Source organism: Chelativorans salis, from assembly GCF_025336525.1.
Taxonomy (GTDB): domain Bacteria; phylum Pseudomonadota; class Alphaproteobacteria; order Rhizobiales; family Rhizobiaceae; genus Chelativorans; species Chelativorans salis.
Window position 1 is genome coordinate 171066 of record NZ_JAOCZP010000009.1, and the last position, 45418, is coordinate 216483.

Below are 45418 nucleotides of genomic sequence, written 5' to 3' on the forward strand. Positions count from 1 at the left end.
CAAGCCTCTGGATCTGCGAAGAGTGGAGATGGCGTCTTCACGACGATAAGCGTGGAGGCGCCATCTCGCGTTGCAGCAGGGCTTCCGCCAGCCCTGGCCGATTTCACACTGGCGGTGGTTTATATCGCCCGTCACCGGCTCCCCGTTGATTCCTATCGCGGATTTTCCGCTTACTTATCAATGGAATACGGATTGGCCTGCGCTTTGCTTTGATTGAACTGAGGCGATGCGACGGCTCTGCGGGACGGTCCAATCTACCGCGCTCTGTGGAACCGCGCCTTCAACGACAATGCAACGCAAAGAGGGTCCGATCATGCACACGAAATACAGCCCAAGCACAGCAGAGAGCCGGCACCACAGTGTGGGAAACGGCGACGTGCTGGTTTCTTATGGTTCGCCGGAGGTGGTGGGCGTGCTTCCGACAGAGAACGAGCTCGAGGCGGCCGTCGACGAGCTGTTGCTCTCAGGCTTCGACCGGCAGCAAATAAGCGTCTTGGCAAACCGGCCAAGCCAAGGCGACGGGAACGATCCCTCTGCGGAAATCCCCTCGGTCAGCGCGCTGGAGGACGATCCACGGACGCGCCTCGACGCATTCGTCTCATCCGATTCGCGCGCCGAGATCGAGGCCGCCGCGGTCGGCCTGCCCCTCTACGCGGCAGCCGTTGGCGGTTATGCCGCGGTGGTGGCGTCCGGCGGATCGCTTGCGCTGGCCCTGGCTGCGCTGCTCCTTGCGGGCACAGCGGGAGGTGCTCTGGGTGGATTTTTGACCCATACGGTCTCGCAGCGCCATCACGACGCCATCGGCGCTCAGATCGCCAGAGGCGGTCTCCTGCTTTGGGTGCAAGCGCGCAACCTCGCTCAGGAGAACAGGGCTATCCAAGTGCTCAATGCGCATCACGGCCGTCACGTGCATGTCCATAACATCGAGCGCGCATGGGGGATCGAGGACGTGCCGTTCCATGACGCTCAGCCCGATCCCTTCCTCGAGCACCGGCCTGTAAAGAGCAGAACCCGCTGAACACGCGCAACGACGCACGTCGCGAACACCCGAGAACAATCAATGACGAACGGTAATGAATATCCTCGTCCGACCGAAAAGTCCGCGCGTGGCGAAACGGCAAGCATCAGGCACCGCCGGCTACTGCCGGCCGTCTCAGGCGTGGTTGCCGTCGGGCTGATCGTTGCGGGGGCCGGCTACTGGTTCCTCACCCGCAATCAGGAGACGACCGATGATGCCTTCGTCGCGGCTGATGTCGTCCAGATCGCCCCGCGCGTGGCAGGCACCGTCCGGGCGATTCACATCAACGACAATCAGAGGGTCAGTGCTGGAGACCTGCTCATCGAGCTCGATTCGCGCGACTATGCCTCCGCCCTCGCCCAGGCCAAAAGCGCGCTCAATGCAGCAAAGGCGAACGAGGAGGTGGCGCGGCGCGCCCTGGAGTTCACGCAACAGACCACGGCAGCTGATCTCGAGCAGGCGAAGGCCGGCGTCGCGCTTAGCGAAGCCGCGGCGAAGGAAGCCGAGGAAAAGGTTGCTGCCAGCCGGGCGGCGGCAAATTACGACAACGTCAAAGCTGGGCGTTACGGAACGCTTGCCGCCGACACCTTCGCTTCGCGGGATCAGTTCGATCAGGCCAAGGCTGCGCTTGCAAGCGCCGAGGCCGAATTGAAGGCCAATCAGCAGGCTGTCGTGGTCACACAGGCGCAGCTTGTCCAGGCGAGGTCGCAGCTCGATGCCGCCAACGCCGCCGCCAAGCAGGTTGCGGAAAAGCGCGCGCAGCTCGATGCGGCCGTGGCCAACGTAGCCTCCGCTGCGGCCGCCCTGCATACGGCGGAGATCAACCTCTCCTATACGAAAATCCGCGCGCCGAGCGACGGCTTTGTCACCGGTCGCTCCGTCAATCCGGGGGATGCGGTGGAGCCCAGCCAGACGCTTTCCTTACTCGTCACAGGCAGGCCCTGGGTTGTGGCGAATTTCAAGGAAACGCAGCTGGAGCGCATGCGGCCCGGCCAGCCGGTGGATGTCGGCGTGGATGCCTACCCAGGAACGGTGCTCCACGGCCACGTCGACAGCATCCAGCACGGAAGTGGTGCAGCATTCTCGCTCCTGCCGCCGGAGAATGCCACGGGTAACTACGTGAAGGTCGTGCAGCGGGTGCCGGTGAAGATCGTCATAGATGACCCGATTGACTCCACAATGGTGCTAGGCCCCGGGATGTCTGTCGAGCCGACCGTAGATGTCGGCGCAGCACCTTCCAACCTCGGGGAGCAGGCACGGCCATGACGGTGTCCGACGCTCCCATCGCCCCGCTTGCGGCTTCCTTCGTCCTTGCGCCGGTTGTTGCACTCGCGGCTTTCATGGAAGTCCTCGACCTCTCGATCGCCAACGTCGCGCTTCAGAACATCGCCGGCGAACTCGGCGCGAGCGCCGACGAGGCGACCTGGATCCTGACTTCCTATCTCGCCACCAATGCCATTGTGTTGCCGATGAGCGGCTGGCTTGCCACTGTACTCGGCCGCAAGCGTTACTATGTCGGCTGCATTCTCGGCTTCGGCGCGAGTTCGCTTTTGTGCGGGTTGGCACCGAGCCTGGCGATCCTCGTGCTTTCGCGCGCCCTACAGGGGCTGATCGGCGGCGGGCTGCAGCCGGTCTCCCAGGCGATCCTCGCCGACAGCTTTCCGCCGGCACGGCGCGGGATGGCCTTTGCCTTCTACGGAATGGCAGTTGTCGTGGCTCCGGCCATCGGTCCGACGCTCGGCGGCTGGATCACCGACAATTTTGACTGGCGCTGGGTGTTTCTCATCAACGTACCGGTCAGCATCGCGCTGTCACTGCTCATCGGCCAGTTGATCAAGGACCCGCCGCACCTCATTGCCGAGCGATTGCGGCTCAGCGCAAGCGGGGTCAGGATCGACTATGTCGGTTTCGCGCTGCTCGCGCTCGGCTTCGGCTTCCTGCAGATCGTGCTCGACCGCGGCCAGCAGCAAGACTGGTTCGCCTCGCACTTCATCCTTGCCGCCGCCCTCCTCTCGGCCTTCGGCCTGATCTCCTTTGTTGTCTGGGAACTGAGAAGCGAATATCCAATCGTCGATCTGCGGCTGCTCGCCAACCGTAATTTTGCGCTTTCGAACGCGCTCATGTTCATGCTCGGCTTCGTCCTGCTGGGCAGCACGGCAGCACTGCCGCAGTTCACACAGCGGCTTCTCGGCTACACCGCGATGGAAGCCGGCATGGTGATTTCGCCTGGCGGCTTGGCACTGATCCTCGTCATGCCGCTGGTGGGCCGGATGACGGGGCGCATCGACGCGCGGCTGATGATCGCCTTCGGTCTCGCCGTCGCCGCCTGGTCGCTCTATCACATGTCGCGCTTCGATTTTTCCGTTGACTACTGGTCTATCGCCGATGCCAGGGTCGTGCAGGCGGTCGGGCTTGGCTTCCTCTTCATCCCGATTACGACGCTCGCCTATGTCGGGCTGCCCCCGGAGAAGAGCAACAGCGCCTCCGCCCTCATCAACGTGTCGCGCAATATCGGCGGCAGCATCGGCATCTCGTTCCTGACCACAATGCTGCAGCGGCACGTGCAGGCGCACCAGACCGCGCTCGTCGCTCACGTAACGCCGGAAAACCCGACCTACCGGGCATTGGCCGCCGGGCTGCAGGAGCATTTCATGGAGGCGGGTTCGAGCGGGCAGAGCGCACTGCATCAGGCGCAAGCAACGATTGCGGATACCGTCGCCAAACAGGCGCTGACCCTATCCTTCCTCGACAACTTCCTGCTGCTTGCGGTGATCTTCGCAAGCCTTATCCCCTTCGTCTTCCTGATGCGCCCAGAAAGCGGCGCACAATCATAGAGGGGTGACGCTCCCTTCTCAGGAGTGTCAGAGCGCCTGTCGGACCGGTGCCGACGCAGAGGAGAACTCCAGCACCACGCGGGTGCCACGATGGGCGCCGTCGTACACCGTTGAGGCGCCCAGCCTCTCTGCCATGGCGTCGATGATGAGATGCCCGATGCCAGTCGAATCCAGTGATGGCGGCGTCGCGCCGACACCATCGTCCTCCACCGAGAGCCGAATGCGACCCTCCTCTTCCCGGAGGAAGATGCGGACCGGACCGGTGCCTCCCGGATAAGCGTACTTCACCGCGTTGAGGATGAGCTCCGTCACGATGACGCCGACAGCGACCCCGCGGTCCGGGTCGATGTCGACCGGATCGGCGGCAAGCGCGAGCCACCCGCCGGCAGCCCCGGCCGAGGAAGCCTCGATATCGGTCACGAGGGAGCGCAGATACTGGTCGAGCGAGACCGAGCGCACGTCGTCGGAGGTGTAGAGCCGCTTGTGGATCTGCGCCACGGCGAGCACACGGCCGTGGGCGGCGGTAAGGGCCGCGCCGGCTTCGGGTTCGCCAATCGAAGAAAGCTGCATATGGAGGAAGGAGCAGACAAGCTGAAGGCTGTTGCCGACGCGGTGGTTGACCTCGCGTAGGAGCATCGCCCTCTCGACCGCCAGCGCCTCGAAGCGGTCGCGCGCGGCCCGCACTTCCGCTTCCGCCGCCTCCTTTTCGCGTTTGAGCCGGGCCTCGGCCATGGCGCCCTCGATGGCCGCCTGCAGGAGAGGAAGGAAATCGCTTCCCAGATCTTTGATGACGTAGTCAGCCGCTCCCGCCTTCAGCGCGGCGATGGCGACGCGGCCCTCCTCGCTTCCCGTGACATAGACTACGGGGGGCGGGTCCGGCTCGGCCTGGATGGCGGCGAGTGTTTCGAGGCCGTCTCGGCCCGGCATGTAATGATCGAGTGCAATGACGTCGAAGCGTGCGGCCTTGAGGCAGGCAAGCCCCTCCTCACCGCTCACTGCCGTTTCCACGGCATAGCCCTGCCGCTCGAAATGCCTGCGGACGAGGCTCGCTAGCGCCGGGTCATCGTCGATATAGAGGAGGTGGATCGGATCAGACGCCGTCATTTCGTCTCGGGAACCTGCATGACCGAGAAAAAGAGGCCGAGTTGGCGGATGGAATTCGCGAAGCTCTCGTAGTCCACCGGCTTGGTGATGTAGACATTGCAGCCGAGGTCGTAGCAGCGCTTGATTTCATGCTGATCGTCCGTGGTGGTGAGAACGACGACCGGCGCCCGCTTCAGGTGCTCGTGCTCCTTGATCCGCTTCAGAATTTCGACGCCGGACATATCCGGCAGATTGAGGTCGAGCAGGATGAGGAGCGCCTGGCCGACATGCCCCGCGCCAGCGCCGTCCGGTCCGAAGAGGTGGGCGAGCGCGCTCGTGCCGTCGGAGAAGGCGACGATCTCGTTGCGCACACCGGCCCGCCGGATGTTCTTCTCGATGAGGCGGGCATGACCCTCATCGTCCTCAATCAGGATGATGGTGACGTGTTCTGCCATGGATCTGTCTCCGAAGTGGATGCCGGCGGCCGGCTGGGGAACGTCACCTGGAAAGTGCTCCCCCGGCCAGGCTCGGAACGAACCGCGATGCTGCCGCCCAGACGGCGGACGAGGGTTCTGACATGGGTGAGGCCGATCCCCTCCCCCGGCCTGTCCTGCGGCCCTGAACGGCGAAAGATATCGAATATGCGCTCGAGATCCTTCTCTTCTATTCCGCGCCCGTTGTCCTGAACCTCATAGACGATTTCTCCATTCGTGGCACGGCCCGTAACGCGGATTTGCCCCGGCATATCGTCGCGCAGGTATTTCAGTGCATTGTCCAAGAGATTGCTGAAAACCTGCTCCAGCGCCAGGCGGTCACCGTGGAAGGACGGCAAGGGGTCGACCGTGATCGCAACACCCTTCATCTGCGCCTGATAGCCGAGTCCTTCGGCGATGGAGCGGACCAGCTCGGTCATGTCGATCAATTCTAGGCGGAAGTCGCGGCGCCCCTCGCGTGTGAGCTTCAGGATGGCCTTGATAAGCCGGTCCATGCGCGCAATTGAACTTTTGATGAAATGAAGCGCCTCATCGAAATCCCGGTCGAGCGCCTCCTCTCCCTCCGCATCCTCGGCCTTTGCCTCGTCTGCCGATCGGCGGTCGCGAAGCTCTTTGCGGATGATTTCGATTTCGCTCGTGAAACCCATGATGTTGACGAGTGGCGCGCGCAGATCATGACTTACCACGTAGGCGAAATTCTGGATTTCCTGATTGGCTTGGCGCAGTTCGGCGGTGCGTCTGGCGACGGTTTCCTCCAGCGACTCGTTGGCCTCCTTGAGCGCCTTTTGTGCAGCAATCATCCGGCCCGTGGAGCGGCGGACGATGAAGATTGAGATCGCCGCAAGGAGAAGGATCAAGACGACACCGGAAAGGCTCGCCGCAAGCAGCAGCTTTGCCGTCCGGCTGGAGGCAGCGAGCTCCTCTGCAAGCAGTCGCTGTTCCTGCTGGATGAGCTGGCCGATCATGGCCCGTATCTCTTCGGCCCTCGAGCCCTCCAGGAAGTTGGGTGGTGCCGTGTCCAGCCCCTCCCTCTCGCGCCATTCCCCGGTCTGTTCCAGCATGGAAAATTCATCGGTAATGGCCTGCCGGAGTTGCCGGAAAAGCGCCCTTCCTGCGCCCGCAAAGGCGTTCTCGAGCTGCCCCATCGTCGCTGCCACCGCGTCTGCATCGGAGCGAAAGGCCTCCCGATATCGTTCATCGCCCACCAGGAGGAAGCTGCGCTGATTGCTTTCGGCACGCCATATAAGGGCCTGGAGCCGCGTGAGCCGCTCCTTCACTTCGAGCGTTTGCACAGCGCGGGCCGCATCAGTATCCGTCTGCCTGACGAGCCAAACGGAGGTTCCGCCGATCAGAACGAGGAGCGCGAAGCCGAGCGCCAGGAGGAGCGGCTGGATTGACGGAGAAAGGGGCGACAGTCGCGGGATCACGGCCGAAAGACCTCGGGATCGTTTGGGAGAAGGCGTGTTCCATAGGAAATGCCGGAGAGCAAGATGTTTAAGTGGGCGCCACCCCTTTCGGAGGCGGTCAGGTGCATGCCGAAATCAATCATCCTTCTTCCCGGGCTTGCGACCGCGGGTTGCCTGCGGGCGCATCCCGTCCTCCTGTTAATGGACATTTAGAGATCCGCCGGTGACGGCACTGGGCGGTGGCTTCGGTCGTCCGCTGTGAGGCTTGCCGGCCTCACGCCCTCTGCCGAAGGCGATCCCCTTCGCCTCGACGCCGAGGCCGGCCAGAAGCGCAACCACGATGGCAACGACGGCGATCACAAGGGCAAGTGCGAAGGCATAGTCGTTGCCGTAGTGCTCGGCGAGGCCGGCCTGCATGGTGGCGTTGGCGGAAGCGAGCAGATTGCCGAGCTGATAGGTAAAGCCGGGGAAGGTGCCGCGGATGTTGTCGGGCGACAGCTCGTTGAGATGGGCGGGGATGATGCCCCACGCGCCTTGGACGGCGAACTGCATGAGGAACGCGCCGGCCGCCAAAAGCACCGGCCCGGATGAATAGACCCACAACGGGATGACTGGCAGCGTAAGCAGCGCCGCAATAATGATGCCGCGCCGACGGCCGATCTTCTCCGACAGCATCCCGAAGGTGATGCCGCCGAGGATCGCTCCGATATTGTAGATAACGGCAATGGTGCCGACCGTGGTCGTGGAAAGGTTCCTCTGCACTTCGAGGAACGTTGGGTAAAGGTCCTGTGTGCCGTGGCTGAAGAAGTTGAAGGCGGTCATCAGAAGCACGGCATAGACGAAGAGACCGGCGTGCTCCCGAATCGTGGCCCATATCCTGCCCCGCTCTGCACTGTGCTGGCGCGCCAGGAAGACGGGGGATTCGTCCACCGTCGAGCGAATGTAGAACACGACGAGCGCCGGCAGCGCACCCAGCATGAACATGCCGCGCCAGCCGACGTACGGAAAAAGCAGGAAGAAGACGAGCGAAGCGACGAGATAGCCCGCCGGATAGCCCGCCTGCAGGAGGCCGGACACGAGCCCGCGCATTTTCGGCGGGATCGTCTCCATGGTCAGTGAGGCGCCCACGCCCCATTCGCCGCCCATGGCGATGCCGTAAAGAGCGCGCAGGACGATGAGCGCCGTGAGCGAGGGCGCGAAACCCGAAGCAAATTCAAGCGCCGAATAAAGCAGGATGTTGACCATCAGGGTCGGCCGCCGCCCGAACCGGTCGGCCACGTAGCCGAAGAGAAGCGCACCCACCGGTCGCATTGCGAGCGTGAGCGTGATGGCAATGGTGACGCTCGCAACGTCCGTGCCGAACTCGGTGGCGACGTACTTCAGGACGAAGACTAGAATGAAGAAGTCGAAAGCATCGAGCGTCCAGCCAAGGAAGCTTGCAACGACGGCGTTGCGCTGCTGCCTGGTGAGCGATCGCAGATCGGATAGGGCTGACACGGTTTTCTCCTCGCGGCGGGACGGTGATTTTCCGGCGAGGACAGCTCGACGTGCTCGCCAGTTTGCTTTGCAAAAACTGCGGTTCAAGAATCGGGCCAGAAGCGGCCCTCGCCGCCGAATGTGGCTGGCCATGAGCTAACCGGTTGTTCTTGCTTTCTTATCGAGAGCAGCGCCTAAGTCTCAACGTCTTTGAACTGAGCCTTGAGACGTGGTCGGAAACGCCGATCTGGTGGATTTCAACCACCGCTTGGTGGATATTGTTATAGACAATGTGTAAGCCGCCGCTCATGTCACGGGAGATGCCGTTCAATGGGCGAGGAATTACTGATCATCGAGGACGACACCATGCTCGGCATCGACCTCAAGCGCCATTTCGAGCGGGGTGGGCGCAGTACTCGACTGGTCCGCAGGCTGCGCGATGCGGAGCCTTACGTCTATGGGCCCGGCTACGAGGGATTGGTCGTCCTGTCCGACCTGCATCTGCCGGACGGCAACGCGCTTGACCTCCTCGAGCGTGCCCGCGAGGAAGGCGACAAGCGCGAGTGGATCTTCCTCACCGGCTTGGGCGAGGCGCCTGACGCTGAAAGGGCCAGGCGGCTCGGCGCCTTCGACTTCCTGACCAAACCCATGGACCGCGACCGGCTCGACCGCATCCTCGCCGCAGCCTATCGCGGGGCGCGGGCGCAGCGGCGTCTCGCCGACGAGACACAACAGCGGCAGGGCCGTTACAGCCCCTCGGCCTTCATCGGCCGCAGCAAGGCGGCAGCACGCGTGCGCGACACGCTCACACGGCTCTGCCAGGTGCCGCTGAGCGGGATCGTCATTGTCGGTGAGACGGGATCAGGCAAGGGCCTTGCCGCGCGGATCCTCCACCACAGCGGCCCGCGCGCCGGCGGCCCGCTCGTCGAGGTGAATTGCGCAGCCCTGCCGCGCGAGCTCCTGGAATCTGAACTCTTCGGCCATGAGGCCGGCGCGTTTACCGGCGCCAAGGGCAGCCATCGCGGCCTGATGGAGCAGGCGCACGAGGGAACACTGTTCCTCGACGAGATCGGCGAGCTTCATCTCGACCTTCAGGCGAAGCTTCTGAAGGCGCTGGAAGACAAGGCCATCCGCCGCCTCGGCGGCGAGCGGCTGATCCCCGTGGACGTGCAGATCATCACGGCGACGAACCGAAACCTGCGCGACCTAACGGCAGAGAAGGCATTCCGCGAGGACCTCTACCACCGGCTCGGCGTCTTTCAGCTCGAGCTGCCACCGCTGCGTGCTCGCAAGGAGGATCTGGACGCGCTCGTCGAAGAGCTGATCCGCGAGTTCAATGCCGTTTCCGGCAAGCATGTGACGCGCGTGCCCGAGGCCGCGCGCGAGCGTCTTGCCGCTTATGATTGGCCGGGCAATGTGCGCGAGCTGCGCAACGTGATGGAGCGCTCCGTGCTTCTGTCCATGGGCGAAGAACTGCCGACCGAATGGCTGCAGATCCGACCGGGCCACGCCGCGCCGGTGGCTGAATCAGGCGATTCCGTCCGCCTGCCCCTGGATGGCTCGATGAGCTTCGACGCCATGGAGAAGCTGATCATCGAGGCGGCGCTTCAGCGCGACGGGAACAACGTCATGGCGACAGCCCGCCGGCTCGGCATGACGCGCGAGACGCTGCGATACCGCATGGCGCGGCACGGGTTGCAAAGGACCGCTTCACGCGCATAGCGCGGCTGATTTCGCCCACCAGCGAGGTGCATTTCCCCCAACCCAGGCTCCATGCCTGTCGGGCACGGCTGGAATTTTCCTTTCACTGCCAATGATTTGCGCGGCTGGCCCGAGGCTTGCAAAGAGCCAAGCGAGCAGCATCGCAGCTGCTTTGCCGCTGTACCAAAGGCAAAAAGGAGAAAGTCATGCCCAAGACAGCCACAGCCAAGGAAGACGCCATCATCGCCGTGTTCGAGAGCCATGAGAAGGCGGAAGAGATCATTAAGGACCTCCAGCGGTCGGGCTTCGACATGAAGAAGCTGTCGATCGTCGGCAAGGGCTATCATAGCGAGGAGCAGCCCGTCGGCTTCTACACGACGGGCGAGCGGGTGAAGTTTTGGGGCGGCACCGGCCTGTTGTGGGGTGGCCTGTGGGGCATGCTCGTCAGCGCCGCCTTCTTTTGGGTGCCGGGCATCGGTCCGCTTGCGGTGGGCGGACCGCTCGTCAGCATCCTCGTTGGCGCGCTCGAGGGCGCAGTCGTGGTCGGCGGCTTCTCGGCCATGGGAGCGGCGCTCTACAGCCTCGGCGTGTCGAAGGAGAGCATCATCCAGTACGAGATGGCCCTCAAGGCCGACAAATTCCTCGTGATCGCCCATGGCGACGCAAACGAGATCGAGCGGGCCCGCAGCATCATGGAGCGGCTCAACGCTACATCGGCGCAGGTTCTGAAGGCCGCGTAGCGTTGGGCCTTCCAAGGCCAAGCCCCGCGTACTCCCCTCCGGCGCGGGGCCTGGCCCCGGTCGCCCCTCGCACAGGGCGACCTCCAGTCAAAGCCAAGAACACGAATTCCATCAAGGAGCAAAACCACATGTATCGTCGTCATCTGCTCAAAGGGTTCATCGCGCTCGGCGCCTGCCCCATCTGCGCGCAGGCAGCCCGGGCGGCAAGCGGCCATTGGGGCTATGAGGGTCAGGAAGGCCCGGCACACTGGGCCGATCTGGACTCGAGCAACTTCGTGTGTTCCGGCGGCACACGGCAATCGCCGATCGATATCGCCAGCGCCGTCAGGGCCGACATTCCGCGCATCGCCGTCGGCTGGAAGAAGGGCCGCGGGACGATGGTGAACAACGGCCATACGATCCAGATCAACGTGCCGGAAGGCAGCACGCTGAGGCTCGGCGACCGTGTCTACGAACTGCTGCAGTTCCACTTCCATGCGCCGAGTGAGCATCACGTGGATGGCACGACGTTCCCCATGGAGGCGCACTTCGTGCATGCGGATGCCAGAACCGATGCGCTCGGCGTGCTCGGCGTCTTCCTGAAACCCGGGCAAGCCAATGCCAGCTTCGCCGGCCTTGCCGCCGCTTTCCCCGCGCAAAAAGGCGAGGAAGTCGAGGTCGAAGATGTCGATCCCAACGGACTCCTGCCGGCCTCGCTCGGCTACTGGACCTATAGAGGATCCCTGACGACGCCACCCTGTTCCGAGGGCGTCGATTGGATGGTGGCAATGGAGCCGGTCGAGGTGGACGCGGCGGATATCAAACGCTTCACCAAACTCTACCCGATGAACGCCCGACCGATCCGCTCGCCTAACCGGCGCTTCATTCTGAGTCTCGGCTGAGCCTGCGCCTTCAGCCGAAATCAGTGCTGAATCCGGCAGAAATGCTCTGCGGCGAAGGACGTTCTGCGTTTCGCCGGCTGGGAGGCAGGTTATGAAAGAGCATTCCAAGCTGGAAGATTTTGTCGGCCCCGCCGCCCGGTCTCTACTGCGGATCATGGAGTTGGGTGGCCTTGGGCCGGTCATCGGGGCCGCCGTGCACGGCACGGCGGCCCCGGCGATCCATCGCCTTTCGGGCGGGCTTCACACGGCTTCGGGAAAGACGCTCGCTTTAGCGCGCAGGATCGTTCCTCCGCTTGCCGCGATTCTCGTCTTCTTCGGCGGGGCCGTCCTACTGCTATCCGGCGATCTGCCTGCCGAAGGCGCTCGCGTGAGCGTGCTGCGCGATTTCCTCCCCCTCCCCTTCGCCGAGGCCTCGCACATGCTGGCGAGCATCATCGGCCTGCTGCTCATCGTGCTTGCGCGCGGGCTCTATGCCCGCATCGCGCTCGCCAGGAGTGTGGCCATCCTCCTGCTTGTTGCGGGAGCGGCCTTTTCGCTCGCCAAGGGGCTCGACTGGGAGGAAGCCGGCATCCTTCTCGCCATCGCTACGATGCTGGCCGGCTACAGAAGCGCCTTCTATCGCAAGGGCGACTGGCGCGCCTTTCGCCCGACGCCCGTCTGGCTAGGGCTCATCGCCGTCACCCTGATTTCACTAACGTTCGTGGGATTCCTGGCCTACCGCAGTGTCGAATATAGCCAAAACCTGTGGTGGGCCTTCGCCTGGCACGGCGATGCGCCACGCTTCCTACGGGCCACACTCGCGTTCGCCGTCGTTGCGAGTGCGATCGCAGCCGACGCGCTGATCAACCGGCCGGTGCAGGGCAGGATCGGCCGCGTGCGGATCCCTCCCCCGGTGCGGCAGCTTTTGGCAAGATGCCCGCAGGCGCAGCCCAACGTCGCGCTCCTCGGCGACAAGAGGTTTTTGGTGGCCGAGGACGAGAGTGCGTTCCTCATGTACGGCATTTCCGGCCGAAGCTGGATCACGATGGGCGATCCGGTGGGCGAGGCGGAAGCGGGGCGCCGTCTCATCTGGCGGTTCGCCGAGGAAGCCAACAAGGCGGGTGCGCGCGCCGTCTTCTATGCCGTCCGGCCGGACATGCTGCCGGTCTACCTCGATTTCGGCCTTGCCATCCTGAAGATCGGTGAAGTCGCACGGGTCGATCTTTCAACCTTCACGCTCGAAGGACACGACCGGCAGGATTTCCGCTATGCCGATCGCAGAGCGAGCCGGGAAGGCCTTGACTTCGAAATCCTGCCTAGGGCCGAGGTACGCGCCGCCCTGCCGCAGCTGAGGGCGGTCTCGGACGCCTGGCTCGCTACCAAAATCGGCAGGGAGAAAAGTTTCTCGCTCGGCCGCTTCGACAGCGCCTATCTCTGCGAGTTCGACTGCGCCGTCATGCGCAGTGAGGGCGAGATCGTCGCCTTTGCCAATCTATGGCGCAGCGCCGGCCGCGACGAGCTTTCGATCGACCTCATGCGCTATAGGCCGGGCGTCTCCAAAGTCATGATGGATGCACTGTTTGCGCGTCTGCTGATCTACGGCAGGGATGAAGGCTATCGCTGGTTCAATCTGGGCGCCGCCCCGCTGGCCGGTCTCGCCGACCATCCGCTTGCCTCGACCTGGAACCGGCTCGGCACCTTCATATACCGCCGTGGTGACGAGTTCTTCGACTTCGAGGGGCTCAGGGCTTTCAAGCAGAAGTTCGGCCCAGTCTGGATCCCGCAATACATCGCCTGTCCTAGCGGGCTCGCTGTGCCGCGGGTCCTGTTCGACGTCGCCAGCCTGATCTCCGGCAATCCAGTCGGCATTCTCCGGCGGTGATGTTCTTTTCCTGAAGGGGCCTCAGGAGTCCGGCACCGTCAGCCATCCACACTCATCCACGGCATCATGTGCTGATCGAGCTCGTGGATGACCCAAGTCGAACCGACCACGATTACCAGAACGAACAGGCTCGCCAGGACCAGCGCGATCAGGCTCCACCGCCCCTCCACCGAGCCGTTGACGTGGAGAAAACAGCGCAGGTGCACACCGATCTGCACACCCGCAAGCGCCAGAACGGCGACGAGGAGAACAGGCGCCGGCGCCGCCTCGGCCTTGACCAGCCAGAAGGCAGTGATGGTAAGCGCAAGGGAGAGCAAGAAGCCCGTGAAATAGGAGCGGAGACTCCCGCGCCCGGCACTGGTCTCTATGCGGTCCATTACATTACTCCCCATAGATAGACGGTGGTGAATACACCCACCCAGACGATGTCGAGAAAGTGCCAGAACAGGCTAAAGCACATGAGCCGCGTTTCGTTGGTCTCTGTCAGGCCGTTCCGCACCACGAGAACCATGAGCACCGTTACCCAGACGAGACCGGCGGTCACGTGCAGGCCATGCGTACCCACCAGGGTGAAAAAGCCTGTCAGGAACGCGCTGCTGTCAGGCCCTGCCCCATCTGCAATCAATCCATGGAACTCATAAAGCTCCATGCCGATGAAGGCGAAGCCCAGAAGAAAGGTGACCGCTAGCCAGGCGACCACGCCGCCTTTGCTCCCTCTGGGTATGGCCAGCGTGGCGAGCCCGCAGGTGAAACTGCTGACAAGCAGAAGGAACGTCTCGACGAGGGCATAGGGGAGATCGAACAGTTCCCTGCCCGTCTGGCCGCCGGCGACGGCGTTGCTCAGCACCACATATGTGGCAAACAGCGCCGCGAACAAAATGCAGTCGCTCATGAGGTAAATCCAGAAGCCCAGGAGCGTCGTGGACCGCGTGTCGTGGTCCTCTTGCAGATCCAGGCCCGCCGATGGAGTGATCAGGATACTTTGTTGCATCGGTTCATTCCTGCCAGACGAGTTGGCGGAAGTGGCGTACCTCAGCGCGCGTGACCTCCTCGGCGGGCACGTTGTAGCCGTGATCGGCGTTCCATGAGTGGGCGATAGTTGCGCCGATGATCGCGGCGGCTGCGACGATCGCCAGCCACCAGATGTGCCAGACGAGCGCGAAGCCCAAGGCAACACTGAAGGCGCTGATGAAAAAGCCGGTGCCCGTATTGTTCGGCATGTGGATCGGCTGGAAGGTAGTGGGCTCGCGGCGAATGTCTTCCTGCTTCATACGCCACCAGGCATCACGTGCGCGGATGACGGGCAGTTCGGCGAAATTATAGGTGGGCGGCGGAGAAGCCGTCGCCCACTCCAGCGTGCGCCCATCCCAGGGGTCGCCCGTGACGTCGCGGTTTTCCTCACGTTTCCTGATGCTGACGACGAGCTGCGCGATCTGGAAGACGATGCCCGCCAGGACCACCGCCGCGCCGACAGCGGCAAGGATCAGCCAAGGCTGCCATGCCGGATTGTCGTAGTGGTTAAGCCGCCGGGTCATGCCCAGGAAGCCGAGCACGTAGAGTGGCATGAAGGCGAGATAAAAGCCGACAAACCAGCAGCCGAAAGCCCAGCGGCCGAGCCGCTCGTCGAGGCAGAAGCCCGTCGCCTTCGGGAACCAGTAGGCAAACCCGGCGAAGCAGCCGAAGACGACGCCACCGATAATAACGTTGTGGAAATGGGCAACCAGGAACAGGCTGTTATGCAGCACGAAATCCGCCGGCGGGATCGACATCAGAACGCCGGTCATGCCGCCGAGGGTGAAGGTGATGATGAAACCTACGGTCCATAGCATCGGCGTGGCGAAGCGGATGCGCCCCCGGTACATGGTGAACAGCCAGTTGAAGAGCTTCACGCCCGTCGGGATCGAGATAACCATTGTCGTGATGCCGAAGAAGGCATTCACGTCACCGCCGGCGCCCATGGTGAAGAAGTGGTGCACCCAAACCAGGAAGGAGAGCACGGTGATGGCAACCGTGGCGTAGACGATGGAGTTGTAGCCGAAAAGCGGCTTTGCGCTGAAGGTGGCCACGACCTCCGAATAGACACCGAAGAGCGGCAGGATGAGGATGTAGACCTCGGGATGGCCCCAGGTCCAGATGAGGTTCACATACATCATGGCGTTGCCGCCGAGATCATTGGTGAAGAAGTGCATGCCGAGATAGCGGTCAAGCGCAAGCATCCCGAGCGTGGCAGTCAGCACCGGAAAGGCGGCGACGATCAGCACATTGGTGCACAGCGAGGCCCAGGTGAAGATGGGCATGCGCATGAGGCTCATGCCCGGCGCGCGCATCTTAAGGATGGTGGCGATCATGTTGACGCCGAAGAGCAGCGTGCCCACACCTGCGATCTGCAGGGACCAGATGTAGTAGTCGACGCCCACGTCGGGGCTATAGGCGAGCTCCGACAGCGGCGGATAGGCAAGCCAGCCGGTGCGGGCGAAGGAGCCGATGGCGAGCGACATGTTGATGAGAAGCGCACCCGCCGCCGTCAGCCAAAAGCTTAAGTTGTTGAGATAGGGAAAGGCGACGTCGCGCGCCCCGATCTGCAAGGGCACGACGAAGTTCATCAGCCCAACGATGAAGGGCATGGCCATGAAGAAGATCATGATCACGCCGTGGGCGGTGAATATCTGGTCGTAATGTTCAGGCGGCAGGTAGCCTGGCGAGTCCGCGGAGGCGAGCGCGAGCTGGGTGCGCATCATGGCGGCGTCAATGAAGCCGCGCAAAAGCATGACCTGCGCCAGTATGACGTACATCACGCCGAGCCGCTTATGATCGACGGAGGTCAGCCACTCCGACCAGATGTAGCCCCACTTTCCGAACCAAGTGATCATGGCCAGCACGGCCGCAACGAGAACGGTCATGAAACCAACCCCGCCCATGATGATGGGGTTGGTGTAGGGAATTGCCGAAAGCGTGAGTTCGCCCAGCATTGCTACCTCTTCATCTCGGAGGACTGACATGGATCGGCCGCGGCAAGGCAGCCGTGAAGGATCGCCTGGAAAAGATGCGGGTCGGCCGAGGAATAATATGTTGCCGCCGCGCTCCGGCTCGGCTGTTCCAGTGCCCGGTAGGCCTCGACCTCGAGCGGCCTCTTCGACCGCCTGGCATCCTCCACCCATCGGTCGAAATCCGTCGGGGACATCGCCCGTGCCCTGAACTTCATGTCTGAGAAGCCGGCGCCGCTGTAATTGGCGGAGATGCCTTCATAGCTACCGGCCTCTCCCGCAACGAGACTGAGCCGCGTTTCCATGCCGGCCATGGCGTAGACCTGGCTGCCCAGCTCGGGGATGAAGAAGGAATTCATCACCGAGCCGGAGGTGATCCGGAAATCGACCGGGGTATCCACGGGGAACGCGATCTCGTTGATCGTCGCGATGTTCAGCTCGGGATAGATGAACAACCACTTCCAATTAAGCGCGACGACGTCGATCGTGACCGGCTCAGCCGCCGAGGCGATCGGGCGATAAGGATCGAGCCGGTGCGCCGAGATCCAAGTCAGCGTGGCAAGTGCTGCGATGATGGCGCAGGGGACGAGCCAGACGACGGCCTCGACCCTTGTCGATTGGGCCCATTCCGGCGTGTAGGTCGCGTCCCTGTTCGACGCCCTGTACCTCCAGGCGAAGGCGACCGCCATGCAGATCACCGGAAGGACGACGATCAGCATGATTGCGGTTGCAAACAGGATGATCGAGCGCTCGTCGGCTCCGATCTGTCCCTTCGGATCAAGCACGCCGCCGCTGCAACCGCCAAGGAGGAGACAGACACCGACGGCAAGCGACACCGGTGCAGCCCGACAAACTGAGACGCGCGGGAGGCGAGAAGGAGACGCTGGTCGGAAAAGCGGCGCAGGCATTCTCACGCTCCTGGCTGGCGACGGGATATCAACGTCTTTCCCAAGCAGGCCGCGTGCCAGGCAGGAACCTATTGAAGATGCTGTGCTTTCGCGCTTGAAAGCTGAAGACGTGGGTGGATTTCCACCACCCTTGGTGGTTGCAAACCGCCTATCGATCTTGCGGCCTCGCTGGGGGAGGCCGGAACCCAAAACGCAGTGCCACGAGCCCGTGCAAGAATGCAGCCCCGGATTGCCGGAGCTGCATTCTTGGTCCGCCGGGGAAGCCGCGCCTAGCCTGCGACCTCGAAGCGGGGAGCAGGCAGATCATTGTGCCTGCTCGGGCCGAAGCCGTCCGCCGCCGACCAAGCGGCCGGCTTGACGGCCATGGCGTGGGAGCCCTGTTCCCCGCGCTTGCTCTTGATGCTGGCGGTCACCGCCCCGTCAACCGGGCTTGGAATTTCAAAGCTGGGTGCCGTCAGGTCGTTGCGTTGGGTCGGGCCGAAGCCGTCCGCCGCAGACCAGCCAACCCGCCTGGCGATGACGGCGTGGGACCCACTCTCGCTCTGGACATTGGCGGCCACCGTCCGGTCGACAGGATTTGCAACTTCAAAGCTGGGCGCCGTCAGATCGCTCTGTTCGCTCGGACGGAAGCCGTTGGAAGCGTCGAAGGCGAATGCGTTGCCCGCACCGAGAATGGCGAGCACTGAGGTGAGAACAAGAAGCTTACGCATGATAGAACTCCAATCTCTCGAGTTAGCGCGAGGAGGGAGGAACCTCGCTGCCATTCTCACGTGGGTGTTGATGCTGCTGCCGATAAGGGTGACGACTACACGAGATTGTGAGGAGGGCTAACACACTAATTTTGCAGCATTAAACGGCGCAGGCTCCCAAAAATGGATGGCGCTGGACACCTCAGCAGCAGGCGACGTCGGGGGCCGGTGGTGGGTGATTTGCACCTATCTGGTGGAGTACCACCAACAATATCAGCCGCCTACCCTCGCAAGCCAAGTGCGCCGAGGGTGGCACGGGGCTTGCTGGCTCTTAGATGTATGCGCCGCAGTATGAAAAACGGCATTAGACCTATCGGCTTAATGGAAGCGACACTCAGCCAAGGCAACCTGTCCGGACGGCGAGCCAGCGATGACCCAGGAGAAGAAACATGCAGCTTGGAATTATCGGTCTCGGACGCATGGGCGCGAATATCACCCGTCGCCTTGGTCGTGCCGGCCACCAATGCGTCGTCTATGACCGCAATACCGACGCCGTGCGTGCACTCGCCGGCGAAGGCGCCCGAGCCGCCCCAAGTCTCGAAGACGTCGTCGGCACGTTGGAAGCCCCGCGCGCCGTCTGGGTTATGCTCCCCGCCGGCGAGGCGACCGAGGGAACCATCCAGCGTCTCGGCGAAGTCATGACCGCTGGAGACATCGTCATCGACGGCGGAAACACCTTCTACAAGGACGACATTCGCCGTGCCGCAGCACTCAAGCCCAAAGGCATCCGCTATGTCGATGTCGGCACGTCGGGCGGCGTGTGGGGGCTGGAGCGCGGCTATTGCCTGATGATCGGCGGCGAGAAACAGGCGGTCGAGCACCTCGACCCGATCTTCGCCGCGCTTGCTCCAGGCCAGGGCAGTATCGAGCGCACGCCAGGACGGGACGACCGCGACCCACGTCCCGAAAAGGGCTATCTTCACGCCGGCCCGGTGGGCTCCGGGCATTTCGTCAAGATGGTTCACAACGGCATCGAATACGGCTTGATGCAGGCCTATGCCGAAGGATTCGATATCTTGAAGTCCCGCGCCGCAGAAACGCTGCCGGAGGACGAGCGCTACGAACTCGACCTGGCCGACATTGCCGAGGTCTGGCGCCGCGGCAGCGTCGTTTCCTCCTGGCTGCTCGACCTCAGCGCCATGGCGCTGGCCGAGGACGAGGCGCTGTCCGGCTTCTCCGGCGCGGTCTCCGATTCCGGCGAGGGACGGTGGACCGTCATGGCGGCAATTGAAGAAGAAGTTCCCGCCGAGGTTCTGTCGGCCGCGCTCTACGCCCGCTTCCGCTCGCGCAAGGAGCACACTTTTGCAGAGCGGTTGCTTTCAGCAATGCGCTTCAAGTTCGGCGGCCACGTCGAACGTCCTTCCGGAGGATGATCATGAGCATTCCTGTCTCCCGCCGCTCTCTTCCCGCCGATGCGACGCCGGCGCCGGCGAGTACACTCGTCATCTTCGGCGCTTCCGGCGACCTGACGAAACGGCTGCTGATGCCGGCGCTATACAATCTCGCAAGAGAAAAGGGCCTCGATCCGGAATTCCGGATCATCGGCGTGGACCATGTCGAGCGCAGCGAAGAGGAATTTCGCACCTACCTGACCGACTCCATGCACGCGCTCGTCAAGGAAGGAGGCGGCGAGTTCGAGGCTACTTCGCTCGACGCCGAGGCGTGGGACTGGATTGCAACGCGTGTCGGCTACCTTACGGGCGATTTCGAGGATCCGAAGACCTATCGCCGTCTTGGCGAGCGGTTGGCAGGAAGCGCAAAGGCGGGCGGCCAAGCCAACGCCGTCTTCTATCTCGCCACCGCACCACGCTTCTTCGGCACGGTGATCGAGCACCTCGGCACCGCCGGTCTCACGCAGGAGACGGATCAGGGTTTCCGGCGCATCGTCGTCGAAAAGCCCTTCGGCACCGACCTCGCCTCTGCCCAGGCACTCAACCGCGGCATCCTCAAGGTCGCCGACGAAAGCCAGCTCTACCGGATCGACCATTTCCTGGGGAAGGAGACGGTGCAGAACATCATGGTGCTGCGCTTTGCCAACGGCATCTTCGAGCCGATCTGGAACCGCGATCATATCGACCATGTGCAGATCACCGCCGCCGAGACGGTGGGTGTCGAGGGGCGTGGCGGTTTCTATGACGCCACCGGTGCGCTGAGGGACATGGTGCCCAACCATATGTTCCAACTTCTCGCAATGACAGCCATGGAGGCGCCGAACTCCTTCGACGCGGACGCCGTGCGAACGGAGAAGGCGAAGGTGATCGAGGCCGTGCGCCGTTGGTCGCCGGAGGAGGCGATCGAGAATTCGGTACGCGGGCAGTACGACGCCGGCAAGGTTCGCGGCCGCCCCGTAAAGTCCTATCGGCAGGAACCGGACGTCTCGCCCAAGAGCGACACTGAAACTTATGTCGCGCTCAAGCTGATGATCGACAACTGGCGCTGGTCGGGCGTGCCATTCTACATCAGGACAGGCAAGTCGATGGCGGCGCGGCGCACCGAGATCGCCATCCAATTCAAGCAGACACCAGATATCCTCTTCCGCGGCACACCAAACGGCAGGCTCGCTCCGAACGTCATTGTTTTCCGCATTCAGCCGAAAGAAGGCGTGTCGCTACGTTTTGCAGCCAAGGTGCCCGGCCGCACCGTGCGGCTCGGCGAGGTGAATATGGACTTCCGCTACTCGGATTATTTCGAAGCGGAGCCGACCACCGGCTACGAGACACTGATCTATGATTGCCTGATCGGGGATCCGACGCTGTTCCAGCGCGCCGACAATATCGAGGCGGGCTGGGCTGCGGTCCAGCCATTCCTGGATGCTTGGGCAGCGGGCAAGAACAACGTGCACCTTTATAGATCCGGCGGCAGCGGTCCATCGGAGGCAGATGCACTCATGAAGCGCGACGGTCGCGGCTGGCTGCCTCTCGACGCCGACGCTGGGTGAAGAAGGGATATGAAATATGGTGGAGATAAGCGAGACCACGACCGGCAAACCTGCGATTGAAGCGCCCCTCGTCCAGCCGCATTCCGTCCTTGTCGTGATGGGCGTTTCCGGCGCAGGTAAGACGACCGTCGGCAGGGCGTTGGCCGCAAGGCTCGGCTGGCCCTTTGAGGAAGGCGACGATTTTCATCCTCCCGCGAACGTTGCCAAGATGCACACCGGGATTCCGCTTGCTGACAACGATCGCTGGCCATGGCTGGAAAAGATCGCAGCCGCAATCGACGAGTGGCGGTATGCGGGTCGCAGCGGCATCATCGCCTGCTCGGCCCTGAAGCGGAGTTATCGCGATCTCCTTTCGGCCGGGCGGCCGGAGGTCCGGTTCGTCTATTTGAAAGGTGACGAACAGCTGATTGCCGCACGTCTTGCCGCCCGCAAGGGCCATTTTATGCCAGCCGGCCTGCTCGCCAGCCAGTTCGCGGCGCTGGAGGTCCCCTCCCCCGACGAACCCGTGATATCGGTCGACATCGCTTCGCCCATGGACGTCATCGTTGCTCAAGTTGTTCGCGAACTGGAGCCGGAGCAACAGGACGATGCGACTGTTCGGGCGGGCGAGCGCGGCCGACACCCGACGATACCGGATGGCGGTCGGAGGCTTGAACACCGGCAACCTTCCGCCGGAACCTCTCCCACCAGCAAACCGGATCAGCCACTCCCGATCGAGGACTATGCGTTGATCGGAGATTGCGCCACGTCCGCACTCGTCGGCCGCAATGGCTCGATCGACTGGCTATGCTGGCCCCGTTTCGACAGCAGCGCCTGCTTCGCGGCCCTGCTCGGGAACTCGCAGCACGGGCGCTGGCGCATCAGCCCCGCCGACCCGGCGGCTCGCGCTAACCGCGCCTATCGCGACGGCACTATGGTGCTGGAAACGATATTCGAGACCGCCGAAGGCCAGGTGGCGCTCATCGACTTCATGGCTGCCGGTCAGCCGAACTCCTCAGTCGTCAGGCTTCTAGAAGGGCGTTCCGGCAAGGTCACCATGCGCTTCGATCTCCGGCTGCGCTTTGACTACGGCGCATCCGTGCCATGGGTCACCCGGCTTGAAGACGGCTCGGGTTTGAGCGCCGTCGCAGGGCCGAACGCCGTCACCTTGCGCACACCGGTTAAGCTGCGCGGCGAAAATCTTGCCACCGTGGCCGAGTTCAGCATCGCCGAGGGCGAATGCATCCCCTTCGTGCTGACCTACGGGCCTTCCCATCTGCCTCCGCCACCTGCCCTCGACTGGCAGGCGGCAGTTCGGGAGACGGAGGCTTTCTGGCGCGATTGGTGCCGGCAGTGCACCTATGAAGGCGCCTGGAAGGCGCCGGTGCAGCGTTCCCTGCTGACGCTTAAGGCGCTGACCTACGCCGCCACCGGCGGCATCGTCGCCGCACCCACCACTTCGCTTCCCGAGCAGATCGGCGGCCCGCGCAATTGGGATTACCGCTATTGCTGGCTGCGCGACGCAACCTTGACGCTGATCGCGCTCATGTCGGCCGGCTATGTCGAAGAGGCACGGGCCTGGCGCGAATGGCTCATGCGCAGCGCCGCTGGCAGCCCTGAACAGATACAGATCATGTACGGCGTGGCAGGCGAGCGGCAGTTGAACGAATGGCAGGTGCCATGGCTACCCGGCTACCAGGAATCGAGCCCCGTACGCATCGGCAACGCAGCCTCCAATCAGATGCAGCTCGACGTCTATGGCGAGCTCCTCGATGCCCTCCACCAGGCGCGCAATCACGGCCTGGCACCGGCCCCGTCCGGCTGGGCCCTGCAGGAAGCGCTGATCGAGCATCTGGAGACGGTCTGGCAAGAGCCCGACGAGGGCATCTGGGAAGTAAGAGGCGAAGCGCGCCACTTCACCTATTCCAAGGTGATGGCCTGGGTGGCGCTCGACCGGGCGCTGCGTGACGCAGAGCGCTTCAAGCTTAAAGCACCCGTCGAGCGCTGGCGCACGCTGCGCGACCGCATGCATAAAACCATCTGCGAACAAGGCTTCAACAGTCGCCTCAACGCCTTCACGCAGAGCTTCGGCAGCGATGAACTCGACGCCAGTCTTCTCCTGATCCCGATCGTCGGCTTCCTGCCGCCCGAGGATCCACGGGTTGTCGGCACGGTCGCGGCGATCGAGCGCGAGCTCGTGGTGGATGGCTTCGTCCTGCGTTACCGGACGCAGCAGGGCGTGGACGGCCTGCCGCCTGGGGAGGGTGCTTTCCTGCCTTGCAGCTTCTGGCTTGCCGACAACTATGCCCTGCAGGGCCGCGATGCCGAGGCCCGTGCGCTGTTCGAACGTCTGCTGGCCCTTCGCAACGACGTCGGCCTGCTTGCGGAGGAATACGATCTGCGCCTTGGCCGACAGGTTGGCAACTTCCCGCAGGCCTTCTCCCATCTTGCGCTGGTGGGCACGGCACTGAATCTGCATGACATCGGCCCGGCGCAGAAACGCCGCCACGGCGCCGGTGCGGCGGTCGTTCGAGACTGACGCGGGCTGTGAATGCATAAGGTGGGAAAGCTCCACCTGCAGCGCTTGATTAGAACCGCCTCGGGTCCTCAGGATGCCGAAAAACCATCCCGTTCCTGTAGTCGGGGCAAGAGCAGGCAATTCATCCACAGCAGGCGCCACCGGCCCGAGTACTGCTAAAGAACTGGCTCCGGAATTCTGTCGAAGCGCGGTGCCAGCGCTTCGTTGATGTCACGTGCAGCGGCGTTGAGTTTGCCGAGATATCTTGCAGCGAACTCCCTCTCGCCGAGCGCGCTGCTGACCCAGGTGAGGTTCACCGCACCGATGGCTTCGCCCCTGACCATGATCGGTCGCGCGATTGCGCTGACGTCCGCCTCGCGACGGTGCGTGATGTAGTAGCCGCGCATCCGCGTGGCGTAACCCTGGCCGACCGTCTCCTTCAGAAGGGCTTCGACTGCCTCGGAGTCTCTCGCCATCGCGTCGGCCCGGCGGCCCCGCTCGACCAGCCGTTTCAGGATGGCGTTGCGTCTTTCCGGTCGGCTCCACGCCAGCACCGCACGTCCCATCGCCGACGGCAGAACATGGATTTCAGCGCTCAGCACATCGCGGTTCAGCAGAAACGGCGATAGACGGCGTGTCGTCTCCTGAACATGTATGGCGCCGTCTTCATATATGCCGAGGTCGGACGGCCAGAGCACAACGCTGCACAGCCTGTCGAGAATCGGCGCCGCCACCTCGGCGACCACCGCCTTCCATCCGCTTTCGGCGTTCGGAACGGTTCGCACGGTGTGATGATAGAGCTGATCGCCGATGCCGCGGCGCACATAACCCTCCTGCTCAAGCGTCAGCAGCACCCGGAGCAATGTCGGCTTGGAAAGGCCTGTTCTGGCCGCCAGTTCGTAAAGCGCCGCGGGACCGTCGGCCTCCAGACTGCGCATGACCGCCAGGCCACGCGAAAGCGCGCGGATCGTCTTCACTCCGCTCATACGTTCATCCAGACCTCTCTCCCTAACCGTAACGTCTTTTTTAACCCGATCGTTACACTAGATGAAACGCAATTCCGTTTGACCTTGGCCTCGCCAGCAAATGCGGCAGGCTTTTACCGCGCATGCTGACGGCACGTGCGGGGAAGAGGAACGCCGTGGCCGCCTGTCGACAGACGCACTGCGAGGGAGGAACCCTATGAAAGATCATATCCGATGCGGCGTCGCACTCGGCCTTGCTTCGGCGTTGGCGGTCATCGCGATCCCGGGCATTGCCTTTGGGGCGTGCGAGGATGTTTCCGCCGCCGCGCCTGCCGGCGTGACGATTACGGAGGCTACCCGGACTGTGGCCAACGACGAGGTGCCGATCGATCATTGCCTGGTGCGCGGAGTGATGGACGAGCGGACGGGCAGCGATGGCAGAGACTATGCGCTGCGCTTCGAATTGCGTCTGCCCGACGAATGGCAAGGTCGTTTCCTGCACCAGTTCAACGGCGGCAATGACGGCAAAGTGGTGCCGGCGATCGGCGCCAATACCGGCATCGCGGGCGATAAGCCTGCACTGGCGCGTGGCTTCGCCGTCGTCTCATCCGATGCAGGCCATGACGGCGAAGCCTTTCCTGAGTATGGACTTGCCGGCGGGAATGCCTTCGGCCACGATTTCGAGGCGCGAAGGGACTATGGCTACGATGCCGTGGCGACGCTGCATCCAGTCGCGCTGAAACTGGTTGAAAGCTATTACCGCCGGCCCGCAGACTACGTCTACGGTGCTGGCAACTCGAATGGCGGGCGTCATGCGATGGTCGCTGCCGTGCGCCTGCCCGACGCGTTTGACGGTCTTCTGGCGGGCTATCCCGGCTTCAATCTGCCGAAATCTGCGCTTCAGGGTCCGATGGAGATCCGCGCCTTTCTCTCGGTTGAAGACAAGCTTGCCGATGCGTTCAGCCGCGAAGAGCTGGACATCGTGTCCGATGCGATAACGGCGGCCTGCGACGGGCTGGACGGGCTGGAGGACGGAGTGATTTTCGCTGCACATGCCTGTCAGAGCACATTCGAGCCCGGCACGATGACTTGTGCTGACGGCCAGAACACGGCCTGCCTCTCCGCCGAAAAGGTGGCGGTACTGGAAAAGATCCATGCCGGTCCGATCAACAGCGCTGGCGAGCAGCTCTACAACAGCTGGTATTGGGATGCGGGCATCAACAGCAAAAACTGGCGGTTGTGGAAACTCGAAAGCCCGATCCCGCCGTGGGGCCGAATGCCGATCCGCGCGATCATGGGTGCCGGCTCGGTTGCGCAAATCTTCACAACCCCGCCCACGAAGGTGGGCGGCACACCGGATGAGCTACTCGCCTTCCTGTATGACTTCGACCTCGATACGCAGGCCGACATGATCTATGCCACGACCGAGGAGTTTCCCGAAAGCGCGATGGAGCTCATGACACCGCCGGGCGCGGACAACCCCACGCTCGGGGGGCTGGAAAAAGCCGGAGTTAAGATGATCGTCTTCCATGGCGTGTCCGACCCCATCTTTTCGGCGAAGGATACCGCCGATTGGTATGAACGGGTGATCTCGAACAACCCGAATGCCGACGGTTTCCTGCGCTACTATGAGGTACCTGGGATGCCGCATGGCCAAGGCGGCAATGCGCCTGACGAATTCGATATGCTGGGGGCGCTAATCGCATGGGTCGAAGACGGCAAGGCCCCCAGCGCAATTACCGCACAGTTCCGCTCGGACAATCCGGAAATCGATCAGCAGAACGCGGGGGCCGAACGCCCGTTGTGCCCATATCCGCAACATGCCTTGTTCAGCGGCGGTGAATTCGCTTGTAACTGACAGCCGTCAAGCGGTTCTGCGGCTCTGGCGTCCAGTCCGGCTGCAGCCTCCGCACGCCAATGTTTTTTCGGACCCATCGTTACACCAGGTGAAACGCAATTCTGTTTGAGCTTGGCCTCGCCGGCAAATGCGACAAACTGGCGAGCGGCGTGCAGGGAGGCACGTTCGGGAGGAAACTGGAGTGAACGACACGGCGAAGCGCCATGCGGGCGAGCGGTTTGCGGGCATTCTGGCCGCGGCCTCCGCTACACTGCTGGCGTTGCTTGGCGTCTACATCGCGGGTTTCGGCCTTTTCGACGAGACCGTGCTGCGCGTAGGCGTCTATGCCCTTGCCGCCTTTGTCCTCATCCTGGAAGCTGCAAAGTTTCGTTTCGCTGACGGCCCGGCGCGCCGGTGGTGGTGGCTTGCGGACGCGGCACTGCTGCTGTGCCTGGCAATCTCTACGCAGCGTTATTTCGCCATTGGTGAAGAACTCGAGATCGGCCTCTATTTCTTCACGACGCTGGATGTACTGATCGGCCTTGCCGGCCTTGCGGTGCTCATCGTGCTGACGGGGCGCGCATTCGGGCCGCCGCTGGTCGTGGTCTGCATTCTCGCCCTCATATACGGTCTCTTCGGGGAGTATCTGCCGTGGATCTTCCAGCACGGCGGATACAGCCTCGAACAGGTCATGCAGGTCGTCTGGTACTCATTCGACGGCGTCTTCGGCGGACCGGTTTCGGTCGTCGTCACCCTCATTCTCGTCTTCGTCGTCTTCGGTGTCCTCCTGGAAGGCATTGGCGCCGGGCCGGTGCTATTGAAATTCGCCTTTGTCGCCACTGGGCGCTCCCGCGGCGGCCCTGCGCATGCTGCGATCGTGGCGAGCGGCATCTTCGGCACAATGTCCGGTTCGGTCTCCGGCAATGTGGTCGGTACCGGCGTCATGACGATCCCCATGATCGTCAAGCGTGGCCTGCCGGCCCGCTACGCCGGCGGCATCGAGGCGGCAGCGTCGTCGGGCGGGCAATTCATGCCGCCGATCATGGGCGCCGTCGCCTTCATCATGTCCGACGTCACCGGCATTCCCTATCTCACAATCTGCGCCGCCGCGCTTCTGCCTGCTCTGTTCTACTACGGGTCACTGTTCGTGGCGGTGCATCTGGAAACAGTAAAACGCGGCATCAAGCCCATCCCGGCAGCCGAACGCCCAAAACTCACCCGGCACGACTGGCTGATGTCGCTGTGCTTCGTGCTGCCGCTGGCGCTGGTCGTCGTCATCATGCTTTCGGGCCGCTCGCCGGCGCTGGCCGGATTCTGGGCGGTGATCACGACCGTCGTGCTGGGCCTTGTCATCAATCCGGATCTGCGCCGGCATCCGCGCCGGCTGATCGACGCGCTCGAACAGGGCGGCTACGCCGCCGCCCGGATCGTCATCGCCGTCGGCGCCATTGGGATCGTCATTGGCATCATGAACATGACCGGCCTGGGGCTGCGCTTTGCCGGCATCATGCAGACGCTCGCCGGCAATTCGCTCTTCCTGTCGCTGGTCATGATGATGCTGGGATCGCTGATCCTCGGCATGGGAATGCCGACGGTGCCGGCCTATCTCATCATCGTCCTGGTCATGGGGCCGGCCATCGAGATGATGGGCGTGCCGACGCTGACCGCCCATCTCTTCGTCGTCTATTTCGGCGTGCTATCGTCGATCACGCCGCCGGTCGCCATCGCCGCATTCGCCGCCGCATCTATTGCCCGGGCCAATCCCATCGCCATCGGCATCGACGCCTGCCGGGTCGCACTGATCGGTTTCATCATCCCCTTCGTTTTGATCTACAACCCGTCCCTTTCGCTCGTTATCGATTTCACGGCGGAGGGTTTCGTCTGGGTATGCCTGAGGTTGGGGCTCGCTATCTGGCTCTTGAGCACCGGCATGTCGGGTTACGCCGCCGCCCGGCTGCCATTGTGGCAAAGGCTGGCGCGCGTGGCGCTGGGCGTCGCAGTACTGCTCCCCGAACTCTGGCTCGAGATCGGCGCAACCGCCATCGCGATGGCCGTCGCCGGCTTGGATTTCTTGCGCCGGCAGGGGATCGAAGTGCTCCCCACGGCCGGCAGCACGACCGCGGAGAAAAGATAAGAACGGGCCTTTCAAGCCCGGCACCAAGGCCGCCAACGGTCAGGGCCACGCGCCCGCAACGACAGGAGGAAACAAAATGGCATTCTTCAAGAAAGCAATCGCCGTAACAGCTGGGCTCGCTGCCCTTGCGCTGGCGACGACTGTCGGAGCCAAGGATTTTTACCGGCTTGCGACGCTGGGACCGGGTTCCTCGCCCTATCTGGTCATGAGCACGTTCGCCCAGCTCGTGAACGAGCAACTTCCCGACGCGGAAATCCAGGTGAACGCCACCGGCGCGGCGACACAACACGCGCTCGAGGCGGCAAAAGGCGACCTCGATTTCTTCATGTGGTCGGCCAGCGTGCACGATTTCATGGGCAAGGGTGCTGCGATGTATGCCAATATCCCGCAGGCGCCGGAGCTGTCCGAGAACCTGCGAGCTGTATTCGCCTTCCCGCTCGGCCTCTACCACATCACGACCTATGCGGATTCCGGCATCGAAACGCTGGATGACATCAAGGGCAAGAAGGTCTTTCTCGGCCCTCCCGGCGGCGGCGCGACCACCATCATGCAACGCGTGGTGGAAGGCGCGACGGGCTACAAGACCAATGAGGACTTCGAATATGTGCAGCTCGGTTGGGATGCGGCCGCGCAGGCCTTCCAGGATGGGCGCATAGACGTCTACATCAACTCCACCAACGCCCCGAGCCCAATCATCCAGCAGATGGCGCTGTCGCGAAAGATCCGCTTCCTCGGCCTTACCGAAGAGCAGATGGCAAAGCCGGAAGTGGCGGCTATTCTCAATCGTCCGGGCGGCACGCTGGGCGTCATCGAGCCCGGCACCTATGGCGACAATCAGGTCAATACGGAGCCGGTGCAAACGCTCGGCTCGACCGTGGGTGTCGGCACGGGCAAGCACATGTCCGAGGATGCTGTCTACGCTGTCACCAAGGCTTTCTGGACGGGTTGGGAAAAGGCCTCGGCGGCGACGCCATGGCTGCGCAAGGTGACTCTCGAGGGTGCGTTCACCGACCTGAACCTGCCGCTGCATGCGGGGGCAGCGCGCTATTACGAGGAGACCGGCATGGATATCCCCGAAGCGATCCAGCCGGTCGACTGACACCGTCTGAAGGGAGGGCACCTGCCCTCCCGCCCCTACCGAGCAAAGACGTTCCCGCCTCATGTCCGAAGTCAAGAACATCCTCTTCATCATGGCCGACCAGCTGCGCGCTGACTATCTGTCTTGCTACGGCCACCCGCATCTGAAGACGCCGAATATCGATGCACTGGCGGCGCGCGGCGTGCGCTTTACCCGCGCCTATGTGCAGGCTCCCGTCTGCGGCCCTTCCAGAATGAGCTTCTACACCGGCCGCTACGTCAGCTCGCACGGTTCCACCTACAATGGCGTACCGCTGCGCATCGGTGAGATGACGATCGGGGATCATTTGCGCCCGCTCGGCATGCGCGTGGCTCTCGTGGGCAAGACGCACATGACCGAGGACAGAAAGGGAATGCAGCGTCTCGGCGTCACCCGCGACACGATCGAGGGTGTATTTGCCGCCGAATGCGGCTTCGAACCTTACGAGCGCGACGACGGGCTATGGCCGGACGAAGTCAATCCCAGGGATCTCGCTTATAACCGCTACCTGCGCGAACAGGGCTACAATGTCGATAATCCCTGGCATGAATTCGCCAATGCCGGACGCGGCGCGGACGGCAAGATTCTTTCCGGCTGGCTGATGCGCAATGCGCGCCTTCCCGCTGCGGTCAAGGAGGAGCATTCCGAAACCGCCTACATGACTGACCGAGCCATGGACTTCATCGCCGAGGCCGGCGACACGCCATGGTGCCTGCATCTCAGCTATATCAAGCCCCACTGGCCATACATCGCGCCAGCGCCCTATCACGACATGTATGGACCAGGCGACGTCCTGCCGGCAAACAGGACCGAAGCCGAACGCGAGAACGCGCATCCGGTCGTTGCTGCCTTCATGGAGCACGAGGAAAGCCAAAATTTCGCGCGCGACAACGTGCGCGAAGCGGTCATTCCCGCCTATATGGGCCTGATCAGGCAACTGGACGACCATCTCGGGCGGCTGTTCGCCTTTCTCGACGAGCGCGGGCTGACGGAAAATACCATGATCGTCTTCACCTCCGACCATGGCGACTATCTCGGAGACCATTGGCTCGGCGAGAAGGAGCTGTTCCACGAGGAGAGCGTGCGCATTCCGCTCATCGTCTGTGACCCTGACAGCCGAGCGGACGGCACGCGTGGAAGTGTGAACGGCCGGCTTGTCGAGGCGATCGACCTGGCCCCGACCTTCATTGAAGCGATGGGCGGCGAAGTGCCCGAACATATCCTGGAAGGCCGGTCGCTGCTCGGGCTGACAAGGGGAGAAAGGCGGGAGTGGCGCAACGCCGCAGTTTCTGAATGCGACTACGCCTTCCGCCGGGCGCGGCAGGAGCTCGACCGCACGCCAGGCAATGCGCGCGCCTGGATGCTGCGCACGGAACGGTGGAAATATGTCGAATATGATGGATTCCGCCCGCAGCTTTTCGATCTTGAGAACGATCCGCGCGAGCACAACGATCTGGGCGACGACCCCGACTACCAGCCGATCCGCGAGGAGATGCATGAGCGCCTGTTCGACTGGATGCGAAGCCGCCGCATGCGCGTCACCATCTCCGACGAGGAGGTCGAGCAGCGCACCGATACACACAAGAAACGAGGCTTCCTGTTCGGCGTCTGGTAGTGCAGCGGTAGGAACAGTTCCGAACAGCCGCAGTCCCTGGGGCGCCCTTCTCCAAAGGCACGCCCGACTGGTGTTCTGCGCCAAAACTGAAGACACCTATCGAGGAGAATCGGCCTCGCGAACCGCGGCTCGATCCCGACCGTATTCACAAGGCGCGTGGCCTAGGGAATTCGAAGCGATCTTAATCGCGACCGCCTCGATGTGGAGCAAGCGACATCGCCGCCGCGTAGGCCATTGGGGAGCGGCTGCCCGGGGTGTTTGCATCCAGCAAGAGCGTCTTGATGTCGTCAGAGCGCACATCAAGCACTACGGCGCGTTGCAGCTTGTCGATCTGCCAAACCGCATAGCCGAGTTCGCGCTTGTAGCCACAGTCTCCCTCGACAATCTCACGCGGCTCCACAGGCAAGAGCATGATCTGCGGCTTTGGCAACTTGTAGCAGTGACCTTCGTAGGCATAGCCGTAGATGACGCCCATGCTTGCCACCTCAGGGGCGCCCACCTCTGAAATTTTCAGCGTATTCTCGAAGATCTCACCGAGTCGGGCTTCCGCAACGTTTCCGGAAGGGGATGATCTCACTATAAGCCTTATAACTTCCGGCTTCTCTCCATCGTCACGCTTCACCAAATCGGATATGTCTTTCTTACCTTCCGCAAGCATTGTCCTCAGCTCGGATATCTGTACCGTCACATTTTCGTCGTCCCTCGCTGCCGGTCGTCCATACAGTCGCACCTCTCCAGGTCTGAAGGTATCGTAGTCGCTATTTCCCTGCGTGAATTCCGGGCCGACGCCTGGGCTGGCGAAACAGTCGTGATCACTCATGGTCCTCTCCTTCCTAAGCTCATCCTTGCCGACGGGCGGATTATCTCTCGCCACAGAAAATTAACTTCCAGACGCTCGCGGGCGGCTCCGTCAGCGGCGACGGCGACCGCGTCCGCCGCTCTATCCAGACGCAGCGAATTGGCGTCCAGCGAGGCTAGGGAAGTGGCCAGGGCCTGACCGATGGCGTCGCGCGCAAAGGTGAGCGCGGACCTGAAGAGATGGGGGCGCGTTCTGAAAGCTTCCTCCGTCAGTTCGCGAAATCCATTCCAGTCATCCTGCGAAAACTGGCGGAGATCGGAATCCAGAAGACGCGGATCCGCGCAGCCGTTTCGCACCAATTCGCGGTGATAGAGTTCCACGATGCTGTCGAATACGGCGCCGATGAAAGGAAGCGCTCGATCATGCGCCTCCTGCGTCACCTCCGACATTCGCCGAAAATTCGTTGCGAGCCTGATCTGCGTTTCAGGGCTCATTTCAGCAAATCTGTTCAGTTCATTGTAGATCAGAAGATTTCCCCTCGTCCGCCGGAGCAGCCGATCGATGGCCGAGTCAAAATGTAAGAACGTGATCAGCGAGACGAGATCCGAAAACGCCTCGGCGAAAGGGAAGAAGTCGCTGTCCGGCGACACCGCCGTCGGAACACCCAACTCGCCAAGGCTGATAAAGTGCCCGACTTCGTGTGCAATCGTATCCAGATTCAATGCGTAGGGGTGCATGACGCCGCCGACGCGTGAATAGCCAAGTTCGAGAAATCCGTAACCCGCCTGTGCGTTTTCCCAATCGACCAACGGAATGATCTCGAGACGCTCGAAAGTCTGATCGAAGAACCATCGGACAGGGTGCCCGAGATAGCTCTGCCAGACTCCGAGAACAAAACGCACGCAGGCATAGGCATGCACGGCAAGAAAGGATCGGTCCTGCGGATCATAGTTGTCAAAGTGGCGATCAGGACCTGATCTGGCAGGTCTTCGCCGGGCGCCGTCGAAAGGAGGCAGCCATGTTGAGCCGTAAGGCTGCTTATCGAAAAGGGGATCGGCGACATACATCATTGTGTCGCTGGGGCCATCGCCGATCTCATCAGGCAATATCGGCAGCCATATGCGATCTGGCTGCTCATAGCCGGAGAGCAGGGGCGCTTGAGGATAAACCCAAAAGCGTGTGCCTACGCCTTCTTGGGCGGGCTGATAAGCCTTAAGACGCAATTCATCGGCCATCGGGTCAACCGAAAGCATTAGGTTTTGTCAAATGAATATGCGGCGTATCTTAGAAAGACCTAAGATAAATTGCAGTAACGAGAGTACGTCTTTAACAGATCAGGGTCAATCCCGCCCGCTTCTATATCACGGATAAAGGTATTTGTTGCACACCAGACCCAATCCAAGGAACGCGGAGCCGACCCGATAAGACGCGGGGCAATCTCCAAAGCCTCTAAGGCATCGCGCTGTTTCTGGCGGACAATTCTGTCACGGAACTTGTCCAACACGTCGTCCCCCCAACCGGCCTCACACAGCACCGCCTTCAAAGTGCGATCGCGAAAGTTCATCTTCCGCGCTGTCAGCGTAAGTGCGCGCCGTTCTTCGGGCGAAATCATCTTGTCGCGCATAAGCCTGGAGAATGTCGCCTGAAGATCGATCATAGCGTCAGTCAGCGGAAAAAAACCAAACTCGGCGGGCGCGGACTGCACCGCGACTGCGTCGTCAGGGGCTAATGCCCACCGACGGAACCAGCGATAAACCGCGCCGACACCTATCATGCCGAACTCGCGCAACTCGGCGGCCCTTAGCGCTCCCATGCTGGCAGCACCGATCATTGTGATCCCCTGAGCCATTGCCCATAGAATTTCCTTGTGACGGACGCCGGGTCTGTCCTCGAATTGCCCATCGATCAACACCATTGCCCGTGGCCGAAAGGCATGTGCGGCAAGCACAACATCGCCCTGTGCCGCGGGGTGGAGGTAGATGGCTTTGAGAACAGCCTGAGCTTCGGCAATCGGTAGCGTTGGGCCGAGAAATACCACCGTTGGCCCCTCAGCTGTTTCTCCAGCAGCGGAACCGTTACCGACCGGGTAGTCCATCGAACCACTCATCTGATCATTGCAAGCGGATGCGCTCCCGCCAGGATCGTCCTTATACATTGAACGCCAGTTTCCACGTCCGCGCCAACCCGAACGACAAAGACCGGTCCTAGCCTCGAAGCCGCAATCGTCTGCACAAGCATGCCGACATCGCCGGTCTCCGCCATGTCACGAGCTTCGATACAAGCTGAGGGAATGTCGCTTGCAATGAGCTGTCGCGCCTGGGCTACCAGCACATCAGTCCTCGTCCTGTAGCGCTGGCGGACTTGATCCTCTCTTGCGCCTGATATCGCAACAGCGCGAGTCGCCAGCGCCTCAAGCAATGCATTCGACGCCGCATCGGCCAAAGTCGCACCCGCGGAATAGCCCTCGGTAGGGAGCGAAAGGATCGGTTCCCCCGTGCCCGTTTCGATTGTCTGACACCAAACGACCGGTACTTTGGCAGGTGACGGTGCGTACCAAAGCGCGGTCGAAAGCCCGTTGCTTCGCGCGCGGTCCAACAGCTGCGCAGTCCGGCTGTCGAAAGGGAACGAAGTTTCCAAGCGCATCCTTTCAAAAAAACCATGCGTGGCAAAGGCGCGCGCAATGGCATCTCTTTCGATGCATTCGTACAGGCCGTGCAGAAATGCTGCGACCACGCTCGTATGGCAAGCAACACCAGTGGTCGTACGCACAAACACGCCGTCGCCGGGTGGCGATGGGTCTGTGTACCGTGTATGGACAAGTTCGAGCGGCACCGGCTGCGGGAGCCCGCTGGTGATCTCAAGCGCCAGCATCCATGGTATCCGGGCAAGCCGCCACTTTTCCCGAAAACCGGGCAGAACTTGATTTTTGAACTGACTTGGCGGAAGCCCAAGCTCCTCTGCAGTCGCAAAGAAAATGCGCTCTGGCGTGATTGATTCAGAGAAAAACCGTTCCAGCGATTCCATAATTGCGCCCACGGCCGCCTCCGCCAAGGAATTTCCACGTCCCACTGCAGTGACTTCGGAAAGCGCATCCGGGCGCACCGCCTGGACTACGGGCAGACCAATCCGGTCCAAGCCGGTCAGGTCTCCCAGTCGGGTAATTCGCGCTCGCCGACGCAGTGGCGCCAGGCGCGAAAAAAGCTCGTTCATATCGGACGGCGCCGAAGAGAATGATTGTGGCATCGCGTTGATTGCGACGAGCTCTGCCCGCAATCTCTCCAGTGAATGGTCAGTCTTCATCGGTTGCGGTCAACAGCTGGGAGGCAAGCTTGAGTTCTTCGGCTGTTTGCTCGGACCGGTTCTTGAGGGCGATGGCACCCTGCCCATCCGCTATCGTCAATGCGGACCGCAAATCCGCGACAATCAGGTTCGGATCGCCTTGAGCCTGGGCTCGAAGTGCCGCGCGACGTCTAAACAGTTCCGCCAGCCAATAGGCATGGCCCGTCTGTCTCGCTTCCGTGATGGCGTCGGTCACCGTCGCGATCGCCAGTTCCGTCTGGCCTTTGCGGCCCAATAGGGTCGCATACATGTCAAGGTAGATGGGAAGATCCACCGCCGAGCCAAGATGTCTCAGGATCGCAAGCCCCTTGAAAAAAGTGTTATGGCCGCTCTCGAGATCCCGCGTGTAGGCTTCGGCCCACCCGCCGAACAGCAAGGAAAGCCCAGTCAGGAATTCCATCTCATGTTTGGCCGCAAGCTCTCCCATACGCCCACAGACGTCGGAGAGCCGGGTAAAATCGTTGCGATAGAACGCTGACACCGCCTCGCCATCGAGCGAATGCGCTTTGCTGGGAATATGGCTGATACTGTCTGTGAAGCCGATCATCTCCGCAAGCGCGGCGTCCGATGCCTCGTGATTGCCTGTCAACCAGAGGCAGAGGGCGCGCTGGAGTAGCCCGCATACTTTGGCGTCGTGCCCTCCGAACAGGGCACGGTTCATTCTCGCGCGTTCGGCATCGTACAGCCTCAAGCCTGTCTCGATCGCCGCCAACGCTTCTCGATGCCTACCGAGATTGAAGTCGATCGCCCAAATGGAGTGGTTGATCTGTAGTTTGACCTCGGGATCATCCACCCCTGAAAGCATCTCCTGCACTCGCAGGGCGCGATCGTGCATGATACGGAAGTCCGCTCCGGTGTACCACCAGCCCCAAAAAACCGGAAACCAGTCGGCCAACTCACTGGAAGGGCGTTGCCGGGCAATATCGACACCACGGTTATAGAGCTCCTGTGCCCGGTCATCACGAGGGCCAAACTGGCTCGTCACGAGAGGGCCCAAGGCAGCGATTATCTCAAGTTGCAGGCCTTCGCGGGCGTCAATGTCATCAATACTCGACGTTAGCTCGAGAGCATGCGAAAGGCATGATCTGGCCTCCGCTGTCGCCCAGCGAGCAGCACTGTCACGCCCGGCTCTGGCGAGTATGGTGGCGGCAACACGATAATTTCCCGCACGTTCAGCATGCCACGCAAGATCTACATCCCTGATGATCAAGCCGTCATGGAATTGTTGTTCAAGATGCTTGAACACCCGCTGATGAAAGACGCGCCTGTCGGCGTCACGGAGCGAACTGTAGGCTGCCTCTCGAAGCAAGGCATGGCGGAATTCATACTCGGCGTCGGGCTGCGGCCAAATCTGCCGAAGGACATTCTGATCCACCAGAAATGCGAGCAGGGCAGTCAGGTTCTCCTCCGGCAGGAGGTCACCCATCACTTCGCGCAGCGTTGACACGTCGAAGGAACGCCCCAATACGGCGGCGATTTGCGCCACCCTCCGCCCCTCTCCTAGCGTATTGAGGCGGGAGAGAAGCAGATCGTTTAACGGCATCGTGGGATCCCCCCACGAATCAGTTCTAAGCGCTGGACTTGTCCCGACACTGCGTTCCATCCGCAATCGCCACAGCACCAACTCCTCGAGAAACAGCGGGATGCCGTCGCTGAATTCCGAGACGAACGCCAGTTGCTCCGAGGTCGGGGAATCTTCGGCGACCATCTCCCACAAGGAAGTCGCAAGAGCCTTCATTTCGCCGGCGTCGAGACGTCGGAGTTTCAAATCAAGAGCGTTGCTCGCGTCTGAAATCGAACGAAGGGAGTCGTCGCGGGTAGTGAGGACAATGAGGACGGGCTTATCTGCTATCCAGCTGGATAAAGCCTCGAGTTCCGTGAGGGTGGTGGGATCGGCCCAGTGTATGTCCTCGACGACGATGCAGACGGCACCTTTCCTGGCCCTCGCGCCGATCACCGACTGGATAGCACTGCGATTTCGTCTGAGGGCCTCCTTTGTTGACAAGGATAGGTCCTGGCGGGCAGCCGGGATGATGCCGCTCGCGAAGCCGAGTTGCTCCACATGACCGGAATCGGACACGCCCAGGCGTCGGGCCGCTCTTGCGAAAACCGCGTCGGGCTGCTGTGTCCACCGCCGCCGGCTGGCAAACATGTTCGCGACCGGCGAGAATGCTGTCCGACTACCGCCGGGAGCGCATTGCAGCAGCCAAGGGCGCACCCCTGCGGCTTTGAGGCGACCGCGCAAGTCGTAAAGCAACCGCGATTTCCCGATGCCAGGGTCGCCCCGGACGATCACGAATTGTCCTAGACCGCCACAAGCGTCGGACCAGCGACTGATCAGAAGTTCGAGTTCGCTGCGGCGGCCGACGATCGGCAAGACGCGCTGACGTCTCGCTTCGAACCTATCCGAGACGCGGCGAGGCGTGACCAAGCGCCAGAACGCATCGACCTGCTTTCCACTGTCTGAGGGTTCGCTGGGATGCTGGAACTTGAAGTAGCGGCTGACACGCGCGCGTAGCCGGTTGCTTACATAGATTCCCGGAGTTGGCGCCAACAAGCGCATCCGACGTGCCACCAGTTCCGGATGGCCTAGCACGCGTGGTTTACCTTCATGTGGATGAGGCGAGAAAATCAACGATAGGCCGTCTGCAAGCCCGGCTTTGAGACAAAATCGCTGATCTGGGCGGCTTTGCCAGCGGTAGTTGTCAATCGCCTCGCTGAGTTCGTTGGCTGCGGTGACCGCGTCACTGGCATAGTCTTCCGCCTGTCCGTCGATGCCGAAGAAGATGACGCCGTGGTCCAGCGCATTGGCACCGGCCACGCCAAGCCATTCCTCGGCAATCACGTTGATGAGGCGATCCAATTCACCAACAAGATTGGCCAGACTGTCGGCGTTTTCATGCTCAGCGACTTCAGCGACGCCATTGATCTCGTAGCTGAGGGCAACAATTACGCGCTGCTCGATGAGATCCCGCTTCGCCTCGACGGTAGCGGGCGCGGCGGAATCCGGCAATGGCCGAACGGCAGGTGACGAGCTTGCTTCGTCCAATATCGCCCGAGTGCCGGAGTCCGTCTGCACCCTTTCGATGACGGCCATAGTCTCGGACGAAGGAGTGACGCCAAGCGCGGTCTCGAACAATTCCAACATTGACCTCGCATGGCGCATCGCCTCGCCACGTCGATTGGCCGCAAGCAGGGCATTCAACAGGGCGCGGTGCGCCTCCTCAGCGAGATCGTCCAGCAACACGGCACGCCGCCCGTCCTGTACGGCCGATTCAAAATCACCGCTTCCAAGCGCATTTTCAGAAAGCTTTACGAATACTTCCAGGGCACGCGCCCGATGCCATCCACGCTGATCAGAGATCCACTGCTCTGCGTCGGCATCCCGGATGCGGACGTCACGAAGAAAATCGCCGTTGTAAAGATCCGATGCAGCACGAAGCGATTGCAAATCGCCGTTTGCAAGAAGCGTTTTGAAATTTAAAGCATCGACCTGGATCGATTCGGGACGGAGCCACACTTCCTCCCGCTGAGCACCAATCAGAGGTTCCGCTACAAATTGCTTCCTCAGCTGGCTCAAAGCGGTTCGCAGGTTCTGACTCGCACCTTCATCGCCTCGCTCACCCCAAAGACGCTCTGCCAAAACCTCTCGATGGCAACTGTGCGGTAGAGCCAGAGCAAGTGAAGCAAACAGACAGCGCTGCTTGGCGGACACGATCGGGATGGGCGTGTCGTCGTGGAGCAGTTCAAAGCCGCCAAGAACACGCAGATAGTAACTCATGGCGCGAAGCCGCCTGTATGGCGTAGCAAAAACTAAATCGCCCTACAAATATCGCGAAGCCGCAATGCCCCCACGGAGAGGACGAAAGGGCCGACAATCATACCGAAGGCGACCCGCGTCGGACTTTAGCACGAAAGTGTGCAACTGGAACGTCAAAGCTTGTCAACTGAATCCAAGGGCCACAAAAAGAAGCAGCCCCGATCGGGGCTGCGAGCTTAGGATGCAAAGCCGCCGCTAGCGCGCAATTTGGAAGCGCGGAGTGGGCTGATCGTTCTCGTCGCTGGGGCCAAAACCGTCCGCAGCCGAGAAGCGGACCCTCCGGCCACCGACGGTCGGGAAGCCGTAAGATTGTTCCATGCTGCCAGTCACGATGGTGCTGTCGGTGGAAGGCACCATCTGGTGGCGAGGAGCAGGCAGACTGTTTGCCTCGCTGGGACCGACGCCCCATGCGGCTTCGAAAGCAGCAGCATTGCTGACGCCGAGTGTTGCGAGAACGGATGTGAGAATAATGAGCTTAGCCATAGTAGCCTCCTGTGTGTGTATGTGTTGAGTGAGGAACTGCGGTCATTCCTTGCATTCCTCTATTATCGCTTGTGACCGCGAGGTGTTTTTACGGACTGGCCGTGGAAGCTCCGTTGATCGAACGTGAGTGGTCCGTGAAAAACAGTGCGCCGGGCTGCGAAATGCTTGCCTTTGTTGCCGGTCTCTTGCTGACCCGGTGCGAGTTCTTCTGGACCGTGAGGAAGCGGTCGACCGGGCAGGCATTGCCTACAGGCCGATCGACATCGATGCGCCCGAGTTCCAGAAGGGTGCCAAGGACGGTGAAATCCGCGCGCGGCCACGCCCACCAGGCTACGATTTGGGGCTTCCTCCTGTGCTTCGCCCGACCGCTTCGGGAACCATCCTGCACTACGGCTTCGGCTATGTCGGTGTTTTCGTTCTCGGCTATGCAGCCATGGTCGCCCTTGGCTTTGCCATTCTGATCGTTGGGGCAGTCGCACCACTGTCATCGCCGGAGCTACCTGGATCGGTGCGCGGGCTACGCGATCGTCTCGGTGAGGCTGCTCAAAGCTCTACCAAATTACTGTGCCGTCCCGAGCATCGCACGCAAGCACCCAGCCCCCAGGACATCGATATCGTCAAGGTTGGCCCAATCCGCGCGGCTGCGACTGTCAGCGTTGAACATGCGGCTCATTCCGGAGGTCGCTGGCGAGGTGAGCCTGGCGCGCTAATCCCGCGAACATCTGTTTGGGATCGAATTATCGTGTCCCGTTGTGTCGCAGCTCCCGCGCCGAACCCCGGCGGCCTTCAAGAAACGGTAGAGCTTTACGGTACGGCTGACACGCGGCGCGAAACGGACAGCTCTGATGGAGTTTTTGGGGCCACAAGCGGACCGGCGGCTCTGGGATGGAACCAGCAGCAAGCCGCCCTTCCCTCATTGTCGGCTTGTGCGTCAGATATACCATCGCGCTCGCATCGGCTGTCGCGGATTGAGCCAATGACGCCCGCCCGCTAACAGGATGTTGTCGGCTTCCTCGGGCTGGATCATCTTGGCCTGCGGCAGATCCATGAGTGGTGTCTTCGCCAACAGGTGGCGACAGAAGGCCCGACGTCGGCGGGCATCTCCAGCCGATAGCGATAATTATCCCGCTCGCCCTCGAAGTCCGGCAGAGCATGCTCAACGTATTCCCAAGGCATTGTTAAGCGCAGCTATACATACAGTGCAAAATTGGCGTGTTTATCTCGGTTACTAAAATAGTCATCTTCGGCCGGGCGTTAGAAGTCGAAACCGGAGTACACGAATGGCATTCTCGATGCAGATCAACGGCCGCACCTACACAGTGGATGTAGACGGCGACACCCCACTCCTCTGGGTACTGCGCGACTTGCTTGGCATGACCGGTACCAAGTTCGGGTGTGGACAAGCACTTTGTGGAGCCTGCACCGTCCACGTTGATGGCGTGGCCACTCGCTCTTGCGTGACTCCCATTGAAAGCGTCGTGGAAAGCCAGGTCACGACGATCGAAGCTCTCCACACCGTTGCGCATGGGAAGGCGCTGCAGGATGCGTGGATCGAGCTTGAAGTCCCTCAATGCGGCTACTGTCAGTCAGGACAGCTGATGTCCGCCGCAGCATTACTAGAGGAAACCCCCAGCCCGACCGACGACGACATAGACAATGCAATGTGGGGCAATGTCTGTCGCTGCGGGACGTATCAGCGCATTCGCGCCGCCATCAAGCGCGCAAGCGCATAACGGGAGACAAATCATGTCAAACAGTGCTCTCGGCCCGCAGTTGAACCGCCGCCATTTCCTGAAGGCAAGCGTTGCCGTTGGGGGTGGTCTCGTCGTCAATCTCGCCCTTGGCCCAGACTTCTCTGCCGCCGCCGCGGACTTCGCTCCCAATGCTTTCATCCGCATCGACCGGAAAGGCCTTGTCACGCTGGTTATGCCGCAAGTGGAAATGGGCCAGGGAATCTACACCGCCCAAGCAATGCTGCTCGCAGAAGAGCTGGAAATCGCACTTGATGATGTAAAGCTCGAACATGCGCCCCTCAACGAGGCCCTGTACGCCCATCCAATGCTCGGGCGTCAGATGACGGGCGGTTCCACGTCAATACGTGCGTTCTGGACACCGTTGCGTACGGCCGGTGCGACGGCCCGCACCCTGCTCATTCAGGCCGCAGCAAAGGAGTGGAATGTAGATCCCGTAACCTGTCGCGCCGAAGATGGCTTCGTTCTCGACGAGAGCGGAACGAGGAAGCTGGCCTATGGTGAACTGGTCGACATTGCTGCGTTGCTTCCCGTTCCTGCCCCGGAAGATGTTACGCTCAAGTCTCCGGAGGATTTCAAACTCCTGGGAACGTCGGCAAAGCGGCTGGATACGCCGGGAAAGATCAACGGGTCGCTCAACTATGGCATCGACGCATTTCCTGATGGGACCAAGATTGCCGCGATCGCCATATCTCCGGTTCTTGGCGGCAAGCCGAAGTCGGTAAACGAGCAGGCTGCGCTGGCGATCAATGGGGTGCGCCAGGTGGTGCTCACGGATGAGGCCGTGGCGGTCGTGGGGGATCACACCGGAGCGGCCAAGAAGGGGCTTGAAGCAGCTTCGATCGAGTGGGATGACGGTCCCAACGCGCAAGTGTCCAGCGCCGACATCGTACGACATCTGGAGCAGGAATCACAAAAGCCCGGCGCCATTGCCCGCAGCGAAGGCGATGTGACAACGGCGCTGGCAGGCGCAGCGCAGCGGATCGACGTTGTTTATCAATTGCCTTTTCTTTCCCACGCGGCAATGGAGCCGATGAATTGCACGGTGCACGTGCGCGAGGATGCTTGCGAGCTTTGGGTCGGAACCCAGAACCTCTCTGCAGCCAAACTGGCTGCCGTGACAGTCACCGGCCTGGAGCCGGAGAAGATCATTATCAACAATCACATCGTCGGCGGCGGCTTTGGCCGCCGCCTCGAAGCCGACGGCATCGCCCACGCTGTTAAGGTTGCGATGCACGTCGACGGCCCGGTCAAGGTTATCTGGAGCCGCGAGGAAGATATTCAGCACGGGTACTACCGTCCGTACTACTACGATCGAATGTCAGGCGGGATTGACGAGCAAGGAAACCCTGTCGCCTGGATGCATCGTGTCTCCGGGTCATCGATTTTTGCCCGTATCGCACCAGGTGCAATGCAGAACGGCGTGGACCCCGATGGCGTAGAGGGGGCAGCCCATCCGCCATACAAGCTTCCGGCAATCCAGGTCGAGTTCAACCAGGTCGAGCCACAAGGCGTTCTTACGAGTTGGTGGCGCGGTGTCGGACCCTCTCACAACGTCTTTATGGTCGAAAGTTTCATCGATGAACTCGCCGCTGCAGCAGAAGCCGATCCGGTCGAATACCGCAAACGACTGCTGACGGAAAATCCTCGTGCGTTGAGGGTCTTGGAACTGGCTGCAGAGAAGGCCGATTGGGGCAAGCCTCTTTCGGCCCGGCAGGGCCGCGGTGTCGCCGTGCAGTTCGCGTTCGGCTCCTATCTCGCAATGATTGCCGACGCCACTGTCGAGGCTGACGGCGTTGTCAGGGTCACACGTATTGTGACCGCTGTGGACTGTGGACTGACAGTGAACCCGGATACGATTGCGGCCCAGATGGAAGGCGGCGCCTTGTACGGCCTGACAGCGGCTCTGTATGGCGCGATTACCCTCAAGGACGGCCGCGTCGAGCAAAGCAATTTCGACAACTACCTGCCGCTTCGCATCGACGAGGCACCACACGTTGAAACCCACATTATCCCGAGTGCCGAGCCGCCAGGAGGAATAGGCGAAGTAGCGACCTCGGCGGTGTTCCCAGCCGTCACAAATGCGATCTTCTCGGCAACAGGGAGGCGTGTGCGAACACTGCCAGTCAATCCCGCAGACCTGAGGGAAGCCTAGCGGATGGCGCGGATTCCGCGAACCCTTGCCGCAGCGTCGATCGTTTTCGTAATCTGCTCCGGCTCCGCATTTGCCGACGGAGACGCGGTGCGCGGCGAACAGCTGTTCAATCGATGCACGGCGTGCCACTCGGTTGAGGGCCAGAACAAGGCCGGACCCGCCCTGAATGGCGTGTTCGGCCGGAAAGCCGGCGCGGTCGAGGGATATCGCTATTCCCCGGCCATCGAGAATTCGGACGTAGTCTGGACCGATGAAACGCTCGATACCTACTTAACGGCTCCTGCCAGGATGTTGCGGGGCACGCGCATGACTACAGGCGTTGCGAGGCCAGACGATCGCGCTGACATCATCGCGTATCTCAAAACGCTTGCTGCCCCGTGAGACCTGCACGACGCCACGCCTTGCTGCGCGGGCCTGCATCGCTTAAGCGGCCAACAAACGCCTTAGTTGGGAACAGGCGTCGATGAACGCACGCACCTTTGGCAGATTTTGCGCTGTTTTGGTAAAGTATAGAAAGAGCCCGTCGCTACCCGGTGAATAGTCGAGCAGGACGGGTTCAAGCTGACCGTCCGCAATCTTTCCCGATGCGTGAAATGTCGATGAATAGATCAGCCCCAGGCCCTGCGAGGCAAGGTTTTGCATGAGTTTACCGTCGTTCACCGTCAAGGGCCCGATAGGCTCGATGCTGACACTTTGTCCGTCTTCGAGGAATTCCCACCGATAGATGTCGCCCTTCCCCGGCCGGCGATACCGGATACACTGATGTCCAGCGAGGTCACCCGGCACCCGAGGACGTCCATACTTCCTAAAATAGTCGGGTGATCCGAAGACCGCCCATTTGAAGGGCGGCGAAAGCCTTACCGCGATCATCTCCTTGGCGATATATGATCCAATGAGGATCCCTGCGTCGTAACCCCCGGCGATGAAGTCATCATGCTTGTTGCTCACGGTTATGTCGACCTTCACATTCGGCCAAGCTTCGCAAAAAGCCGGTAGTATCGGCTCTATGACATGGGGCAAGGCCAGACGCTCGACAATAAGCTTCAACGTGCCTGACGGTTCATCCGACGATTGGAGCGTCTCCTCGAGGCTCGTCTCGATGAGACGCGCTGCAGGGGCAATCTTCGCAAGCAGGGTCTCCCCTGCCTCCGTCAAAGATATGCGCCGTGTCGTGCGGTGGAAGAGCGGGGCCCCTAGACGCCGCTCAAGCCTCTGCAGCGCCTGGCTGATCGCGCCCGGTGTTACTTCCAGGTCGAGGGCAGCTTTTCGAATGCTCTGTCGCTTTGCAATAGCCAGAAACTCGGACAGACCATCGAATGTGTCTTGGCGGCCCATTTCATTCCCTTTTTGATGCAATCCCCTTCGGCATTATCGCAGTTAGAGCGAGGGGTTCTATTTAATATTGCTGGATAAAGATGTAAATTTAAACAATATGTCCGGCTCCGGGCTCGGTTGCGGAAGCTGGAATTATTTAGATCGGCACGATCGGAAGGAGCGAAGGCTCAAATCGAGACCTTCAAATCGGTGCAACCTCGATCTTCAACCTCGCCGTGCAATGTCTGCTTCCGGGCGGTCGTCATGACGCCGTCAACGACCGACATTAGGCGCAAAGCGGAAAGGCTGCGAACGTCGGATATGGCTGCCATTAGCTACGCAATCGTTGCCGTCCTGCACAGCGTAGTGCTCTACGCGCCGGATCGCAGTTTTTGGCTATTGTGGGATACTGTAGCGTAGGGATTTGGTTGCGGGGGCAGGATTTGAACCTGCGACCTTCAGGTTATGAGCCTGACGAGCTACCGGGCTGCTCCACCCCGCGTCATCTAGGTTTGGTCC

Annotated in this window: 34 protein-coding genes, 1 tRNA gene and 1 pseudogene; 18 read left to right on the top strand and 18 right to left on the bottom strand. The window is 61.7% G+C overall.

The window, feature by feature from the left end; translation table 11 throughout:
• Window positions 1-313 precede the first annotated feature (313 nt).
• Genes N5A92_RS22795 through N5A92_RS22805 form a run of 3 tightly spaced genes read left to right on the top strand, consistent with a single transcriptional unit; the run spans window position 314 to window position 3852 of the window.
• Complete coding sequence (locus N5A92_RS22795; protein ID WP_260906558.1) at window positions 314-1018, top strand: hypothetical protein; 705 nt, start codon at window positions 314-316, stop codon at window positions 1016-1018.
• A 42-nt stretch (window positions 1019-1060) separates the two neighbouring features.
• Entirely contained in the window at window positions 1061-2284 is a 1224-nt protein-coding gene (locus tag N5A92_RS22800) for an HlyD family secretion protein (protein ID WP_260906559.1), read from the top strand.
• Window positions 2281-3852 carry a DHA2 family efflux MFS transporter permease subunit gene (locus N5A92_RS22805; RefSeq protein ID WP_260906560.1) on the top strand — a complete coding sequence of 524 codons (1572 nt, stop codon included), beginning with the start codon at window positions 2281-2283 and terminating at the stop codon, window positions 3850-3852. The genes N5A92_RS22800 and N5A92_RS22805 overlap by 4 nt, the downstream gene beginning before the upstream one ends.
• 27 nt (window positions 3853-3879) lie before the next feature.
• Here the strand turns inward: N5A92_RS22805 and N5A92_RS22810 are convergent, their stop codons facing one another.
• The 4 genes from N5A92_RS22810 to N5A92_RS22825 all read right to left on the bottom strand — a co-directional run bounded on the left by N5A92_RS22810 (window position 3880) and on the right by N5A92_RS22825 (window position 8332).
• Window positions 3880-4956 (bottom strand): sensor histidine kinase, encoded by a 1077-nt coding sequence (locus tag N5A92_RS22810; RefSeq protein ID WP_260906561.1) that lies wholly within the window; start codon window positions 4954-4956, stop codon window positions 3880-3882.
• Window positions 4953-5390: a response regulator gene (locus N5A92_RS22815; protein WP_260906562.1), complete on the bottom strand. Its 438-nt coding sequence runs from the start codon at window positions 5388-5390 to the stop codon at window positions 4953-4955. Before N5A92_RS22815 ends, N5A92_RS22810 begins: the two co-directional genes overlap by 4 nt.
• Entirely contained in the window at window positions 5363-6856 is a 1494-nt protein-coding gene (locus N5A92_RS22820; RefSeq protein ID WP_260906563.1) for a sensor histidine kinase, read from the bottom strand. The genes N5A92_RS22815 and N5A92_RS22820 overlap by 28 nt, the downstream gene beginning before the upstream one ends.
• A 177-nt stretch (window positions 6857-7033) precedes the next feature.
• A complete protein-coding gene (locus tag N5A92_RS22825) occupies window positions 7034-8332 on the bottom strand; it encodes an MFS transporter (RefSeq protein ID WP_260906565.1) in 1299 nt (432 codons plus the stop codon).
• 309 nt (window positions 8333-8641) lie between these two features.
• Here N5A92_RS22825 and N5A92_RS22830 point away from each other — a divergent pair, with 309 nt between their 5' ends.
• The 4 genes from N5A92_RS22830 (at window position 8642) to mprF (ending at window position 13494) form a co-directional block, all read left to right on the top strand.
• Window positions 8642-10033 (top strand): sigma-54-dependent transcriptional regulator, encoded by a 1392-nt coding sequence (locus N5A92_RS22830; RefSeq protein ID WP_260906567.1) that lies wholly within the window; start codon window positions 8642-8644, stop codon window positions 10031-10033.
• Between the two features lie 185 nt (window positions 10034-10218).
• Window positions 10219-10752, top strand: coding sequence for a hypothetical protein (locus N5A92_RS22835; RefSeq protein WP_260906568.1), 534 nt, complete (start codon window positions 10219-10221; stop codon window positions 10750-10752).
• A gap of 128 nt (window positions 10753-10880) precedes the next feature.
• Window positions 10881-11633: a carbonic anhydrase gene (locus N5A92_RS22840; protein WP_260906569.1), complete on the top strand. Its 753-nt coding sequence runs from the start codon at window positions 10881-10883 to the stop codon at window positions 11631-11633.
• Between the two features lie 91 nt (window positions 11634-11724).
• Window positions 11725-13494: a bifunctional lysylphosphatidylglycerol flippase/synthetase MprF gene (mprF, locus tag N5A92_RS22845; RefSeq protein WP_260906570.1), complete on the top strand. Its 1770-nt coding sequence runs from the start codon at window positions 11725-11727 to the stop codon at window positions 13492-13494.
• A 38-nt stretch (window positions 13495-13532) separates the two neighbouring features.
• On the opposite strand, the gene cyoD is transcribed toward mprF, so the two are convergent.
• From cyoD to N5A92_RS22870, 5 genes are all read right to left on the bottom strand, one after another.
• Window positions 13533-13871, bottom strand: a complete 339-nt coding sequence (gene cyoD / locus N5A92_RS22850; RefSeq protein WP_260906571.1) for a cytochrome o ubiquinol oxidase subunit IV — start codon at window positions 13869-13871, stop codon at window positions 13533-13535.
• A complete protein-coding gene (cyoC, locus tag N5A92_RS22855) occupies window positions 13871-14485 on the bottom strand; it encodes a cytochrome o ubiquinol oxidase subunit III (RefSeq protein WP_260906572.1) in 615 nt (204 codons plus the stop codon). The genes cyoD and cyoC overlap by 1 nt, the downstream gene beginning before the upstream one ends.
• 4 nt (window positions 14486-14489) lie before the next feature.
• Window positions 14490-16463 (bottom strand): cytochrome o ubiquinol oxidase subunit I, encoded by a 1974-nt coding sequence (gene cyoB, locus N5A92_RS22860; protein WP_260906573.1) that lies wholly within the window; start codon window positions 16461-16463, stop codon window positions 14490-14492.
• A 2-nt stretch (window positions 16464-16465) separates the two neighbouring features.
• Window positions 16466-17314 carry a ubiquinol oxidase subunit II gene (cyoA, locus tag N5A92_RS22865; protein ID WP_260906574.1) on the bottom strand — a complete coding sequence of 283 codons (849 nt, stop codon included), beginning with the start codon at window positions 17312-17314 and terminating at the stop codon, window positions 16466-16468.
• Between the two features lie 341 nt (window positions 17315-17655).
• A complete protein-coding gene (locus N5A92_RS22870; protein ID WP_260906575.1) occupies window positions 17656-18096 on the bottom strand; it encodes a hypothetical protein in 441 nt (146 codons plus the stop codon).
• A gap of 428 nt (window positions 18097-18524) precedes the next feature.
• Between N5A92_RS22870 and gnd the strand changes: the two genes are divergently transcribed.
• From gnd to N5A92_RS22890, 4 genes and pseudogenes are all read left to right on the top strand, one after another.
• A complete protein-coding gene (gnd, locus tag N5A92_RS22875; protein ID WP_260906577.1) occupies window positions 18525-19508 on the top strand; it encodes a phosphogluconate dehydrogenase (NAD(+)-dependent, decarboxylating) in 984 nt (327 codons plus the stop codon).
• Window positions 19509-19510: 2 nt separating this feature from the next.
• A complete protein-coding gene (gene zwf, locus N5A92_RS22880) occupies window positions 19511-21073 on the top strand; it encodes a glucose-6-phosphate dehydrogenase (protein WP_260906579.1) in 1563 nt (520 codons plus the stop codon).
• Between the two features lie 97 nt (window positions 21074-21170).
• Window positions 21171-21620: pseudogene (locus N5A92_RS22885) on the top strand (gluconokinase); the annotation flags it as partial.
• 165 nt (window positions 21621-21785) lie between these two features.
• Window positions 21786-23591 (top strand): glycoside hydrolase family 15 protein, encoded by a 1806-nt coding sequence (locus tag N5A92_RS22890; RefSeq protein ID WP_260906621.1) that lies wholly within the window; start codon window positions 21786-21788, stop codon window positions 23589-23591.
• Between the two features lie 155 nt (window positions 23592-23746).
• On the opposite strand, the gene N5A92_RS22895 is transcribed toward N5A92_RS22890, so the two are convergent.
• A complete protein-coding gene (locus N5A92_RS22895; protein WP_260906580.1) occupies window positions 23747-24556 on the bottom strand; it encodes a helix-turn-helix domain-containing protein in 810 nt (269 codons plus the stop codon).
• 196 nt (window positions 24557-24752) lie between these two features.
• Between N5A92_RS22895 and N5A92_RS22900 the strand changes: the two genes are divergently transcribed.
• The 4 genes from N5A92_RS22900 (at window position 24753) to N5A92_RS22915 (ending at window position 31238) form a co-directional block, all read left to right on the top strand.
• The gene (locus N5A92_RS22900) at window positions 24753-26393 is read left to right on the top strand and encodes a tannase/feruloyl esterase family alpha/beta hydrolase (RefSeq protein WP_260906582.1); all 1641 of its coding nucleotides are present in this window, start codon (window positions 24753-24755) and stop codon (window positions 26391-26393) included.
• Window positions 26394-26574: 181 nt separating this feature from the next.
• Window positions 26575-28506 (top strand): TRAP transporter permease, encoded by a 1932-nt coding sequence (locus N5A92_RS22905; protein WP_260906584.1) that lies wholly within the window; start codon window positions 26575-26577, stop codon window positions 28504-28506.
• A gap of 76 nt (window positions 28507-28582) precedes the next feature.
• Complete coding sequence (locus N5A92_RS22910) at window positions 28583-29605, top strand: TAXI family TRAP transporter solute-binding subunit (RefSeq protein ID WP_260906586.1); 1023 nt, start codon at window positions 28583-28585, stop codon at window positions 29603-29605.
• Between the two features lie 61 nt (window positions 29606-29666).
• Window positions 29667-31238 carry an alkaline phosphatase family protein gene (locus N5A92_RS22915; RefSeq protein WP_260906588.1) on the top strand — a complete coding sequence of 524 codons (1572 nt, stop codon included), beginning with the start codon at window positions 29667-29669 and terminating at the stop codon, window positions 31236-31238.
• 181 nt (window positions 31239-31419) lie between these two features.
• Here the strand turns inward: N5A92_RS22915 and N5A92_RS22920 are convergent, their stop codons facing one another.
• From N5A92_RS22920 to N5A92_RS22945, 6 genes are all read right to left on the bottom strand, one after another.
• Entirely contained in the window at window positions 31420-32058 is a 639-nt protein-coding gene (locus N5A92_RS22920; RefSeq protein ID WP_260906589.1) for a hypothetical protein, read from the bottom strand.
• Complete coding sequence (locus N5A92_RS22925) at window positions 32055-33272, bottom strand: gluzincin family metallopeptidase (protein WP_260906591.1); 1218 nt, start codon at window positions 33270-33272, stop codon at window positions 32055-32057. Before N5A92_RS22925 ends, N5A92_RS22920 begins: the two co-directional genes overlap by 4 nt.
• Before the next feature lie 59 nt (window positions 33273-33331).
• Window positions 33332-34132, bottom strand: coding sequence for a TfuA-like protein (locus N5A92_RS22930; protein ID WP_260906593.1), 801 nt, complete (start codon window positions 34130-34132; stop codon window positions 33332-33334).
• 8 nt (window positions 34133-34140) lie between these two features.
• The gene (locus N5A92_RS22935) at window positions 34141-35337 is read right to left on the bottom strand and encodes a YcaO-like family protein (protein WP_260906594.1); all 1197 of its coding nucleotides are present in this window, start codon (window positions 35335-35337) and stop codon (window positions 34141-34143) included.
• Window positions 35327-39157, bottom strand: coding sequence for an ATP-binding protein (locus tag N5A92_RS22940; RefSeq protein WP_260906596.1), 3831 nt, complete (start codon window positions 39155-39157; stop codon window positions 35327-35329). Before N5A92_RS22940 ends, N5A92_RS22935 begins: the two co-directional genes overlap by 11 nt.
• A gap of 234 nt (window positions 39158-39391) precedes the next feature.
• Entirely contained in the window at window positions 39392-39679 is a 288-nt protein-coding gene (locus N5A92_RS22945) for a hypothetical protein (protein WP_260906598.1), read from the bottom strand.
• 1280 nt (window positions 39680-40959) lie between these two features.
• Between N5A92_RS22945 and N5A92_RS22950 the strand changes: the two genes are divergently transcribed.
• The 3 genes from N5A92_RS22950 to N5A92_RS22960 are packed head-to-tail and all read left to right on the top strand — an operon-like array spanning window position 40960 to window position 43966.
• Window positions 40960-41412, top strand: a complete 453-nt coding sequence (locus N5A92_RS22950; protein ID WP_260906600.1) for a (2Fe-2S)-binding protein — start codon at window positions 40960-40962, stop codon at window positions 41410-41412.
• Window positions 41413-41425: 13 nt separating this feature from the next.
• Entirely contained in the window at window positions 41426-43585 is a 2160-nt protein-coding gene (locus N5A92_RS22955) for a xanthine dehydrogenase family protein molybdopterin-binding subunit (RefSeq protein ID WP_260906602.1), read from the top strand.
• A gap of 3 nt (window positions 43586-43588) precedes the next feature.
• Window positions 43589-43966 carry a c-type cytochrome gene (locus tag N5A92_RS22960; protein ID WP_260906604.1) on the top strand — a complete coding sequence of 126 codons (378 nt, stop codon included), beginning with the start codon at window positions 43589-43591 and terminating at the stop codon, window positions 43964-43966.
• A 42-nt stretch (window positions 43967-44008) separates the two neighbouring features.
• On the opposite strand, the gene N5A92_RS22965 is transcribed toward N5A92_RS22960, so the two are convergent.
• Both N5A92_RS22965 and N5A92_RS22970 read right to left on the bottom strand, forming a co-directional pair.
• Window positions 44009-44920: a LysR family transcriptional regulator gene (locus N5A92_RS22965; RefSeq protein WP_260906605.1), complete on the bottom strand. Its 912-nt coding sequence runs from the start codon at window positions 44918-44920 to the stop codon at window positions 44009-44011.
• A 404-nt stretch (window positions 44921-45324) separates the two neighbouring features.
• A tRNA-Met gene (locus N5A92_RS22970) sits at window positions 45325-45401 on the bottom strand.
• Window positions 45402-45418 lie beyond the last annotated feature (17 nt).

Coding starts and splice junctions, on each gene's coding strand:
- N5A92_RS22795 (WP_260906558.1), top strand. CDS start 314: ATGCACACGAAATACAGCCCAAGCACAGCAGAGAGCCGGCACCACAGT.
- N5A92_RS22800 (WP_260906559.1), top strand. CDS start 1,061: ATGACGAACGGTAATGAATATCCTCGTCCGACCGAAAAGTCCGCGCGT.
- N5A92_RS22805 (WP_260906560.1), top strand. CDS start 2,281: ATGACGGTGTCCGACGCTCCCATCGCCCCGCTTGCGGCTTCCTTCGTC.
- N5A92_RS22810 (WP_260906561.1), bottom strand. CDS start 4,956: ATGACGGCGTCTGATCCGATCCACCTCCTCTATATCGACGATGACCCG.
- N5A92_RS22815 (WP_260906562.1), bottom strand. CDS start 5,390: ATGGCAGAACACGTCACCATCATCCTGATTGAGGACGATGAGGGTCAT.
- N5A92_RS22830 (WP_260906567.1), top strand. CDS start 8,642: ATGGGCGAGGAATTACTGATCATCGAGGACGACACCATGCTCGGCATC.
- N5A92_RS22835 (WP_260906568.1), top strand. CDS start 10,219: ATGCCCAAGACAGCCACAGCCAAGGAAGACGCCATCATCGCCGTGTTC.
- N5A92_RS22840 (WP_260906569.1), top strand. CDS start 10,881: ATGTATCGTCGTCATCTGCTCAAAGGGTTCATCGCGCTCGGCGCCTGC.
- mprF (WP_260906570.1), top strand. CDS start 11,725: ATGAAAGAGCATTCCAAGCTGGAAGATTTTGTCGGCCCCGCCGCCCGG.
- cyoD (WP_260906571.1), bottom strand. CDS start 13,871: ATGGACCGCATAGAGACCAGTGCCGGGCGCGGGAGTCTCCGCTCCTAT.
- cyoC (WP_260906572.1), bottom strand. CDS start 14,485: ATGCAACAAAGTATCCTGATCACTCCATCGGCGGGCCTGGATCTGCAA.
- cyoB (WP_260906573.1), bottom strand. CDS start 16,463: ATGCTGGGCGAACTCACGCTTTCGGCAATTCCCTACACCAACCCCATC.
- N5A92_RS22870 (WP_260906575.1), bottom strand. CDS start 18,096: ATGCGTAAGCTTCTTGTTCTCACCTCAGTGCTCGCCATTCTCGGTGCG.
- gnd (WP_260906577.1), top strand. CDS start 18,525: ATGCAGCTTGGAATTATCGGTCTCGGACGCATGGGCGCGAATATCACC.
- zwf (WP_260906579.1), top strand. CDS start 19,511: ATGAGCATTCCTGTCTCCCGCCGCTCTCTTCCCGCCGATGCGACGCCG.
- N5A92_RS22895 (WP_260906580.1), bottom strand. CDS start 24,556: ATGAGCGGAGTGAAGACGATCCGCGCGCTTTCGCGTGGCCTGGCGGTC.
- N5A92_RS22900 (WP_260906582.1), top strand. CDS start 24,753: ATGAAAGATCATATCCGATGCGGCGTCGCACTCGGCCTTGCTTCGGCG.
- N5A92_RS22910 (WP_260906586.1), top strand. CDS start 28,583: ATGGCATTCTTCAAGAAAGCAATCGCCGTAACAGCTGGGCTCGCTGCC.
- N5A92_RS22915 (WP_260906588.1), top strand. CDS start 29,667: ATGTCCGAAGTCAAGAACATCCTCTTCATCATGGCCGACCAGCTGCGC.
- N5A92_RS22920 (WP_260906589.1), bottom strand. CDS start 32,058: ATGAGTGATCACGACTGTTTCGCCAGCCCAGGCGTCGGCCCGGAATTC.
- N5A92_RS22925 (WP_260906591.1), bottom strand. CDS start 33,272: ATGGCCGATGAATTGCGTCTTAAGGCTTATCAGCCCGCCCAAGAAGGC.
- N5A92_RS22930 (WP_260906593.1), bottom strand. CDS start 34,132: ATGGACTACCCGGTCGGTAACGGTTCCGCTGCTGGAGAAACAGCTGAG.
- N5A92_RS22935 (WP_260906594.1), bottom strand. CDS start 35,337: ATGAAGACTGACCATTCACTGGAGAGATTGCGGGCAGAGCTCGTCGCA.
- N5A92_RS22940 (WP_260906596.1), bottom strand. CDS start 39,157: ATGAGTTACTATCTGCGTGTTCTTGGCGGCTTTGAACTGCTCCACGAC.
- N5A92_RS22945 (WP_260906598.1), bottom strand. CDS start 39,679: ATGGCTAAGCTCATTATTCTCACATCCGTTCTCGCAACACTCGGCGTC.
- N5A92_RS22950 (WP_260906600.1), top strand. CDS start 40,960: ATGGCATTCTCGATGCAGATCAACGGCCGCACCTACACAGTGGATGTA.
- N5A92_RS22955 (WP_260906602.1), top strand. CDS start 41,426: ATGTCAAACAGTGCTCTCGGCCCGCAGTTGAACCGCCGCCATTTCCTG.
- N5A92_RS22960 (WP_260906604.1), top strand. CDS start 43,589: ATGGCGCGGATTCCGCGAACCCTTGCCGCAGCGTCGATCGTTTTCGTA.
- N5A92_RS22965 (WP_260906605.1), bottom strand. CDS start 44,920: ATGGGCCGCCAAGACACATTCGATGGTCTGTCCGAGTTTCTGGCTATT.